Below are 57,069 nucleotides of genomic sequence, written 5' to 3' on the forward strand. Positions count from 1 at the left end.
GGTTGACCTTCCGGTCGTCGATGCCGATGGTCGCGGTGAGCTTGGTGCAGTTGCCGCCCGTGTAGTACTCGACGTGGGCGGGGGCGTGCGTGCCGAGGCCCTTCGCGAAGACCTTGCCGCGGATCGTGATCGGGCCGCCGTCGCCCTGTTTGGCCTCGCCGTTGGTGGTGTCGATCTCTACCGGGCCGTGGCCGTTCGCCGACCGCAGCCACTTCAGGTCGCTGACGAAGAGCTCGCCCTTCGGTGCCGCGCCGGGTACCAGTGCCTCGGTGGAGTACTGCCTGGTCACCGGGTTGTTCTCGTGCGGGCTGTGGAAGGTGAAGCTCGCGTTGACCGGGAACCTGCCGGCTTGGGCGTTCTGCGGCACGGTGACCTGCCAGGTGGTCCGGAAGCTCTTCTCGCCGGGCAGGATCGCCTTGAAGCTGGTCGTCGTGGCTTTCGCGGACCAGCCCAGGGGGACCTGGAGGGTGGCCTGGACCAGGGCGATCGGCAGGCGGCCTGCGTTGGTGACGGACGTGGTGTAGGTGACGGTCCTGCCGGGCTGGACGATCGGAAGTGCGCCCGGGTACAGGACTTCGCCGTCCGCGGCCGTGGTGACGGTGGGCGGGTGTCGGTACCAGTCGTTGGCATTGCTGACACGGAACATCGCCGAGCCGTGCGGCGGGAGTGCGGCGCTGATCGCGTTCGCGGTGTGGGTGGTGGTCTTGGCCCAGAGGTCGCGGACCTTGTAGCCGTTGGTCTTGTTGAGGCCGAGTTCTTGTGCCGTGACGGACATGGTGGCGGCGCTGTCGTTCTCGTTGAAGAGGAGGACGGCCTTGTCGCCGTTGCTGAGCGGCTTGACGAGGACGTGGTTGCCGCCTTCGTTGCGGATCACCTTGCCCTGCACCCCGAGCTTGTCCTGGTTGACGGCGATGACCTCGCGGTTCTCCAGGATCTCGAACGTCTCCGGGCTGACCTTGCGCAGGTCCGCGCCGATCAGCAGCGGGGCGGCCATGATCGACCAGAGGCTGAAGTGGCTGCGGTACTCGAGGTCCGTCATGCCGCCGTTGCCGACCTCCAGCATGTCCGGGTCGTTCCAGTGGCCGGGGCCCGCGAAGTCGGCGAGTTCCATGTTGCGCTTGGCGATCGACACCATGGAGTTCCAGTTGTCGCTGATGTCGCCGGTGGTGCGCCACAGGTGGCCGACGTCCTTCGCCCACTCCCACGGCTTGTTCTGGCCCCACTCGCAGAGGCTGAACACGATCTGGCGGCCGGTGGCGTTCAGAGCGTCGCGCATCCTGGTGTAGCGCAGTTTCGCGTCCACGCCCTGGTTGTTGCAGTTGTCGTACTTGAGGTAGTCGACGCCCCAGCCCGCGAACAGCCTCGCGTCCTGCACCTCGTGGTCGAGGCCGCCCGGGAAACCGCCTTCCTTGTTGCAGGTCTTGGTTCCCGCGCTCGTGTAGATGCCGAACTTGAGGCCCTTGGAGTGGACGTAGTCCGCGACTGCCTTGATGCCGTTGGGGAAGCGTGTCGGGTGGGGGACGAGGTCGCCGTTCGCGTCACGTTCGGGGAGCGCCCAGCAGTCGTCGATGTTGACGTACTCGTAGCCCGCGTCCTTCAGGCCCTTGGTCACGAAGATGTCGGCGATGCCCTTGACCATGTCTTCGTTGAAGTCGTTGCGGCAGTGCGTGCTGTTCCAGTTGTTGAAGCCCATCGGCGGTGTCAGCGCCAGGTCTGGTTTCTGCGCCTGTGCCTGGGGCGTGACGAGAGTGCCTGCGGCGATGAGGGTGGCGACTGCGGCTGTGCGCCATCTGCGGAGATCCACTTGCACGCGCTCCAATCTGCGGAGTGCGGCGGCAGAGCCTCATGTAAACGTTTGTGTAACACGCACGTCAAGGGGGCGGAACCTGTCGGCTCCGCCCCCTCGTGTCTCGTTCGGTGCCCTAGGGGCGCATCTCGTACCGGCCGGACAGCGCCTCGACCTGCTGCCAGACGGCGTCGAAACGGGCCTGGTCGACGTGCGGCTTGCGGATCTGCGCGACGGCCCACTGCTGCTGGGCCTCGGTGCTGCTGGCCTTGCCGTGCAGGGCGGTCGCGTAGCCGGCGAAGTCGCGGACCAGGACGTCGAAGATCTGGTCCAGGACGCTCTGGTCGGTCTTCGTGATCTTGGCCTGCTCCAGGACCAGCTGGCCGTAGACGACCAGGGTGAACAGGTGGCCCAGGTTGAGCAGGAAGTCGAGGTCCTTCTGCTGGTCCGCGTCCGGCGCGGCCGTGGTGAGCAGCGTCTTGATGGCGTTCGCCTGCTCGTGGAACAGCGCCACGTTGGGCAGGTGGGCGTGCTCGGCGTAGATCGGCTCCCAGTCGTGGAACTGGATCTTGCCGAGGCCGCGCGCGGGGCCCTGGTGCCAGAAGAAGTCGTCGTCCGTCGCGTCGTGACGCGTCGGGACCTCGTCGTAGGCCTTGGGGTTGAAGAGGTAGTTCGGCATGAACTTCAGCACCAGCGCCAGGTTCACGTGCACGGTGCCCTCGAGCTTGGGCAGCGCGCGGATGTCGGCCGTGGCGCGGGTGAAGTAGGTGTCCTTCTCGAAGCCCTTGGCGGCGATGACGTCCCAGAGCAGGTCGATGACGTTCTCGCCCTCGCTCGTCACCTTCATCTTGGTGATGGGGTTGAAGAGGAGGTAGCGGCGGTCGTTCTCGTTGGCGCTGCGGAAGTAGTCGACCGACCTGTCCGCGAACAGCTTCATGGCGGTGAGGCGCGCGTAGGCGTCGACGAAGTTCTGGCGCACGTGCGGGAAGTTCGTGACCGGGTTGCCGTAGAGGATCCGGTTGTGGGCGTGGGTGATCGCCTCGTAGAACGAGTGCTCGCAGATGCCGATGCTGGCCGTGCAGAGGTTGAACTTGCCGACGTTGACGGTGTTGAGCGCCGCGCTGAACGCGTCGGGGCCGCGGTGCAGGACGTCCGCGTCGGTGATCGGGTAGTCGTCGAGGCGGAACTCGCTCACGAACATCTGGCTGTCCACGACGTTCTTGATCAGCTCGAAGTTCTCGTGCTGGCTGTCGACGGCGAAGAAGACGTACTCGTCCGAGTCCGCGAGCTTGCCGAAGACGCTGACCATGCCGGCGACGTTGCCGTTGCCGATGTAGTACTTGCTGCCGCTGGCCCGGTAGCCGTCGTCGGTCTTCGTGACGATCATGTCGGTGCTGTAGACGTCGGCGCCGTGCTCCTTCTCGGAGAGGCCGAACGCGAAGACCGCGCCGCTGTCGAGGAGGGCCGCCGCCTTCTGCTTGGCCTCCTCGTTGCCGCTCATCCAGATGGGGCCGAGGCCGAGAACCGTGACCTGCCAGGCGTACCAGTACTGAAGGCCGTAGAAGCCGAGCACCTCGCTGAACGCGGCGTTGCGGGCGGCGTCCCAGCGCTTGGTGCCGTCGACGCTCGCGGGCGTGCAGAAGGTGGCGAAGAGCTTCTCGCGCTTCACGAAGTCGAGGAACTCGGTGTACCAGACCTTGTCCTGCGCGTCCGCGATGAGCTGCCGCTTGCCGCGGGCCTCGAACCAGTCGACGGTCGCCCTGAGCAGGCGCCGCGTCTCGTCGTCGAGGTGGGCGGGGTCGTAGTGGTTCGGGTCGAGCAGCACTGGCGCCTCCTTGCGTCTCTTCTTTCGGACGCTACCAGTGAGTAACTTGTGGGTCTACGTGGGGTTTCCCTCGCGCTCAGAAATTGTCAGACCCCCGGCGTAACGTGCTCCGCATCACATCTTCTGACTGGGAGGCTGCGTTGCGATGACGGTGGTCGTGGCGATCGGTACGCGCAAAGGGCTGTGGCTCGCCCGTAGTGAGGATCGGGTCACGTGGCAGGTCGACGGGCCGCACCACGCGATGCAGGAGGTGTACGCGGTCGCGTTCGACTCGCGCGCGGGTCTGCGGTTGATGGCCGGGGTGTCCTCACCGCACTTCGGCCCCGGCGTGTCCATCTCGGACGACCTGGGGGCCACCTGGGAGGAGTCCTCCACACCACCGATCGCGTTCCCGGTGGAGGACGCCGCCCTGGAACGCGTCTGGCAGCTCCAGCCGGCTCCGGCCTCGCAACCGGGCGTGGTCTACGCGGGCACCCAGCCGTCAGCGCTGTTCAAGTCGTCGGACGGCGGCCGCTCGTTCGAGTTCGTCGAGGGCCTCTGGAACCACCCGCACCGCCCGGAGTGGGAGGCGGGCTTCGGCGGCCAGGCGGTGCACACGATCGTGCCCGACCCGGTCGACCCGGACCGGATGCTGGTGGCGATGTCGACCGGCGGCGTCTACCGCACGGCCGACGGCGGCAAGTCCTGGGAGGCCAGGAACAAGGGCATCAAGGCGTACTTCTTCCCGGACCCGTGGCCGGAGTTCGGCCAATGCGTCCACAAGGTCGCACAGCACCCGTCGTCGCCTTCGCGCTTCTACGCCCAGAACCACCACGGCGTCTACCGGAGCGACGACGGCGGCGACACCTGGCAGTCCATCGCCCAGGGCCTCCCGACGGACTTCGGCTTCGCGATGGTCGTCCACCCCCACGACCCGGACACGATCTTCACGTTCCCGATCGAGGCCGACGGCCGCCGCTTCCCACCGGAAGGCAAGTGCCGCGTCTACCGCTCCAGAGACGCCGGCTCGTCCTGGGAGGCCCTGGGCGAAGGCCTCCCCGATGACTTCTGGACAGCAGTGATGCGCGACGCCATGTGCGCCGACGACGCCCCGGTCCCCGGCGTCTACTTCGGCTCCCGCTCAGGCGAGGTCTACGCCAGCCCGGACGAGGGCGAGACCTGGCACCAGGTGGCCGCCCACCTCCCGGACGTGATGTCGGTCCGAGTCGCGGTGATCCCGACGTGAAGGTCACGGTCCTGATCCCAGGCGTCCTGCGCAACGCCACCGACGGCGCCGCCCACCTGGACGTCGACGTCCCAGACCCGGCCACCCTGGGAGCAGCCCTCGACGTACTGGCAAACACCTACCCGGCCCTGGACCGCCGCCTGCGCGACGAACGATCCACCCTCCGCCGCTACGTGAACTTCTACGTCAACGGCGAGGAGTGCCGCCGCCTGTCCGGCCCGTCCACCCCACTCCCAGCAGGCGCCGAAATCCAGATCCTGCCCTCGGTGGCAGGAGGCTGACGGCCCGGCCGGGCTGCGCCGTACCGGGGATGGCGGCGCACCCCGGCCAGGCCGGCAAGTAGCACGCGGGTCGTGTCGTGTCGGGTCGGGTCGCGGGGATCTACGAGCCGTGGCCCGGCTCCGGCCGGTTCCTGCCGGCCTCGGCCACCCGGACGGGTGAACCTGGTCCCGATCCACGCCTGACGCCGTCTAGTAGATGTCCGGAAACCATGATCACCTTCCCCCGCAAAGCGGAAGGGGGCGGGCGGCGGCGGAAGGGGCGGCCAGAGCGGCAGGTGAGCGAGAAGGCCGACCGGACAGGACGAACTCTCCCTGGACTGGCCCTCTAGACCGACCGACGGCCCCGACCGTTCCGATCGGCCACCCCTGACCGCCCTGATCCACCGTCCAGCCCGACCGATCCCCCACCGATCGCCTAGCCCGGCCGCCTAGCCCGGCCGTCCAGCCCGGCCGTCCCGACCGGCCGCCCTGGGCGACCGCTCAGCCCGGCCGTCCCGACCGACCCCTACCGAGCTCGGCCGACCGCCCAGCTCGGCCGTCCCGACTGACCCCCGACCGGCCGCTCCGGCCGTCCCGAACGACGGCCCTGACCAGCCGCCTCGATCGCCCCCGACCGGCCACTCCGACCAGCACCCTCTGACTGGCCTCCATCGATCGATTGCCCGAGGCGGGCCCTCCCCGTGTGTCGGGTGATCAGATCAGCAGCAGCGACTTGCCGAGTGTGGCGCGTTCCTCCAGCGACCGATGCGCCTTCTCGGCCTCCGCCAGCGGGTACGTCGCGCCGATCACCGGCCGAAGCCGTCCCTGCGTCGCGAGAGCGAGCGCGTCCGTGTGGAGTTCGCGCAATGTCGCCGGGTCGGGCGCCCCGGCTGCCAGCACGTTGTCCACGTGCACTCGCCGACGGTTTGCCAGTTCCGGGTCGATGTCGGCGAACCCGTCCGAGCTGCCGTAGGTGACGAAGCGGCCGCCGTCGGCCACGGTCTCGAACACGGCCCTGCCGAGTGCTCCTCCCGCGCCGTCGAAGGCGAGGCCTACCCCGCCCGTTGCCTCGCGGACTTGGTCCTGCCAGCCGTCGAGCGAGTAGTCGACGGCGAGTTCCGCGCCCAGTTCCCGGCTCAGCGCGAGCTTGTGCTCGCCTCGGGCCGCGGCGATGACCCGTGCGCCGGCGTCGCGCAGGAGTTGGACCAGCAGCGAGCCCGCGCCGCCCGTCGCGGCCGCCACCAGGACCCAGTCGCTTTTTGTGATCTCCACGCGGCGGGCCAGCAGCAGCGCGGTGGCGCCGTCGTGCACCATGGCTGCCGCCTCCGCCGAGCTCAGGCCTTCCGGGACCTCGACGATCTCGTTGGCCGGGAAGAGGGTCTGCTCGGCGTAGCCTCCCGGGGCGCGTGACAGGACGCGGCGGCCCAGCCAGGCCGGGTCCACGCCTTCGCCTGTCGAGAGCACGCGGCCGACGCCGCCTCCGCCGGGCACGTACGGGAGGGTCAGCGGGAAGTGCTCGCCGCCCCAGCCGCTGCGCAGCAGCGTGTCGAGAAGGATCACGTCGGCGACTTCCAAGGCCACCAGGACCTGTCCCGGACCTGCCGCCGGCTCGGGGATCTCTTCCACGCGGAGCACCTCGGGTCCGCCGAACTCGTGCACACGGACAGCACGCACCACAACCACATCCCCCGCTCGATCAACTGGTCGCGTCCCACCGTAGAAGCTCCAGTTTGGTGGAGATCAAGGCCGGATGTCAGCAGGTGGCGAAGTCGTCCAGGAGTGCCGAGGCCACCTCTACGTCCGGGCTGAGCTGGCGGTCGGACATGTCCGGGTTGAGCTTCGACTCGGCTGTCTCGAAGGCGGACCGCAGCGGCGGGGTTTGCGGGGTGATGCCGCGCAGCCGCAGGGCGCGGACGGCGGCTACCACCTCGCAGGCCAGGACCAGGCGGAAGGCGGTCAGGGAGCGCAGGGCCTGGGACGCGGACTGGAAGGCGAAGCTCGAGTTCTCCTCCTGGCCGCGCGACACGACGGCGTTGCCGATGCTCGCGGGTTCGGCGAGGGTGCGGACCTCGGCCAATGCCGAGTTGGCGCTGTATTCGAGGATCATCACGCCCGAGCTGCCTCGCACGCCCTCCGCCAGGAACGGGCGCAGGCCCGTGAAGTTCGGTTCCACCAGTGTTGCCAGGCGGGCGGTCGAGATGTGGCCGGTGTGCAGCATCGACAGCCTGAGTCGGTCGAGGGCCTGGCCCAGGTACGCGCTGTGGAAGGCGCCGTGGTGGTAGGCGGCGTCGTCTTCCGGGCCGAAGTGGTCGGAGACGATCAGCGGGTTCTCGGCGGCGGCGTTGAACTCGACGTCCAGGACGCGGGCCAGGTCGGTGGCGGCGTCGACGGCCGGGCCGTGGATCTGCGGGAAGCAGCGGTAGCCGAACGGGTCCTGGATGCGCGCGGCCGGGCGTGGGGGTTCGCCGATCAGGCGGCGCATTTCGGCGGCCACGGCGACCTGGCCCGGGTGTGGGCGGCCGAGGTGGACGCGTTCGTCGTAGGCCTCGGCGGCTCCGTCCACGGCCAGGAACGAGAGTGCGGCTACCACGTGCGTGGCCTTCAGCAGTTGGTGCGCGTCCTGCCAGGCCAGGCCCGCCATGCCGATGGTGAGGGCGTTGCTGCTGATCAACGCCAGCGCGTCGCCCGAGTCGAGCTCGATCGGGTCCGGGGTCTGCGTGGAGCCGAGCCAGTAGCGCTCGCCGAGCAGGGTCAGGCCCGTTTCGGCCAGGGCGGTGAGGTCGCCCGTGCCGATGGCGCCGTACTCGTGCACGCCGGGGTAGCAGCTGCTGTTCAGGGCGGCGAGGAGCGCGTCGGCCACGGCTCTGCGCACGCCGGCGCCGCCCGCGAGGAGTTGGTTGAGGCGCACGACCATCATGGCGCGCACCTGTTCCTCGGGGAGCATGCCGCCGAGTCCGCCCGCGTGACTGCGCAGCAGGCGCAGGCCGTGCTCGGCCCAGCCTTCCGTGCTGACGATCTGATCGCGGTTCGCGCCCACACCGGTCGTGCGGCCGTAGACCTGCCGTCGCACCACGAGGCGCTGGCTCGCGCCCCACGACGCTTCGAGGCGTGCGACGCCATCAGCGTGCAGAGCCACCGGGGAGTGGTACCGCGCGACGCGCACCACGTCGTCGGCGCTGAGGGACTGACCGTCCAGCACGACAGGGGAGTCTTCGACCATGGCGCCAATGTGAGCACATAGGGTTCGGAGGTGCTCGTACTGCATGGTCTGTGCACGACCGACGGCGTCCTCGCGCTGTGGGCCGAGGACTCCGGGCTGCCCGCACGCAGTGAGAGCACGCGACGGGACGCACCGCACCCGTTCGCGGCGACGGCCGAGTCACTGGCCGCCGCGCTCGGGCAGGAACCACTCAAAACGACCACGCGGGCGTTGCTGTTGCCGTCCTTCTCATCGGGTCCGATGGCCTCGCCCGAGCTGGTCCGCGACCCGCTGACGGCCGGACGAGCGCCGCGCGGCAAGGTCCAGCTGCGGCAGTGGGGCGTCCCCACGATCCGCCTCGACGGTGCCCCGGAACTCGGCGGCGAGATGCGGCTGAGCGACTCCGCGCGGTTCGTGTTCGACGTGGCCGGGTTCGCCGCGGACCTGGTCGACCGCGGCCGCGTGCTGCCCTCGGTCGCGCCGGAGCGGGCCGTCGCGCGATGGGTGCCGGTGCTGTCGGGAACGGACTCGGCGCGGTTCGCGGCACTGCAGGCCGCGATGCCGCCCGCCTGCCGGTGCGAGGAGATCGTCAGCGACCCGGCGGAACTGGTGCGCGCCGCCCTCACGACCGCGGTCGACGAGCAGGTGCGGAGCCGGTTGAACGGCACCGCGCTCGCCCCGGCGCGACGCGGACGCGTGACGACCGCGGAGTCGTGGCTCGCCGCGCTCACCGGCGAAGCCGCGTTCGACGCCGATCCGGTCGAGCTCTACGAACTGCGCGAGCAACTGGACCGCTGGCGGGACAGCGCGGGCAACGAAAGCCCGGTGCGCACGTGCTTCCGGCTGCGCTCGCCCGAGCAGCGTGAGGACGACGAGTGGGCCGTCGAGTTCCTGCTGCAGGCCGTCGATGAGCCGAGCGTTCTCGTGCCCGCGCACCAGGTGTGGTTCGCCGACGACGGCGTGCTGCGGCGCTGGATCCCGGCACCGCAGGAGCACCTGCTGGCCGATCTCGGCCGCGCGAGCAAGCTGCATCCTGAGCTGGACGAGGCGTTGCGCGGCTCGCATCCGGCCGAGATGGAGGTCGACGCGGAAGGCGCGTACCGGTTCCTGACGGCGGCGCCCGTGCTGGCGCAGGCCGGGTTCGGCGTGCTGCTGCCGTCGTGGTGGCAGCAGACGACGAAACTGGGGCTGAAGCTCACGACGAAGAGCCGCGGCACGGCCGGAACCGTCGCCAAGGAGAGCGAGATCGGCCTGAAGTCCATTGTGGACTACAAGTGGGAGCTCGCCCTCGGCGAGGACACGCTGACCGACGCCGAACTCGCCGAACTGGCCAGGGCGAAGGTGCCGCTGGTCAAGGTGCGCGGCCAGTGGGTGCAGGTCGACCAGAAACGGCTCGCCGCGGGACTCGCGTTCCTCAAACGCGGCGGCGGGCAGATGACCGCGGCCGAAGTGATGCTCCACAGTGGACTCACCGAGGAGGACGAGAGCCTGCCGCTGCCGCTGATGTCCGTCGAGGCCGACGGCTGGCTCGGCGACCTGCTGTCCGGCAAGGCCGACGAGCAGATCGAACCCGTTGAGCCGCCGGAGAACTTCCTCGCGCAGCTGCGCCCGTACCAGCAACGCGGTCTGGCCTGGCTCGCGTTCCTCGACAAGATCGGCCTGGGCGCGTGCCTCGCCGACGACATGGGCCTCGGCAAGACGGTTCAGCTGCTGGCGCTGGAAGCGTTGAACCGCAGTCACGGCAAGAGGCCGCCCACGTTGCTGATCTGCCCGATGTCGGTCGTCGGCAACTGGCAACGCGAGGCGGCGCGGTTCACCCCGGAACTCTCGGTGCACGTGCACCACGGCGCGGACCGCCTGGGCGGCGACGCGCTGCGCGAAGCCGTGGAGAGCAACGACCTCATCCTCACCACCTACGCGTTGGCCGCCCGCGACGCCGACGCGCTGAGCGACCTCGCCTTCGACCGCGTCGTGCTCGACGAAGCGCAGAACATCAAGAACAGCGCTACTCGCCAGTCCCAGGCCGTGCGCCAGATCAAGGCACGCCACCGCGTCGCGCTGACCGGCACGCCCGTCGAGAACCGCCTGGCCGAGCTCTGGTCGATCATGGACTTCGCCAACCCCGGCGTGCTGGGCACGGTCAACACGTTCCGCGCCCGCTTCGCCGTCCCGGTGGAGCGCCACAACGACCAGGGCGCCGCCGCCCGCCTGCGCAAGATCACGAACCCGTTCGTGCTGCGGCGCGTGAAGACCGACCCGCGCATCATCAGCGACCTGCCCGACAAGGTCGAGATGCGCCAGCTGTGCAACCTCACCACCGAGCAGGCCTCGCTCTACCAGGCCGTCGTCAACGACATGCTGGAGAAGATCGAGGAAGCGGAGGGCATCGGCCGCAAGGGACTGGTGCTCGCGACCATGTCGAAGCTCAAGCAGGTCTGCAACCACCCGGCCCACTTCCTCGGCGACGGCTCCCGCGTCGCCGGCCGCTCCGGCAAGCTCGCGCGCCTGGAGGAGGTGCTCGAGGAAGTGCTCGCCGAGGGTGACAAGGCGTTGTGCTTCACGCAGTTCACCGAGTTCGGCAGCATGCTCGTGCCCTACCTGGCCGCGCGCTTCGACACCGAGGTGATGTTCCTGCACGGCGGCACGAACAAAGCCTCCCGCGACCGCATGGTCGAGCGCTTCCAGGACAAGAACGGCCCGTCGCTGTTCCTGTTGTCGCTCAAGGCAGGCGGCACCGGCCTCAACCTCACCGCCGCCAACCACGTGATCCACCTGGACCGCTGGTGGAACCCGGCGGTCGAGGACCAGGCGACCGACCGCGCGTTCCGGATCGGCCAGCGCCGCAACGTGCAGGTGCGCAAGTTCGTCTGCATCGGCACGCTGGAAGAACGCATCGACGCCATGATCGAGGAGAAGCGCGCCCTGGCCCAGCTGGTGGTCGGCGCCGGCGAGAACTGGCTCACCGACCTGTCCACCGCGCAGCTGCGGGACCTGCTGACGCTGTCCGGGGAGGCCATCGGTGAGTGAGCACTGGTCGGGCGAACGCCCCCGCTACGGCAAGACCATCAAGGTGGACAACGGCATCAAGGCGACGAGCAAACGCGGTGACATCGGCGCCACCTGGTGGTCGCGGCGGTTCATCGAGGTGCTGGAGTCGTTCGGCATGGGTGGCAGGCTGACCCGCGGCCGCAATTACGCGCGGCAGGGCCAGGTTCTGTCGTTGTCGCTGTCCACGAGCATGGTCATCGCGCTGGTGCAGGGCTCGCGTCCCACGCCGTACAAGACGCGGATCGCGATCAAGTCGTTCACCGGCCAGGAATGGCAGCGCATCGAGCACGCCCTGGCCGGAAAAGCCCTGTACGCGGCGAAGTTGCTGGCCGGCGAGATGCCGAGTGACATCGAGTCGTTGTTCGCCTCCCTGGGGTTGCGGCTCTTCCCCGCGACGCAGCGCGAGCTGACGATGGACTGCAGCTGCCCGGACTGGGAGGTGCCGTGCAAGCACCTCGCCGCCACCTGCTACCTGCTGGCCGAGTCGTTCGACAAGGACCCGTTCGAGATCCTCGCCTGGCGCGGCCGCGGCCGTGAGGAACTGCTCGACCGCCTCCGCATGCTGCGTGGAAGCGTGCGTTCGGCGGTGGTCCGTGAGGAGGCTCCGCCGCTGACGAGGTGCCTGGACACGTTCTGGCAGAAGCAGACCACCACGAGCATCAACCTCGGCGACCCGACCGCTGTGGTGCGCGCGGACGCCGTGCTCGACCAGTTCGACGGCGTGCCGATCACGGTGGGCCGGTCGTCGCTGGCCGACCTGTTGCGTCCGGCGTATCTCGCTCTGAAGCCGGGCGACTAGATGTACTTGGTCATGAGTGTCGTGGTGATCCAGCCGAGGCGCAGGAACACCGACTCGTGCAGCCGCTCGGCGCCTGCACGCAGCCAGGCGTCGATGTTGCGGGATCCGTTGGGGCGTTGGGGTTCGGGCGCGTTGGGGCGCGGGAAGCAGCGCGGCTCGGACTGCGGACAGCTGTGAGGGGTGTTCGCCGGACTGGTGCGCCGTGGACCCGTTGGGCGCCGTGCGGTCCGGGCGCGGTGGCGTGTGGGCGCGCGGAGGGCGTGGCGGCTCGGGTCTTGGCGGACGGGTGAGTGGGTGGGCGGCTGTGGGCCGCCCTTGCCCGGAGGGTCAGCGGTGGAGTTTCTGCCTGGAGCGGTTGGCCAGCAGGGTCACGCCGACGCCGGCGAGGCCTACCTGCAGGGCCAGTTCGATCCAGTCGATTCCCGGGGTGTTCGCGACGCCGAGGACCGTGGCGGCCGCGGTGCCCAGCAGGGCGGCGACGATGCCCACGAGGATGGTCGCGAGCAGCGAGACGTGTTGCCTGCCTGGGATCACCAGGCGGCCGAGACCACCGATGATGGCTCCGAAGAGCAGCGCGGTGAACAAGCCGCCGATTTCCACTGTTACCCCCTGAGACTCTGGTGCCTGCTACTCCAGAATCCGCTGGGCGCGGGCTTCGCGAATCAGGTCTTTCCCTGAGTGGCCCCTGACTTTCCCCCTAGCAGCACGGCGGCTGTCGCGGAGAGTTCGCGGCCGGGCACGTCCGGATCGCAGCCCACCCTCGCCAGGCGGGCGCGGATGGCCGTGGGGGAGCGCTGCATGTCGTCGGCCAGGGACCTGATCAGCGCGGGGGAGAGGAGGTCGGTCGGGGTGAGCCAGGTGGTGCGCAGTTCGGTGTCGAGGGATTCGGTCCAGGGCTGGTTGGCGTTCGCGTGGCGGGACGGCTTGCCGCGCAGGCGCGTGTGGGCGCCCAGGACGCGGGCGAGGAGCTTGCCGATCGTGGTGCCGCCCTCGACCGGCAACCGGAGGCGGCCGTCCGCGACCACCTCGCCCGAGTCGAGCGAGCCCAGCAGGTCGAGCACCATCGATTCGTCGGAGTCGGTCGTCGCGCTCAGCCGGTAGTTGACCTCGCCGAGCTTGATCTCGTTGTGGAAGGTGGATGTCATGGGGTCGACGTTAGGGAGGGGGTCTGACTCTTTTTCCGGGGTGAGCCGCCGGAGAGGCCTGGGGACGGGGGAGTTCACTCGAAGGGGTGGGGGGCCACGCCTAGCCCGACGTCACGGCGCTCCGCCCGGTACCGATGTCGGCGCGGTCCGCGGCCGCACGTCCGGCACCCCAACCCGCGGCTGACCGCACCGTCACGCGTGAGGTGCGCGTACGCGTGAACATCTGCTCGAACAACGTGTCCACGGCCTGCTTGCGGTCCGCGAGCACCGGCAGCAGCCGCTCGTCCGAGACGATCGGGTCGTCCGGGGAGACCGGCACGGCCGTCATGGCCTCCAGCCGCTCCCCGATCCGCGACGCGTACGCCACCAGGAACGCCTTCCGGAACGGCCGTGAGCGCGCCTCGCTGCCCTTCCCCGCCGGACCGCCGATGGCCACCATCGCCCGTGTCGCCTGCACGAGCAGAGACGTCGACAGGAGCTCCACGCTCTCCAAGTCCACCTCGTCCCCCACGAGAGCGATGAACCCGAACGCGTCGTAGGCCACCGCCCGCGACCGGAACGCCTCCGCGACCACGTGCACGAGCTGCGCCTTCTCCTTGAAGTAGCTCTTGTCCAGCCACATCCGCCGCGACGTCGCCTCCGCCGGCAGGTCCGCGTCGAGCATCGCCCGCTCCAGCGCGTGCCGGTTCATCAGCTCCTGCGCCTTGGCCGACAGCGCCTCCGCCTCTTCGGGGAACGCCGTCGACTCGGCCTTCGCGAGCAGGCCGCGGACCCGGTTGAGCACCTTCGGGTCCAGCCCCGCGCGCACGGCGAACGTCAACACGTCGCCCGGCAACGGCAGGATGTGCGGCAACGAAGGCAACCGCCCGAGGAACTTCAGCAGCTCGGCGGCCGTGCGGTTCGCATACGACAGCGTCTCGATGTGACGCGTCGCCCACGCCTCGATCAGCGGCCCCTCCCACCACACGGAGGCGCCGATCTCGTCGAGCTGACGCTGCCACCGCGGATGCACGGTCGCCTCGGCGTGCGGCGAACAGGACAACGCGATCACGTCCACCACGAGGGACGAGGCCGACTCGTCGAGCGAACGCGACACGATCTCGCGAAGGTCGTACGGCAGCCAGCCGCGCTGCCAGAGCGCGTCGACCGCTTTCACCAGTTCCACGCCATGCAGTATGAGACGTCCGCCATGTGCAAAGGTCGGGGACCACCTGGTAGACACGGGATGTGATCGAGCTCCAGTTCCGCGGCCGGACCGTCGTCCGCGACCACGCGCTGGTGATGGCGATCATCAACCGCACGCCGGACTCGTTCTACGACAAGGGCGCCACCTACGCCGAGGACGTGGCCATGGAGGCCGTGCACCGCGTCGTGGACGAGGGCGCGGACATCGTGGACATCGGCGGTGTGAAGGCAGGCCCCGGCGATCTGGTCGACTCCGGCGAGGAAGTGCGCCGCGTCGTGCCGTTCATCGCCCGCGTGCGCGCCGCCTACCCGGACCTCGTCATCAGCAGCGACACCTGGCGCGCCGACGTCGGCCGGCTCGTCTGCGAGGCCGGTGCCGACCTGCTCAACGACACGTGGGCGGGCGCGGACCCGCAACTGGCCGAGGTCGCCGCGGAGTACGGCGCCGGCTACGTCTGCTCGCACACGGGCGGTGCGCGGCCCCGCACGCGTCCGCATAGGGTTAGTTATCCGAACCTCGTCGCGGACGTCATCGCGGAGACGACGACGCGCGCGGAGAGGGTGGTCGCGCTCGGTGTGCCTCGCAAGAGCGTGCTGATCGACCCCACACACGACTTCGGCAAGAACACATGGCACAGCCTCGCGCTGGTGCGGCACACGGACGAGTTGGTGGCGACCGGGTGGCCAGTGCTGATGGCTCTGTCCAACAAGGACTTCGTCGGGGAGACCCTCGGCGTGGAACTGCACGAGCGCGTCGAGGGAACCCTCGTCGCGACCGCGATCGCGGCGTTGGCGGGCGCCGCGGTCTTTCGCGCGCACGAAGTGGCGCGCACCAGACGAGTACTCGAGTCCGTCGCTCGACTCTGAGCTGGAGGTAACAGGTGGACGACGTCTTCGCCCGGTTCTCGGACGACCGGTGGGACGACTTCCTCGACGAACTCGACAAGATCCGTGTGAGCGTGGTGGATCCCGCGGAACTGCAGCAGATGAAGGTGACCGCGCGCCGCGACGCACGGGAGGCGGGCACTCAGCCGTTGCTCGTGCGGATGGCCCTCGCGGACCACTACCTGAACCTGCTCGCCATCGGCGTGTGGGCGGGTGACGAGAGCTGGCGTGCCGATCTGCGCGACCTGGTCGTCTCTCTCGTGCCCGAGGACGACGAACCACGTGACGACGCCCTGTTGAGCTCTGTCATCGCCGTGGTGCTCGCACAGCTGTTGCAGGACGCACGGCTGCGCGGCGGTTCTGAGGCCGACGTCATCGCACGGTCGGCGTGGGAGAAGGCCCAGGAGTGGGCGGCCTACGCGGAGGACCGTCACGTCGAACGGCTCCTGCACGCCTCCACAGAGGCAGGTGCGCGCGTCGTGACGGAGTCGGAGGTGCGGGAGGTCGTCGAACTGGCCACCGCCGCGGCGGACGATCAGCACGCCGAGACGATCGCCGCGCTGGAGACCGAGGGCTTCACCGCGGAGTTCATGAACGGTGTGTGGGTGGTGGAGGGCGAGTTCCGCAACGCCGTGCGGGCCGCTGCGCGCGCGATCACGCTCACGGGCCACGGCTGCGTCCTCGCGCGCAACATTCGGTCATCGGCCGTGATGTTGTGGCACGAGAACACTCTCGCCATGGCGGACTCGAAGGTGCCGCGCTGGCGCGTCTACCCGATCCTCGCGCCCGTTACGCCGCAATCGAAGTTTTCCGGCGGTGAAGGTCTCCCGTTCACCCGCGAGACACACCCGTTGGCACCCGCTCCGGAAGTCGTGCGCCGGTTGGCCGACGCCGTTGGTGTCAACCTGTCCCATCTGCTGGCTGCATTGCGGTGAAAGGGTGATCTTTGCCTTTCCGCTACCTCGACTCGTTATCTTGGTGTCATGCCCAGATTTGCCGAGTTCGATGTGGAAGGCCTGCGTAAATCCAGCGCCGTCGCCGACTTTCCCTGGTCAGAGACGTGGGTCACGTTGATCCGCGTTGATGCCAAGGGAGTTGTGCGGCAAGCCAAGTCGTTGACCGAGAAAGCTTCTTTGCTGACTGTCGCGTCAGACAAGGACCTGGTCATCGCGTCCTGCCCCGAGATTTACGCGGTCGACGACCTGGTGGCGGCTCGCGCCGCTGTCAGGGCTTCGGTCGCACGCGAAATGATCCCAAGCCTCGGATGAATGACTCCCGCCACTCGGGCTCAGCGGCGAGCACGAGTTCCGGGAATCGTCGAAGGAGCGTTCCGAACGCGATCTCGCCCTCGATACGCGCCAGCCGCGCCCCCACGCAGTAGTGGATCCCGTGACCGAACCCGACGTGTGGGTTTCGACCCAGCTGCAGCACGTCCGGATCGGAGTACCGGGAAGGATCCCGGTTCGCCGCCCCAAGTGAGACGGTGACCTGCGAAGATCTCGGAATCGTGACCCCTCCGATCACCACGTCGGCAGTGGCGACACGACCCAGCCCCAGAGCGAACGGACCGTCGTGGCGCAGGAACTCCTCGACGGCCTCCGGAATCAGGATCGGATCGTCGACCAGCGACCGCTTCAGGGCGGGATCGCGCAGCAGGGCGAGCAGGCCGCTGCCGATGAGCTGCGAGGTCGTCTCATGACCTGCTGTGATGAGCAACACAAGGGTGTTCACGAGGTTCGGTTCGTCGCGGAGCTCGGTGATGACGTCGTCACCGGGCTCTTTGGTGTGCACGAGCTCCTGCGCGTAGGCGGCGAACCTGCCGTAGGCCTCGGCCATGGTCGCCGGGGCGAGCAGCTCCGCGGTCAGCTGCCGGACCTCGTCTCTGTCCTCTTTGGGCACACCTAGGAGTTCACATATGACAGTGATCGGCAGCGGATAGGCGAACGTCTCGATGACGTCCACCTCCTCCGCGTCCTGCCACGCGTCGAGCAGCTCGTTGGCGATCTCCTCGATGCGTGGCCGTAGCGCTTCCATCCGCCGTGTGGAGAACGCGCGCGCGATGGGCTTGCGCAACCGGGTGTGCTCCGGCGGATCGGTGTGGTTCAGCATGCCGCCGGGGATGATGGCGCTGCTCAGGCAGGGGTGGCCGAGCGCCTGCACGACGTCGTCGTAGCGGCTGATCATCCACGACCTCTGGCCGTCCGGGGTTTCGATCAACGCGGGTCCCCGCTCGCGCCACTCGTCGAAGTACGGGGTCGGATCGGTGAAGAAGCTCATGCCGTCATCGTGGTGTCCGCGCTGGTCAGAGGCATGAGTAGGCGATCACCCATCTTGACGGCGCGGATCACCTAGCCTGACGGGGTGGGGTGGCCGTTCGTGGGGAGGGACGCCGAACTCGCCGCGGTCCGCCATGCGGTGCGTGGTGCGGGGCTGATCGTGGCTGGTCCTGCCGGCGTGGGCAAGACGCGGCTGTTGGACGAGGTCGCGTGCGACGTCCGGTTGCGTGCGACAGCGGCGATGTCGGAGATTCCACTCGGCGTGATGGCGCCCTTCTTGCCGTCGGTAGATCCCTCGCCGTTGGCGATGTTGACCGCCGCACGAACCGCGTTGCGCGATCGCGTCGTGGTGGTCGACGACGTTCATCTGCTCGATGACGCGTCGGCTGGACTGTTGCACCAGCTCGTGCACCACCGGGAAGCCGTCGTGGTGGCGACGCTGCGGTCGGGTGAGCGCGCGCCGGATCCGGTGGTGGCGCTCTGGAAGGACGAGCTGCTGCCGCGCATCGAACTCGAGTTGCTCGGACGTGCCGTGGTCGTCGAGGTGCTGGAGACCGTGCTCGGCGGTGTGCTGGACAGTGCGACGGCCGATCGGCTGTGGACGGCGTCAGCCGGAAACATGTTGCTGTTGCGAGAGATGCACTTCGCCGCGCAGTGGGTGTCGCACGGCGGTGTGTGGTCGTTGGACGGTCCACTGCCGTTGTCGCCACGGCTCGTGGAGCTGATCGAGGCGCACCTCGCCGCGGTGCCCGCCGAGGAACGCCGGGTGCTGGAGCTGCTCGCGTTCGGCGAGCCGCTGGACCTGGCCGCGTCGGAGGCGTTGGACGGGCTCGTGACCGTGACCGATGAGGGACTGAGGCTCGCGCATCCGTTGTACGGCGAGGTGTTGCGCGCGCAGTGCCCTCCTCTGCGCAAGCGCAACCATCAGCGGTACCTGGCTTCCGTGCTCGACGATCCGTTGCGAGTAGCCGTGTTGCGGCTGGACAGCGGTACGGCGGACGATCCCGCTCAGCTGCTGCAGGCCGCTCTCCTCGCTGCCTCGACAGGTGGAGTCGTTCTGGCAGAACGGCTCGCACGCGCCGCGTGGTCCGTCGGTGGCGGTGTAAAGGCCGCACGGCAGTTGGCCTACGTGCTGGTGTTCACGGATCGTGCGGAGGAGGCCGAGGAGCTCTTCGCACGAGTCGCCACCGACGACGACCCGATCGAGGTCCGCACCATGCGCGCGATGAACCTCGGATGGGCGCTCGGGCGCACCGAGGAGGCCGCGGAGATGATCGTGATGCCGGCGGGCAGGGCCGCGCTCCTGTTCTTCGCCGGCAAGTACGACGAGGCTCGTGCGCTGCTCTCGTACGCCGATCCGGCCGAAGCGGCGATCCTCGCGATGATCGACGTGGTGCAGGGCAGGTACACCGGGCCGTTCCCGGTCGTCCCGCCGAACCCCGACGTCGGGCTGGGCGCCGAGATGAACGCGTTCTCCGAGGTGTTCGTGCACGCCTTGCACGGTGAACTGGCTCGTGCCGAACGTCTTGCCGTGCAAGCGCATCGGGAGAAGGCCGAGTGGGATTCCATGCGGTCGAGCTGGGCCGTTTCGTGCGCCGGGTTGGCACGGGCGGGTGGACGGTTGCTCGAAGCACGGCGCCTGCTGCGAGAGGCGCGGCCCGTACAGCCGTTCGTACGACTCTGCGAACTTGCCCACGTGGAGGCGTTGCTGGGCAACGACGCGCGTGCGCTGCTCGCGGAGGCGGAAGAGCTGGCGCCGCCGGGGATGCGCCCGTACGGCATCGGGCTGTGGCAGGCGCGGATCTGGGCGGGCGGCACGTCGCCGTTCGAGGCGGCCGAGGATGCCAGGGCGCACACCGAATTCGCTGCCGAAGCGGTGTTCCTGCACGAGGCCGTCCGCCTCGGGCACGCCTCCGACGCACTTGAACGACTCCGAGAGCTCGCCTCCACGACGACCGGGCTGCTGGTCCCGGTGTACGCCGCGCATGCGGAGGCGTTGGTGCGCAACGACTCCACCGCGCTGGAAGAGGTGGCCGCGCGGTTCGAGACGGCCGGGTACGTGCTGTTCGCGGCCGAAGCTGCCGCCGCGTCGGGCGATCGAGCGTTGTTCGGGCGGCTGGTGAAGCACTGCGAGGGCGCACGGACGCCCGCGTTGGCGAGGATGACGCTGACGCCGCTCACCCGTCGTGAGCGCGAGGTGGCCGCGCTGGCCGCACGGGGCCTGACGAACAAGGAGATCGCCGAATCGTTGGTGATCTCCGTGCGGACCGTCGACAACCACCTCTCCAACGCCTACGCGAAGCTCGGCATCGCGACTCGCGGTGAGCTCGCGTTGGTCCTTACGGATGACCTCGGCGGACGGCGATAACGCGCGGCACGGGTCCGAACGACAGGTCCGGCATGAGCAACGGGTACGCGGTCGTCGACGTCGAGACCACCGGACTTTCACCTGGTCAGCACCACCGGGTGAGTGAGGTGGCCGTCGTGCACCTCGACGCGTCCGGCCGCCGGGTGGACGAGTGGTGCACGCTGGTCAACCCGCGCCGCGACCTCGGCGCCCAGCACGTGCACGGCATCAGCGCCGCGGACGCCCGGCGCGCGCCCGAGTTCGCCGGTATCGCCGGTGAGCTCGCCGCGAGGCTGTCGGGACGGGTGCTCGTCGCGCACAACCTGTCGTTCGACCTGCGGTTCCTGCGAGCCGAGTTCGCGAGGCTCGGCCACGAGCTCTTCGCGGAGGGGCTCTGCACGATGAACCTCGCCGGCCGGTATCTCGGTGCCACGTCACGGTCGCTCGCCGCGTGCTGCGAGGTGGCCGGCGTGCCGATGGGCACCGCGCACTCCGCGCTGCACGACGCGCGGGCGTCCGCGGGGCTGCTGGCGCGTTGCCTGGACCGCGTCGGGGACGTGGAGCCGGTGCGCCTGACGGTGCCGCGAACCCTGAACGCGTTCGCCGTGCAGCGCAGTCACCCCCACGGAGCCGAACAGCACTTCCTGTCGAAGCTCGTGCGGCTGCTGCCTCGGGTGGAGACCGCGTCGGGCGACGAGTACCTCGACGTGCTCGACCGGGCGCTGGTCGACCGGCACCTGACGCTGGAGGAACAGGAAGAGTTGCTCGAAGTGGCCCGCGCGCTCGATCTCGGCCTGCCGCAGGTGATGGAGCTGCACCGCGGCTACCTCGCCGCGCTCGCCGACGCCGCCTGGGAGGACGGCCGGGTGACCGCGGACGAGGAGGCGGACCTGCGGCTGGTCGCGTCGTTGCTCGGCGTGGACGTCGCCGGTCTGCTCGGGCAGTTGAGCGGGTCGGCATGAGCACGATGGACCGGGTGGCCGCGCTCATCCAGGAACGCAACCGCATCGACGCCGAACTGTCGGCGTGCATCGGGCGGCCCGCGTTGACCGGGCACCTCGGCGCGTGGATCGCGGCGCAGGTCTTCGGCGTCAGCGACGGCAGGCTCGGCGACGGCCGGACCGTGGGCGTCCGGTGGTACACGAAGCGGGAAGGCCTGCTGGACATGAAGGAGCAGGGACCGGACGTCTACCTCGTGCTGGCCGGGCCGAAAGCCGAGCCGGCCAGTTCCCGTGGCACGACCAGGCCGTTGGTCGTCGACGCGGTCTACCTGTTCGACGCGGCGGCCGTGGTGGCCGACCTCCGGTCACGTGGCGTCAAGATCGGCACTCAGACCAGCGTGCGCACGGAACTGTGGGACGCCGCGGAGATCTACCCGCGGCGCAACCCGTCGTTCCCGCTCACTTCCGCGCAACGCGAACTGCTCGCACTGCTCGGAAGTTAGTCATCGGCCGTGAGGCTGTGCCCGTCCCACGTGAAGCGCACGGTCGTCACGGCGTCGTCGCCGTCGGTGCCGGTCGTGAGCTGGTGGATGGCGATGCCGGTGAGCTCCCGGTAGTCGCACCACTCGTGGTCCGACGTGAGCACCAGGTCGAGGTCGAAGTTGACCAGCAGTTCCAGCAGCTGGCCGCGGTTGGTCGCGTCGACGCCGACGAAGACCTCGTCCAGCAGGATCAGGCGGGGTGCGGTCGGCGTGGCGTGGTAGTGCGCGGCCGCCGCGGCGAACAGCGGGAGGTGCAGCACGATGGCCTTCTCGCCGCCGGACAGCGCGCCGTGCACCCGTTTGGTGACCGGGACCCAGCCTTCGCCCCTGTCCACCTTCACGACGAACTGGTGCCACGTCGTGTAGTCGAGCACCTGGGCGAGTTGTTGTTCCCAGCCCGTCGCGGAGTCATGTGCGCGTGCTTCTTCCACGCGCTCACGGAAGAACTGGTGCAGCAGCTCGCGTTCGTCGTCGTTCAGGTCCGATCGCAGCAGGAGGTCGCGGGCCTCTCTGGTGCCCGGCGGTAGCTGGGGATCGACCTGCCAGTCGAGCTGCACGCGGATGCCGGACGCGGTTTGGACGCGCTCCAATCGCTGGTTCATCGTGGTGACCAGCTCGGAGGCGCCTTGGATGCGTTGGGCGATGTGCCTGCGCGTGTCGCCGGTGAGGGTCTGGTCGAAGAGGTCCCGTTCGACGTCCGTGATGTGCGTGCGCACGCGGTCGCGTTCGGCCTGCAAGGTCTGAAGCAGCGCCTGCGCACCCATGCGCGCGCCGTCCAGCGTCGCGGTCAGGACCGTGACGTCGTCGTCGGGGTCGAGCGACAGATCGATGCGTCCGGCCAGCTGGTGCTGTGCCTGGTGCACGGCGGCACCGAGACGGGACTCGGAGTCGCGGATCAGGCGCGGGTCCACCGGTTCGTCGGGCACCTCACCGGCGTCTGCGGGCAGGTGACCGCTGGTCAGGTGCCGGTAGCGCGCTTCGGCCGCCTCGTGCACGACGGCGGCTTCCGCGGCGCGTGCGGTGTCGCCCTTGCGCTTCTCCTCCAACGTGCCGAGTGTGCGCGCCAGGCCCGTCTGCTTGTCCTGCAGCAGCTCGCGTTCCTCGGCCAGTGCGAGAGCCTTGGCGCGCAACGAGATGAGCTGCTGGTCCAGGGCCTGGAACTCGGAGCCCGCGGCACGTTCGACGGTCTCCAGCGTGATGGCGAGGTCGGCGGCCTCCTGCTGGCGGGCGGCCGTCGTCTCCTCGGCCTCGTCGGCCAGCGCGCTGCTCGTCGAGGCGCGGTTGCCGGCCTCGACTGACAGCGCTTCGGTGGCGAACGCGTCGTGGCGGTCGTCCAGCCAGCGGTGGGCCGCGGTGGCGAACGCCGCCAGCGCGTCCGCGTCCGGGACGTCGGCGGTGGCGGTGTGCTGGGCGACGACGGCCTCGGCCTCGGCCACACGCCGGGCTGCGGCCGCGACGGCATCCTTCCTCGCCGCGCAACGCAACTGTGCCTTCGTCCGCTGCTCTTCGGCGATGTCGGTCGGGTCGGTCGAAGGCTGCCTGGCCAGTTCACCGACCAGCGTGGCGCGGCGCACGGCGATCTGGTTCAGCGCCGCGTCCACACCGGACAGATCTGTGGCGAGCTGCTCGATCAGGCCGGTCAGTTCGGCGATCCGGCCCGCACGGGCCCGTTTGCGCGCGTCCGCACCGATGTAGGTGGGGAAGTCCTTGGTCCAGCGGCCGTGCGCGTTGGCCAGGCGCCACGTCCCGTCCGCGCCGATCGCGACGGCGTGACCGGTGGCCGTGTCGCCGAACGCGACGCTCTCCAGGAACCGGCGACAGCGCTCGTCGTCGGTGACGAGCACCTCCAGCAGGGTGTAGCCGGGAGCGGGAGGTGCCAGCGACGGTTCGGCGAAACGGTCCCGGTCGGTCGTGCCGAACGAGTTGTCCGGCGTGATCCACGCGTCGAGCAGGCCCGAGGCCTCCAGCGCCGCCTCGACCGCGCCACGCACGGGAAGTGGCGTGCCAGGACGGAAGTCGACCAGACGCCACAGAGGGGCGCCCACGGCATGAGAGCGGTACTCGTCGTCACGCGTGTACGGCGCGGGCGGCGGTACATCGACCTGATTGGCGAGCTTCTCGCGGATGGAGTTGTACTGCGAGAGCTGGCCGTTCAACGCCGTGCGCGTCTCCTCCAGACGCGCCTCGATGCGGCTGAACTCCTCCCGAGCGCGTGCTGCGGCCTCAACGACCTCACCGTGCTCGGAGACGTTCAGCTCGGAACAGCCGTGCGCCCACGTGTCGAAGTCCGCACGGAACTTCGCAAACGCTTGCTCGAACGTCCGCTGCGCCGCGGCTTCCGCTTCCGTGGCGAGGTCGAGCTCGTCACGCGTCTCCTCAAGCCGTTGGCGTGCGGCATTCCGTGCGTCGACTGCTCTCTCGTGCGCGGCGACGGCACGACTGATCGAGTTGATCTCGGTGGACCGGGACTCGATGGCGGCGGTGAGCAGCTGACGGCCCGACCGCGCGTCGGCGTGCGTCTCGATCTCCTCGAACACCGACGGCATGCCCGCGTGCTCGGCGGCTTCCCGTGCGATCACCGCGGAGCGTCGAAGCTCATCGGCGCGTGCGGCCGCATCGGACTTGGCCTGCTCCGCCCGTTCCTCGTCGGCAACGGCACGCGCGCGGAGTTTCACGGCGTGCGCGGCGGCCTCCGAAGCGCGCAGGTTCGCGGCGGAAAGCTGCTGCCGCAACAGGTCGAGCTGCTTGCCCTCCTGGTACGCGGGCAGGTCGGAGATGCCGGAGATCTCCGCGTCGACCGCGCTCGCCTCACGTCCGAGCGCCGCGAGCTGGTCGAACGCCTCGTCGGTCAGCGTGATCTGCCGCTGGTAGCGGCGTTCGCTCATCCGCGCGGCCCGCGTCAGATCCTCGAGCTGTTCGGTCGCGGACTCCAGCGCCCGTGCGGCCACACCGAGAACGCGCTGGGCGTAGACGCGCTGCACGTCCGCGAGCCGTTCGGCGGTGGTGATCTCCTCGTCGAGCCGCCGCAGGTCCTCGCGCTGGCGGTCGAGTCGTTCGAACCCCTCGGCGATCTCGGTCAGGTCGGACTGGTCCAGCGGCGGAAGTGCCTTGGACAGCAACGAGGACAGCACGCTCGGGTCGAGCCGCTCGGACAGTTTCGGAGTGCGCAGCTGCAACAGCGCGGTGATCAGCGAGTCGTACCGTTGCTCGCTCACGCCGGGGAACAACGTCGTCCGCACCGTGTGGCGGTAATCGGCCGGTGAGGCGTGCACGACGCCATGGTCACCGATCGCGGCGATGAGATCGGTCTTGGTCAACGGGCGCCCGGCCTCGTTCACCAGCGCCAGATCACCGATCCTGAGCGACGTCGTGAAGTACGTGGCGATGACGTTCGTCGTGTTCGTGGTGGCCTGGAGCCGCGCACCGCACGTGAACCACTGCTCGCCCTGCTGGAACTCCAGCCACACGTACCCGACGCGCGTGCTGCCCTGGTTGCCCTCGCCCATGAGGTTCCAGTGCATCGTGCGGTCCGCACTGCCGAACGTCGACAGCCGGTGCGGACGCAGGTTCGCGTCGAACAGGTATGGCAGCAGCAGCTCGAGCGCCTTCGACTTGCCCGTGCCGTTGGGACCTCGCAGCAGCAGTCTGCCCTGGTAGAACGAGAAGATCTCGTCGTAGTAGCGCCAGACGTTGATGATGCCGGCGCGGCTCGGTTGCCACCGGTCAGTCATTGAGCTCCTCGACCGCGTACCTGGCTGCGGCGGGCAGCCTGTGAACGGTGCCGTTCTCCGTGCGCACGAGCCCGAACGCCGCCAGCAGTTCGAGCGCGTCCGCCGCGAGCCTGCCCGCGCCACCGTCCGACTGGTAGGCCTTGGCCCAGGTGCGGAACTTCGTGAGCAGCTCGCGTACTTCTTCGGCCAGGTCCTCCGTGGTGGCCGGACCCTCTGCCAACCGGTCGAGCAACAGCAAAGCGGCGACCTTCGCGTGGTTGTCGTCGTCCGGGAACCTCGTGTCCGTGGCGATCGCGTCGGCGTCGACCACGAGATAACCCTCGGCGCGTTCCTCCAGAGTGCACCCGGCGAGCCGGATGCCCGTCTGGACGACCTTGCGCCCGGAGGGGGACGTCAGGAACGCGAGCTGGCTCGCGGTCAGATCTTCCTTGTAGAGCACCGGATCGTCGATGAGCCGACGCATCACGGAGTGCCGTTGCCACAGGCTGCGGTGCGCGGTGTCGTAGCGGGTCTCGCGGGTCAGTCCGGCGATCGTGTCCACTGTGGAGGGTGGCGCCGGCGCGGCCAGCAGGCGAGTGATGAGCGTCGGGTCCGCGCGGACGTGCTCGCCGGTCTCGACGGCGCCGTTCTCTTCGAGGAACGTCAGGACGTCGTTGAACGCGTTGCGGTCGCTGCGCCTGGCCGGGTCGAACGTCAGGCCGTCCTCGGCGGCGGCCTGCTTCGTGCGGGTCGTCAGCTCGTCGAGCGTGCTCACCGGCGTCGCCAGCAGCTCCGCGCACACGAGGCACAGCAGCGTGTAGCGCCGCCGGTCGAAAGCGGGCCGCGTGCGGTCGGGCCGTTGCGTCACCTTGAAGAGGCGCGCGTATCCGGCGCGCGGCTCGACGATCACACGCCAGCCGCAGTAGTAGTCGAACCACTTCGTGATCGGCTCGCGGCGCCTTCTGATGAGGTCGAAGCCGTCGTGGTCCTGCGTCGCGGTCATCAACGGACGCGCGAGCAGCAGACGAACGCCACGCGCCACCTCTTCGCTCTCCAGCCGTGCGAGCTGGTTCCCAGGGCGGCTCATCGGCTCTGCACGTCGATCACGTAGTCGGGCCCGCTCAGCGTGCCCTTCTGGGTGGTCATGGTCGCCCAGCCGCGCGCGTTGCGCAGGTTGATCTGCATCCGCCCGTCGCTGGTGCCGGCCGTGCGCGTGCCGGTGCTGTCCGGATCGCTGCCCAGCGCCCTGCCGACCAGGTCGATCAGCCGGTGGAACGTGTCGTGGTCGAGGTTGGTGAGCGTGGAGATCCGGATCGCGCCGTCGGTCTGGATCTGCGACCACGCGTACTCGAGCTCAGCGCGTTCCTTCTCCGCCTGCTCACGGCGGTTGCGGCGCACCTCGTCGACGTTGCGGACCTTGCCGGTGGCACCGATGTGCTCCTGCTTGCCGGTCGCGCGCAGCTGCGGCGACACGGGCACCGGAGGCGTGTTGTGCCACGCCTCGCCGCTCGGCAACAGCTCACCGTCGGCGTGCGCGAGGTGCGCGTGCCTGGCCGGCCACAGCCCGAACGCGGCGTTGAACAGCTCGTGCGCCTCGTCCTCGGTCTCGGTCCGCGCGAACCACCGGGCGAGCGCCCTTAAGTCGGCCGCGGTGTTCGTCGGCTTCTTGCGCTGCTCGCTGATCCGGTCCAGCACCCGCAGCAACTGCACGATCGCCTTGCGCGACACGTCCTGCAGCTCGTCGACGCGCGGCGGGTTGTCGTGAAACCAGCTCTTGAGGTTGCTCCAACGCTCTTTGCGCTGCCGAAGCCACAGCTCGTCGCTCTGGTGGAGCCCGGCACCGTTGCGCGCGCGTTCGTGCAGCTCAGTCGCATCGATGCCCGCGATGGCCTCGCGGATCCTCTGCTTGCGCGCGTCCAGGTCCGCGATGAAGTCACGCAGGTAGGTGATCGTCGTGCGCTTGACGTCCTGGAACGTGGCGAGGTCGGTCTGCTCGTCCCTCAGGAGTCTCTGCAGGTCGGCGTTGAACCGCGTCGTGCCGGTCTCGAAGGCGTCGAGGTGCCCTTCGAGTTGGGTGAGCGCCGTGAAGGCACCGCGGTCGTCCAGCGGCTTGGCCAGGTCGTCGAGGTGGGCCGCGATCGCGTCGAGCACCGCGGTCTGCAGCGAACCGTTGCCGCTGAGCGTGTCGAGCGCGTGCTTGAGGCCGGCGCACGCGGCCTCGCCGAGCCTGGTGAGCCCGTAGCGGTGCTGCGCCGCGTCCAGCAGGCCCCAGCCACGCAGAGAGTTGAGGGACGACTGGAGCTCGTCGTCCGTCACTTGCTCGGACCAGCCGACGTTCCTCAGCCGTTGCTGCACGTCATCGGCCGTGAGGACGGTCTGCAGGCGCTCGTTCGCCACCCCGAACACGCGCATCACCGCAGTGTGCAGCTCCGCGTGGGCGGTCGTGGTGAAGCGGAACAGGTCCGCGGGCACCGGTGGGAACGTCGTCACCTGTGCCACCGTAGCTGGCGTTGTAGGGCTTTCGGGTGACAGGGCGGGCCGCGGATTCCCGTGACGGAATCCAGGTACGCGTCAACCGGACATCGTCCGCAGGTACTCCTGCGTCTCGGGGTCCCGCCGGTGTCCGGGGCGGGCGGCGATCAACAGGCCGTAGGTGAAGTGAGCCCCGGCGAGGGCGAGCAGACCCGCTCCGACGTACCAGTGGGCTCACCTGCGGAGGCGGCGCACTTCGGCTCGCGGTGCGAACGGCTGTTCTGCCACCAGATGCCGGTGCCGAGAAGGCCGACGTCGATCAGCACGACGGCGCCCATGGTCGGCCACGGGCAGGGGTGAATGACTCGCGGGCCGGAACGAAGTCGAGCGGGTCCAGGCGTTGCATGGGACCGACATGTCGGCCGGGGTGAGCAGGGAAGAGCCGCTGGTGAACCGCATCTGCATGCCGTAGGTGCCGGTGACGATCGTGCTGCAGTTCCAGCGGGTGCCCAGGAGGAGCCAGTTGCGCTCGCATTGGATGTTCTCGGCGCGGGCGACCGCGGCGCCTCGAGGGCCGTGGTCCTCTTAGAACAGCAGGAGGAACGCGGCGCCCTACGCGCACAGGGTGAACCAGGCGAGGGCCGGCCAGCGCTGATGATGTTTTCACGCCACCGGCTTCTTGTCGCGGAACATGCGGAACGTGATGAAGAGCGCGACTGCCGGTACACCCATGAGGCAGAGGACCACGAGGCCCTTGCGGGGTTCGCGGCGTTCGACGCTGGCCCATTCCACACTTGGCTGGTAGGACCTCGAGAACGACACCCGGTTGTTGGTCATGGGGACGCGCGTGCCGACGTCAGCGGGAGTCAGAGAGGAGTTCTTGCTGCTGTAGGGAACACGTTCGCCGTCGTTGGAGACGATGGTGGCGTTGCAGTGCCAGAGCGCTCCGAAGGCCCACCAGTTTCTGGAACAGGAGATGTTCTCCGCGTAGCCCTTCGGCTCTCCACCTGAGCCTGCCTCACCTCCGAAGAGCTGGGGGCCCGCTTGGGCGATGTAGAGGGCCACGATCCAGAGGACCACGGCGAGGGTGATCCGCTTGGTCATCGGTTGTCCTTGGAGTCCTGCTCATCGTCGCCACGCAACGTCTTGTTCAGCTCTTTTCCCAGTTCCTTCGCCGGGTGGACCAGGTCGCCGTAGTTCGGCATCAGGTGGCTGATGTCCCGGCTGGCCACGGCACGCACCCAGTTCTGGCCGTCGAGCACGCCCTTGCCCATGGGCGAATCCACGCGGTCCGCCGCACGACCGGCCGCGTGGCCGGGGTCGCCCATGTTCTCGCTGCGCGTGGTGAGCGGCGGCTGGTTCATCTTTTCGTAGAAGTCCTTGACCTTCTGCTTGCGCGCGGAACCGTTCTCCTTCACGCGGTTCGCCCAGTCGTCGACTTTCCGGGTCGTGCGCTGGGCGAAGTCGTCGACCTTGTTCATCGCGTTGTCGACGCCGTCCTGGATCCGCCTGCTCGCGTTGCCGAGTCCCTCGCCGACGTTGTCGAGCGTGTCCGCCCTGGACACCCTCGTCGCGGAGTCGGACGCCAGTTCTGCCGCGCGCTGGTTGCCGTAGCGGCTGTTCGGCATCTGCCGGCTCAGCGCGGCCAGGTCGTCGGCCTGCTTGCGCATCGCCTCGCCGGCCTTCTTCGCGAGGGATCCGAGCTTGTCCAGCGCTTTGAACAGCTTGGCGACGAACCTCGCGATCTTGGTGCCGATCTCGACGGCCTTCGTCACGGCGCGCGTGATGAACGCGGCGATCGAGGCGCCGGCCGTGGGAATGGCCGACGCGGCGGCCGGAATGCCCCACATCAGCAGGGTTCCCGCGAGGTCGGCCAGCAGGTCGCGGATCAACGCCCTGGTGGCGGCGACGACCGCGCCGGCCACCTTGATCTTGTTCGCCGCAGAGGAAGCCGCGGCGGAAGAACCCTGCAGTTGTGCGACCAGACTGCTGCACCGGGTTCGGTACGCGTCGGCGGCGTCGCCGGTCCAGTCCGCGAGCGACTTCGCCTGGTTCTCGTAGGCTGTGGCCTCGTCGTTCAGGCGTTTGGCGATGTTCTCCCAGGTCGTGCCGACCGCCTCGATGGCGGGAGGGTCACCTGCGAGCTTGTCGAAGGGTTCGCGGATGAAGCCGACGTTCTCGATGATCCAGCCGACGACGGACGAGGCGAGCGTGCCGAGCGGGTCGGTGAGGAGACCTGCGACGTCGAGGACCATCGCGGCGCCGTCGATGCCGAGGGCGACCGGGTCGATGTCCTTGCCCTCGATGAACGGCTTGACCAGGTCCTCGCCGGTGTCGGCGAAGCCGGCGCCGGTAAACCACTTCTTGTCGTCCTGTTCCTTGGCGATCAACGGATTGCTCATCGGTTCATCCCCCGCAGGGAGGCGCGGTTGCCGTCCTCGGTCTGCTGGTAGGTCTCTGCGGTGGAGCAGAGGTCGTCGCCGGTGGCCTCGAACGCCTTGGGCAGTTCGGCGAGGAGCAACTTCGCCTTGTCCAGTTCGTCGTCGAAGATCCACGACCACGCTTGGCAGAGCTCGCCCATCACGTTGGGGCCCAAGCTCACCTGGGAGGCGGAGGCGACCTCCTGCAGGGACGGCGAGAGCCGGCCGACGATCTGCTTGCCGTGGGCCGCGATGGCCCCGGACTGCGCCGCGAAGCCCGTCATCGCAGCATCGAGTTCCCGCCGAAGTCGTCGTCATCGCCCCGAGGTGGTGCGGGACGACCTGGTGCCGGCTTCGGTTCCTCCACGGTGCCCGCCGGGTCGATCACGGCGATGCCCCGGTCGACCTGTTCGCGCAGGAAGGCCATGCCCTCGCCGTCGCCGAGGATCGGGCGCATCGTGTCCTCGATCTTGCGGGCGGCCTCGACCTGGGCGCGGCGGATGGTGTCCATGATGGTGCGGCCCAGGGCGGTGTGGCCGAGGTCGTCGGCACGTGGGGTGAGCTGGAGTGACTCGATTCGGCCGCCGGAGCCCACGGTGACGATGACCGAGCCGTCAGGGCTCTGGGCCTCGGTGCGGGATTCGCGGAACGCCGTCTGGATGGCGTTCGCTTGTTCCTGGGCCTGGTGCAGGCGCAGTTCGAAGTTCGCGAGGAACGCGTGCGGATCGGTCACGATCGAATGATCGCATTTGTGCGAACTCTGCGCGCACGGTTCGCCACAATGCGTGCATGGTGAAGCCGCTCATCACTCGGGAGATGCGGGAACGCGCTCGTCGCGTGCCCAACAGCTGGTTGCACGTGGTCGATCCAGCTCACGACGGCGTCTCCACCGAGGCGGTTGTCGGGCGTTACCTCGTGGACGAGCGGGGCGAGATCACTGATCAGTACGTGCCGAATTCCCGATATCAGGCGCGTGAGATCACCTTCGAGAACGACCTCGAGTCGTTGATGTATCTCGTGCACCGCGGGTACGCGGACAAGGCGGAACTGGTCGACGCGGTGCTGGCGGCCGAACTCGTGCTGCCCGCCGATCCCGCTCGCGAACCGAGAAAGCATCTCGTCATGCGCGGGGACGTCGTGGACGTGTTCGCGTCGGAACGAGCGCGGCCGCGTGACTGGCCACCGCATTGGCACTGGTTTCGCGGGGTGGAGCTGGCCGTGGTCGTGGACGCGCTGGAGTCGCCGGTCACGGTGCTGGTGACCGCGCAGGGCGGAGTTCAGTTCGAGGTACCGGGCGACCTGCTCGTGGACGGGCTGCGTTCGGTGATCACGATGGGGTGATCCGCGTGGTGGCGTTGATCGACGAACGGGTCACGTTGGGCTGTTCGGCCTAATCTCCCGCCATGCGGACGAGGCTGACCCCCATGCAGCAGGCGGTGGTGGACGCCGGGCGCCCGTTGCCGCAGCTGACCGATCCGCTGGAGGTCGAGCTGCAGGTCAGCTCGTTCGCGGGGCCGTTCGCCGACAACGAGGAGTTGTGGGAGGTCGTCGTCCGGCATCTGGAGGAGGTGCCGAGCCGGCGCAGTGCGGCGCTGCTGACGGCGCTCGGGCATCTGCTTCCTGGGCGGGCCGGGGTGTGGGCGCAGGAGGCTGCTCGGCATCAGGCCGAACCCCGGTGGGATCTGGGAGCGCTCTCATTTGGGGAATGCTGGATTGGTGACCGGTCGATCGACGCGGGATATCTGGCACTGCTGTGCAGTTATTCGTACGGGGAGTCGCCGCACGCGATGGTTTTCATGATCGACGAAATCAGCGGCAGCCTCACGCGGCACGCGTTTCTCACCCGGCAGGTCGAGGAGACGCTGGCTCGGCTGAGGGAGGAGATGCGGTTGGAGCTGATCACCCCGGTGGCGGCTCACTGGCTGCTCAGCCGCAGCTACGACCGGTTTGAGCGGCGGCCTGGGCTCGGGGTGAGCATGGACGTGCATCAGACTCGGCTGGTGGCGCGCAGGCGGATTGCGCTGGCGATGAATTAGCGGTGGCCTGTGCGAATCGCAACGTGGTGATTCATCCGACTGTGCAGAGTGTCTGTAGCTCGATCGTGGCTCGGCTATTACTGTCCGGGTTGTCGATCACAGGGCGGAGGGATGATCATGACCGCTCTTCTCGGGCGCGATGATCAGGCCCTCAGTCGTGTCCCTGACCAGGCGCGGCACCCTTGGTTGTCGGTCGCGACCCAGCGCTTCGGACAGACGACCGCGCTGAGTCAGTTGCTGCTGGGCGCGACCCTCGGCTTCGGCATGACGTTCTGGGACGCGTTCATCGCGCTCACGATCGGGGCAGTGCTCCTCAACGTCGTGGCGATCACCGTTGGTGTCATCGGGCAGCGGGAAGGGCTTTCCACGGCCATCCTCACGCGGTGGACGGGCTTCGGGCACGCCGGGTCGGCGGTGCTCGGGCTGATCATCGCCCTGTCGTGCACCGGGTGGTTCGGGGTGCAGACGGGGCTGGCCGGGGCGACGCTCGCCGGGGTGGCCGGGGTGTTGCCGGCGCCGGTGTGGTCGTTGCTCTTCGGCATCGTTGTCACGGTCATCGCTGCCTATGGGGTGCGGTGGATGGCGTGGACCTCGTACGTCGCGGTGCCCGCGTTTCTGGCCCTGCTTCTCTGGCTCGTGCTGACCAACGTCAACGATGTCGGTGCGGCCATCTCCGGGCCGGCGCCGGGGCCGGCGATCGGGATGCTGACCGCGATCACGCTGGTCACCGGCAGTTTCATCGTGGGCGCGGCGATCGCGCCGGACATGACGCGCTTCAACCGCAACGAGTGGGACGTCGTCAAGCAGACCGTTCTGGGGATCACGCTCGGCGAGTGGGTCATCAGCCTGGCCGGGGTGGTGCTCGCGCGCGGGGTCGGCACGACCGACGTCATGGGCGTCATCAGTTCGTCCGGCGGGTGGATCGGCGCGCTGATCGTGGTCACGGCGGTCTTGAAGATCAACGACTGGAACCTCTACTCCGCCTCGCTCGGGATCGTGAACCTCGTCGACGCCGTGTTCGCGGTGAGGATCAGCCGGGCGCAGGTGACGATCATGGTCGGGTGCGCGGGCAGCTTCCTCGCGGCGGCGGGGATCGTGCACCAGTTCAGCCACTTCCTGGTGTTGCTGGGCGTGGTGTTCCCGCCCGTCGCCGGGATCATGGTCGCCGAGTACTACGTCGTGCGGCGGTGGCGCAACGAGATCATCTCCACGCGGCCGCACGTGCCGCGGTCGGCGCCTTCGTGGGTGCCCGTCACCGTGGTCGTCTGGCCGGGCGCGGCCATCGTGGGTGAGCTGTTGCCGTTCGGGCAGTCCAGCGTGAACTCTCTCGTGCTCGCGTTCGCGCTGTACGTGTCCGCTGGGCGGTTGGACCTCTTGAGGATGCGCACGCGACGAGCCACCAACCGTAAGGTGGTCGGGGAAGCGACGGCCGCCTGAGGGGTGCACATGCACATCGGTATCGACGTCGGCGGCACGAACACCGATGCCGTTCTCGTCGAGGGCCGCCGGGTGCTGGCCGAGTGCAAGGCGACGACCACGGCCGACGTGACCACAGGGATCATCGAGGCGGTCAGCGGGCTCGCGTTCGACCGGACGGCCATCACAGCGGTCATGATCGGCACGACGCACTTCGTCAACGCCGTCGTGGAGGGCCGCGGGCTCGCGCGGACGGCTGCGGTGCGACTCGGACTTCCCGCCACCACGGCACTTCCGCCGTTCGTCGACTGGCCAGAGCAGCTGCGGCAGGCCATCGGCGGGCACGCGTACCTGTGTCACGGCGGCCACGAGTACGACGGCAGGGTCATCTCGCCGCTCGACGAGGACGAGCTGCGTGCCGTCGCCGCCGACATCGCGGCCAAGGGCGTGCAGTCGGTCGCCATCTCGTCGGTGTTCTCGTTGGTCAGCAGCGATTTCGAACGCCGGGCAGCGGAGATCCTCACGGCCGAGGTGCCGGGCCTGCTGGTGAGCTTCTCGCACGAGATCGGGCGGCTCGGCCTGCTGGAGCGGGAGAACGCGACGATCATCAACGCCGCGCTGCGCGTGCTCGCCGAGCAGATCGCCGACGGACTCGCGGAATCCCTGACGGCACAGGGCATCGACGCTCCGCTCTTCCTCAGCCAGAACGACGGCACGCTGATGGACCTGGAGTACGCGCGCAGCCACCCGGTCGCCACGTTCGCCTCCGGGCCGACGAACTCCATGCGCGGCGGTGCGTTCCTGTCCGGGATGGACGACTGCGCGGTGATCGACATCGGCGGCACCACGACGGACATCGGCATGCTGCACAACGGCTTCCCGCGCGAGGCCTCGTCCGAGGTGCTCATCAGCGGCGTGCGCACCAACTTCCGGATGCCCGACGTGCTGTCCGTCGGCCTCGGTGGCGGCAGCGTCGTGCGGCAGGAGCAGGGCAACGTGCAGGTGGGGCCGGACAGCGTCGGATTCCGCCTGTCCCGGCAGGCCCTGGTGTTCGGCGGCGACACGCTCACGGCGACGGACGTCGCGGTCGCGGCGGGCCTCGCCGACATCGGCGACGCGACACTGGTGCGCCACCTCGACCGCACGCTCGTGCGGTCGGTGCTCGACCACGTCCGCGGCCGGATCGCCACGCAGGTCGACCGCATGCGCACGAGCCCGGCGCCGTTGCCCGTCGTGCTGGTCGGCGGCGGCAGCGTCCTCGTGCCGGACGGGATCGAGGGCGTCAGCGAGGTCGTCCGGCCCGACCACCACGCCTTCGCCAACGCCATCGGCGCCGCGATCGCGCAGGTCGGCGGCGAGGTCGACCGGGTGTTCACGATGGAACCGAGGCGGCGCGACGAGGTGCTCGACGCGGCCCGGCAGGAGGCCGTGGACAAGGCGGTGGCGGCGGGCGCGAAGGCCGACAGCGTGCGGATCGTCGAGGTCGAGGAGATCCCGCTGGCGTACCTGCCGGGAAACGCGAGCCGGGTGCGGGCGCGTGCGGTGGGTGATCTGCTGCTCGGCCACTAGGGTCACGCGCATGCACCTGCTCCGGCCCGACGAGGTGGACCAGCTCGCCCTGGGCGTGGTCGTGCTCGGCAGCGGAGGCGGGGGCGGCGAGCAGGAGACCCACGCGTTCGCCGCGATGCTGCGGCACGAGATGCGCCAGAGCGGACCGGTCACGGTGCTGTCGCCGGAGGAGGCCGATCCGGACGGCTACGGGGCGCGGGTCGGGCTGATCGGCGCGCCGACCGTGATGATCGAGAAGCTGCCGTCGGGCCTGGAGGCAGAGGAAGCCCTGAAAGCCTTGCAGGCGCAGGACTCCACGCCCGTGACGGCCGTCATCGGGTGGGAGATCGGCGGGTGCAACGGCCTGTTGCCGCTGATCCTGGCCGCACGGCTGGGGTTGCCGTACGTCGACGTGGACGGGATGGGGAGAGCGTTCCCGCGGGTCGACCAGACGACCTACGACGCCGCCGGCCTGCCCACGACCCCGTTGGCCATCACCGAACCCAGTGGCAACCGCGCGGTGCTCGACTCGACCGGCATCGAGAAGCTCGCGCGCACCGTCATGGTCGACTTCGGCGGCTGGGCGATGATGGTCGCGAAGCCGCTGAAGCTCGCGGACGCGGTCAAAGCGGGCATAACGGGCTCACTCGCCCGTGCCCTGAAACTGGGCGGGATCTGGTCGCAGCACACGGTGTCTGTCGAGAAGAGAGCCGAGGAGTCCGGCGGTTTCCTTGTCACGCGGGGAAAAGTCGTCGAGGTGTGGCGGGAGTCGGTCGGGGACTTTCCACGCGGAACGGTGGCGCTGCGGCGGCTGGACGCCGACGATGCGTACGTGCGCCTGGAGATGCAGGGTGAGTACCTCGTCGCGCTCGCGGACGGCGAGCCTCTCGTGACGACGCCTGATCTGCTGTGCTGCCTGGACGCCGAGACCGGCCACCCGCTGTCCACCGAACGACTCAGATTCGGCGCGGTCGTGGACGTGGTAGCGCTCCCATCACCGCCGCAATGGGTGCGAGGAGAGATGCTCGGCAGGGTCGACCCGCGGGCGTTCGGCTACGACCTCGACTACGTGCCTTTCCGGAACGCCGAGTGATCGACGACGCCGACTCCCTGACCGTGCGCGATCTGCTGGAGATCGGCGTGCTCGGCGACGCGACCCTGCTGGCGGGCCAGCGCGGCGTCGGCACCGAGGTCGCGGACGTGCGGCTGGCGGCGGACATGACGGCCGTCGAGGCGTGCTCGGCGGGCGACCTGGTGATCCTGACCGGGCACCAGCCGTACCTCGTCGAGGTGGCGTTGCGCCGGGCCTACAGCGCGGACGTGCGGGCCGTCGTGCTGGTGCGGCCGTCGACCGGCTCCTACCAGGCTCCGTCCACCGCCACGATCTCGTTCGCGAACCGGCTCGGCGTGCCGCTGCTGCAGATCGACGCGGACGACCCTCTGCTGGTCGCGGACGCGTTGCGCACGGCCGTGCGGCGGCCCGAGGTCGCGGCGGCCCGCCTGCTCAACGCCGTCACCGCGCGCCTGGGGCGCAGCAGGCCCGATCCGCGTTCGGTGATCACGATCCTGTCCGGCGAGCTGCACGTGACGTGCGCGGTGATCAGCGCGGACGGCACCGCGATCGAGGGCGTCTCCCCGCCCGGCCTGCCACCGGACCTGCTGTCCGGCTCCGTCGCCACCACCGTCGAGTTGACCGAGGGCTTCGCCGTGGCCGTGCCGGTGGAGACCGACCGGACCGGGCACGTGCACCTGTGGCTCGTCTCGCACGCCCGCGGCAGCAACAAGCGCTGGGCCGAGACCGTCCTGCAGATCAGCCAGGTCGCCTCGTGGGCGCTCGGCAACTGGGTCGCCGCCGAACGCCTCGAAACCGAGCGCCGCGCCCGTTCCCGCGGCTCACTGCTGTCCGAACTGCTCGCCTCCGGCGACGACGTACCGCCGCAGCTCGTGCAGCAGGCCGTGCTCGCCGGGTGGCGGCTCGACGGCTGGCACACCGGCGTCCACATGGCGCCGAACCCGCCCGCGCCGGACGCGCTCGACACCGCCAACACCGAACGGCTGCGCGTCGAGCTGTCCCGCCGCGGCCTGCACGGCCAGCTGGTAGAGGGCGCCGAGGGCTGGTCGTTCTGGCTCACCAACGACTCCGAGCCGCCGCAGTCGCAGCACCGCGAGCTGGCCGCGAAGATCGCCCAGGTGCTGGGCGGCTGCACGCTCGTCGCCGGCATCGGGCGCCCGCACCACGGCGTCTCCGGTGTGGGCAGGTCGCTGGCCGAGGCGCGCGAGGCCGCGGCGATGACCGGGGCGGCGAGGGTCGTGCACATCGACGAACTGGGCGTGCGGCGGCTGTTGTCGATGGCGGCCGAGACGCCGGCACTGGTCGAGCAGGCCGCGCGCCTGCTGGAACCGCTGGCGGGCGTGGAGGACGGGCAACTGCTGCGCACCCTCGCCATCTACCTGGACGAGGAGTCGGTGACGTCGTCGGCGGCCGTGCGGTTGAAGGTGCACCGCAACACGGTGGCGCAGCGGATCAACCGGGCCGAACAGCTGCTCGGCGTCAGCCTGCTGAACCCGGACGAGCGGCTCGCGGTCCACCTGGCCTGCAGGGCGGTCCGCGCCTCCGACGAGTGAGGTCAGGTCGGCACGAACGCGGGCAGGACGGCGTCGACCTCGAAGCCGCCGTCGTCGGTCGGGCCCGCCGTGAGGGTGCCGCCGACCATCTCGACGCGGCCGCGCAGGCCGAGCAGACCGTTGCCGGTGCCGGGTAGCACCAGGGCTGGGACCGCGGCCGGCCTGGTGTTGCGGATGACCGCGCGGACGCTGCTCGGTCCACAGTGGATGGTGATCTCGGTGTGGGCGCCGGGAGCGTGCTTGTGGACGTTGGTCAGCGACTCCTGGACCACCCGGTACATCGTGCGGCGCATGGCGGGCGAGATGGTGTCGGCGTCGCCGTGCTCGGTCAGGGTGATCTCCAGGCCGGCGGCGGCGGAGTCGGCGACGAGGCGGGAGAGCCGGTCGGGCAGCACGTCCGGGATGCGCGCGGCACGTCCGGCCCGCAGCACGCCGACGAGGTCGCGCAGTTCGGCCAACGAGTGACAGCCGGCCGCACGCAGTTCCTCGGCGGCTTTGCGCACCTCGTCGTCCTTGGCGGCCATGCGCAACGCGCCGGCGTGCAGCACCATCAGGTTCAGCCGGTGCGTGACGACGTCGTGCATCTCGGCGGCGAGCCTGGTGCGTTCGTCGGCGCGCGCGTGCTCGGCCATCAGTTCACGTTCCCGTTCGGCGAGCGCCTCCACGAACCGGCGCCGCTCGCCGAGGTGGAGGCCGGTCAGCCCGGCGACCGCGATCAGGCAGGGGCCGACGAGTCCGTCCGGAAACGTCCACATCGCGGAGCCGGCCAGCCAGGCGAGGGCGTGGAGGACCACCAGCCAACGGTGCCTCGTGGTGTGGGCGGTGATCGAGTAGGCGGACACGACCGAGGCGAAGGTCGGGGTGAGGAGCGTGAGGAAAGCGATTGCCGAGCCGGAGGCGACGGGGTGGGTGCGCCGCCACCACAACGCCGCCGCCGCGAGCAGGTGGACCGTGACGTAGAACGTCGTTCCGGCGGCCACGAGATGGGACGGCGCGGGCAGCGCGAACTCGCGCCCGATCCCCAGCGCTGCCACGAGCAGCGCCAGCGCCAGCTCTCCGGCCCGTGTCACGCGGGTGACGATACTGCCGGTTTTGTGCGCTGGATCACCTACTGGAGCAGGGCGTTGACCCTACTTTCGCAGGTGGCGACCACCGACTTTTCCGCCTGCCGGACGCCCGCGTCCGTTCGCTGCACTTACTTGCGGAACAGCGCCGTCCACAGGAACGACTTGCCGAACGCGCGGGAGTCCGGAGACTCCTCCTTCATGCGGCGCAGTTCGACCTCGGTGAGGTCCTGGAAGATCCAGCGCAGGTCGTCCGGGGAGTAGCCGACCCCGCCGGACAGGCCGGACTGCCGGTACAGCTCCGCGTCCGGCGTGGCGGTGCCCTCGTCCGCGGTGAAGCAGGTGAGGGCGAAGTGGCCGCCGGGCCTGAGCACGCGGTCGAGCAGTGCGAGATAGCCGATGCGGCGGTGCGGTGGCAGGTGGTGGAAGCAGCCCGAGTCGTAGACCAGGTCGTACGAGCCCTCGGTCGTGAACGCGTCGCCGTGCCGGAACCGGACGTCGAGGCCTTCGGCTCGTTCGGCGGCCCACCTGATGGCGGTGGCCGAGATGTCCACGGCGTCGACCTGGAACCCGTTGCGTGCCAGGAAGAGGGCGTTGCGACCGGGTCCGCAGCCGACGTCGAGCGCCCTGCCCGGACTGATCAGGCCGCGTTCCAGGTAACCGGCCAGGTTCTCGTCCGGCTTGGCCACGAAGAACGGGACCTCGCGCGTGCGGTCCGCGTAGAAGCCGTCCCACCAGTCGCCCGCCTGAGCGGTCCAGCGGTCGGCTTCCGGCGCGAACAACCCGTCCAGCAACGCCATCACGTCGTCGATCGTGCGCACGTTCCGTTGCACTCAAACCCCCAGGTAGATGCTCTGCCAGTCTACCTGGGGAGGAGGTCAGAGGCCGCCTTCGCTCAGGCGCTTGCGGTAGCCGCGGGCACCCTCGGAGCCGACGTTCTCGTGGAAGTCGATGCCGCCGGGGTTGGTCTGCACGTGGTAGTAGCAGGCGCCCCAGAGGCTGGTGGCGACCGAGTCGTCGAAGTGCAGGAAGTTCCCGTACTTGTAGCCCTTCTGGTACGGGGTGAGCCGGGTGGTCCGCATCGAGTACTCGGTCGCGATCACGGGCTTGCCCGGCCACTTGGAGGCGCACCGCGACAGGGTCTCGGCGTACGTCAGCTCGTTCCAGCCGCCCTGCGCGGCGAAGTTGCCGTCGTCGGCGTTGCTGTAGAAGTGGACGCCGACGAAGTCGCACTTCTTGATGGCGTCGACGAAGTTCGGGTTGCCGTACCAGGTGTCCGGGTTAGTGGTCTTGTTCGGCGAGAGGGCGGTGCCGCAGATCTTGGCGCCGGGGAAGGTTTCCCGGATGCGGTCGATCGTGACGCTCAGGTTGTAGCCGTACGCCCACGGGTCGGCGACGCGGATGTTCGGCTCGTTGCCGAGTTCGATGATGCACTTGTCGGCGCCCGAGCGGATCTTCTTGAACTCGAAGAAGCGCGAGTCGCGGATCTCGGCGACGGCCTGGTTGGGGTCGATCATCCTGTCGGTGTCGCCGGTGACAGTGCGGACGATCAGGAAGTTCGTCGCACCCGCCGCGGTCCAGACGTGGTCGGGGAAGTTCTGCCACGGGCCGGGACCCGGCATGCCCCAGCCGGTCACGACCTTGGCGAGGTTGGCCCCCTGGTTGTTGATCGCGTCGATCCACGTCTGGTAGCCGTCGGTGAGCAACGGGCCGTGCGCGCGGTAGTGCGGCGCGGCCGATGCCTGGCCCGGCAGCGACGCCATGCCCGCCGCCGCGAGGGCGCCTGCCGCCAGCTTGCCGATCGCACGGCGGCTGTACTGCGTTTCGCCGGACATCGCCGGTCTCCCTTCGTCGGTGATCAGGGGAGATGCAAACGGGGCCGGGTATGCGGGCGGTATGTGGTTGCGGCCTCGTACGGTGTATGGCAACATCAGTTAGGTGATCTACTGACCCCGCTTCCAGCGCATCCGTGCCCGATTTCCTTCGGCGGTGTGGGGGTCCCTCATGTCAGCTCAGTTGACGATCAAGAAAGTCACCAGGAACTACGCGTACAAGCGCGTGCTCGACGACATCTCCCTGACGGTGCGGCCGGGCGAGAAGCTCGGTGTGGTCGGCGAGAACGGCTCCGGCAAGTCGACGCTGCTGCGGCTGATCGCCGGGCAGGACGTGCCGGACGACGGTGAGATCACCGTGATGGCGCAGGGCATCGGCTGTCTCGGGCAGGTGCTCGACCTGCCGGAGAACGCGACCGCCGGCGACGCGATCGATGCCGCTCTCGTGGAGATTCGCCTGCTGGAGCAGCAGATCACAGCAGCCGCTGCGCAGGAGAAGCTCGACGAGCTCGGCGATCTGCTCACGGCGTTCGAACTGCGTGACGGCTACTCGGCCGACGCACGGGTCGAGGCCGCCATGTCCGCTCTGGGCATCGGTGACGTCGGCCGCGAGCGCAGGCTCGGCACGTTGTCCGGCGGGGAGCGGGCCAGGCTGGCGCTCGCCGGCGTGTTGTCGGCCGAACCGGAACTGCTGCTGCTCGACGAACCCACCAACCACCTCGACGACCAGGCGCTCGCCTGGCTGGAGAGCGAACTCAAGCGGCACAAGGGCACGCTGGTCGTGGTCACGCACGACCGGTTGCTGCTGGAACGGGTGACCACGGCGATCGTCGAGGTCGAGAACCGGACGATCACCCGCTACGGCAACGGTTACGCGGGCTACGTCGCCGGGAAGAGGGCGGCGCGGCAGCGGTGGGAACAGGCCTACGCGGAGTGGGCCGGCGAGATCGGCCACTGGACCGAGTGGCGCGGCACGACGGCACACCGCGTCGCGCCGGCGCGACCGATCCGGGACCACAACAAGTGCAAGTACAACGGCGACGGCCGCCGCGTGCAGGCGTCGATCAGGACGCGGGTGCGCAGCGCGTCCGAACGGCTGGAGCGGCTGCGCGCCGAACCGGTGCCGAAACCGCCGGAACCGTTGCGCCTCAACGCTCCGCTCACCGCGGCGGTGCGCGAGGGCACGGTTCTCGAGTTCGGGGAGCTGAAAGTCGAGGCCGGGCAACGGTTGCTGGTGACAGGACCGAACGGCGCCGGCAAGTCGACGTTGCTCGACGTCCTGGCGGGTGTCATCGACACCGGGGAGGTCACCCGCAACGGCGTGATCGGCTACCTGCCACAGGAAACCGTGGTGCGCGAACCGAATCAGACGGTGCTGCAAGCGTTCGGCGGGAGCGCGGACGAGCTCGAAGCGCTGGGTCTGTTGCGCCGGGAGGACTTCGCGACGCCGGTGGGCGCGTTGTCGATCGGGCAACGGCGCCGGCTCGCGCTCGCCCGGTTGCTGAACCAGGAGCAGGACGTGCTGCTCCTGGACGAGCCGACGAACCACCTGTCGCTCGCGCTGGTGGAGGAGCTGGAAGCCGCGCTGCAGCACTATCCCGGCGCGGTCGTCGTGGCATCGCACGACCGGTTGCTGCGTCGGCGGTGGCAGGGGGAGGAACTCAGAATGGTTCGTAGCAGTCGAACGTCTCGACAGCGCTGATCAGCCCGTTGCGCGTGTCCACGAACTGTGCGATGTGCGCGACGAGCTGTCTGCCGTCCCGCAGCACGCCGGTCCAGGTCAGGCGCAGGATCGCGGTGTCGCCGGAGACCAACGCCGAGTGCACGTCGTACTTCTGGCTCGCCAGCAGGCCGACTCCCTTCTCGGAGTTCGCGAGCATCTCGGCCAACGGCGTCCGCGCGCCGTTCGGCTTGATCAGGTTCGGGCGTTCGACGGTCACCGCGTCGGCGGTGAAGTGGCGGCGCAGCGCGGAACCGGACTCCCCGGCTTCGAGTGCGCGGTGCAGTGAGGTGGCGGCGGCAACAGGGTCCATGTCCACAACCGTAGTTGTACAACCGTGGTTGTCAATGCCATCATGCCCGGTGTGGACCTGATGGACATCGACCTCGCGACCCTCGCCTACCTGGCGGGCAGTTCCGCGAACGACGCGATTCTCAAGCGGCTGCACGAGATCGGGCACGAGGGCGTCCGGGTGTCGCACGGGTACGTGATCCAGCACCTGATCGAAGGCGCGCCGACGGTGTCCGAACTCGGCGAGCTGCTCGGCGTCACCCAGCAGGCCGCTTCGAAGCAGCTGCTCGAACTGGAACGCCTCGGCTACGTCACGCGGGAGCCGGACCGCACCGACAGCCGAATCAAGCGCGCGGGGCTCACCGACCGAGGCCGGCGGCTGGTCGAGGACAGCCGCCGGCTCCGCGGCGAGTTGGACGTGCACGGCGACGACGCGGTCAAGCGTGCGTTGATCAGGTTGCTCGACGCGACCGGCGGCACCGAGACCGTGCTGAAGCGCCGGGTGGTCACGGCCTGAAGACAGGCTCGATCCCGTAGTTGCTGGCATACCAGCTGTCCGTCGGGAAACTGCCGTCGTAGCTGTACACGCCGGCGTTCACCGGGATCTTGAACGGCGTCTGGACGAGGTTGCCGACGAAGTAGTTCTCCGTTGCCTTGTAGCCACCTGACGGCGTGACGTACGAGACGACGTACTCGGTGCCCGCCACCACGGGAACCGGTGTGCTGAAGGTGATCCGCTGGCTGTGGGCGGCGCCAGGTGCCTCCTGCTCGGCCAGCAGCGTGCCGTCGGACCAGATCCGCGCGGTCACCGGGCCGGTGTAGTTGCCGCGCTTGATGATCACGGCCGTGATCGAGCCCGGACGGTCGACCTGGGTGCGCAGGCCGAGTTCGACGGCCTGCTCGTCGGGATCGTTGACCGTTGGGCTGTACGTGTCGTGCAGCATCAGCGAGGTCTCGTGGGTGAGTGCGGGAACCGTCGTGCCGCCGACGTGGATGGTGCGCCACGCGGTGACCGGTCCGGTCGTGGACGCGGTGTGGGCGCGGGCCAGGATCGTCAGCGGGCCGGGGACGGACGGGAAGAGCAGGACCGACCACCGCTCGCCGTGCGCGTCGACGGAGGTCCAGTTGGTGCCGTTGTCGGTGGAGAAGTCGACCTCGGTGATGCCGCCCGACTCGCCGTTGACGGCACCGCCGATCACGAGCAGCGGCTCGTTCAGCGGGGCGGAGGCCTCCGCGGTGGGCGAGAAGATCATCGCCATCGGGCCGTCCGCCGCGAGGGCAGGAGTGGGAGAGACCAGGACAAGTGCCAGCAGCAGTACTGCTAATCGTCTCATGTACGGCAGATCGTCCCCGGTGAAGACGCAGTTACGGTGATCCTCCGGCCAGCCCCCACCCGTTCGGCTGACAGGCGTACCCCGGTCCGGCAGATGTCGTTGACGAGTACATGACCTGTGACAACGAAGTCCCGGTCCCCGAAACCCGGGTCCCCGTGCGCCGGCGGCAGTTCCTCACGTTCCTGGTCGCGGCGCCGGTGCTCACCGTCGCTGTTCCCGGCACGGCCGAGGCCGTCATCCCGACGCTGCCGCAACCGGCCGAGATCCTGGATCTCGGCGACGTTCTGATTCTGGCCGGTACTCCGACCGCGGGCGCGCTCGCCGTGCTCAGCGTCGGCGAGGACGGCGTCGTCACACTCGACCTGCCCCGCGCCGAGGTCGGCCAGGGCATCACCACGGCGTGCGCGATGCTCGTCGCGGAGGAACTCGACCTGTCGCTGGACCAGGTCCGCGTCACGCTCGCCGACGCACGGCCAGAGCTGCTGATGAACCAGCTCACCGGCGGCTCGAACACGATGCGGTCGGTGTACGGCCCGGTCCGTCAGGCGGCGGCGGCCGCACGGGCCAGGCTGCTCGCGGCGGCGTCGAAGCAGCACGGCGTCGCGGTCGACCGACTGTCCACAAGAGATGGCGCGGTGATCCTGCCGGACGGGCGTCCCATCGTCTACGGGCTGCTCACCTCGGCGGCGGCACAGCTGACCGGAGTCTTCGCCGCACAACCGAAACCGGCTTCGGAACACCGGATCATCGGCACGCCGCAGTCGCGCATCGACGCCCGTGCGATGGTCACCGGGCAGTTCAAGTACACGCTCGACCAGGACGTGCCGGGTGCCATGCCGACGGTCGTGCGCAGGCCGCCGACGATCAACGGCTCGGTGAAGTCGGTCGACTCCACGGTGGCGAAGGCGATGCCCGGTGTGCTCGCGATCGGGGTCGTGCCGACGGGCGTCGCGGTGGTCGCCGAGACCTTCGGCCAGGCCATGGCCGCCCGGGACGCGCTGAAGGTGACCTGGAACGCCGGCACGATCGACGCGTTGTCGGACAAGGAGATCCGGGCGAAGCTGCAGGCGGCCGCGCTGCCGTTCGTCGTGCCGCCGCTGCTGACCCAGCACGTGGACATGGAGTTCGACTTCGCGTTCGTCAGCCACGCGCCGATGGAGACGAACTCGGCGATCGCGGACGTCCGTGACGACCGGGCGGAGATCTGGGCGGGGCTGAAATCGCCGATCGTGGCGCGGCAGACCATCGCGGCCGCCATCGGACTGCCCGAGTCCGCGGTCACCGTCCACGTGATGCAGGGCGGCGGCTCGTTCGGGCGCAGGCTGTTCTTCGACGCCGCGATGGAGGCCGCGCAGATCTCGAAGGCGTTGCGGCGCCCGGTGAAGCTCATGTGGGACCGCAAGGACGACATGCGGCACGGCCGTGCTCGTGCCGCCAGCCACCACAAGCTGCGGGCGACGTTCGCGCTGGGCAACGTGCTGACGTTCGAGCACCGCGTCGCCTCGGTCGAGACCGACTTCCGGCACGGCCTCGGCGAGATCCTCACCGCCACCGCCGCGTCGCTGCCGGTCGCGGGCAACCTGTCGTTCGCGCAGACGGTGTTCCTCACGACCTGCAAGGTGCCGTACAACTTCGGCGTGGTGACCTCGCTGCTCAACGAGGTGCCGCTGCGCATGCACACCGGCTCGTGGCGGTCGGTCTACTCCGCGAACACCCGTGGCGCGGAAGAGATCCTGGTCGACCAGCTCGCGAAGAAGATGGGCAAGGACCCCGTCGCGTTCCGCCGCGAGTACCTCAAGACCGCGCGCCAGCGTGCCGTGCTCGACAAGGTCGTCGCGGAAGGCGACTGGGGCCGCGCGATGCCGAAGGGTTTCGCGCAGGGCGTCGGTTTCCACGACGAGTACAAGTCCTGCACCGCGTGCCTGGTCGAGATCGACGCTCGCGACCCGCAGAACCCGCGTGTGGTCAAGGCGATGATCGCGGTCGACGTCGGCCGCCCGATCAACCCGCGCGGCCTCGAAGCGCAGATCCTCGGCGGTCTGACCGACGCCATCTCCACCACGTTGCGCGCCGGTCTGCACATCGACAAGGGCCTGCCGCTGGAGGGTTCGTACTCGCAGTTCCACTACGCCCGGCAGAAGGACGCCCCGAAGGACGTGCGGATCTTCGTGATGCCGGCGACCGGGGAACCGGGCGGCGCGGGCGAACTGGGCGTGCCGGCCGCGGTCGGCGCGATCGCCAACGCCTACGCGCGGGCGACCGGCGTGGTGCCGCGCAGCTTCCCGATCATCTTCCCGGTCGACTTCGAGCCGTTCCCGCGCTGAAGGAGCGTCCCCTGTGCCTACTTACACCATGATCGTCAACGGGAAGCCGGTCACCGTCGACGCTCCCGCCGACATGGCTCTGCTCTGGGTGCTGCGCGACAAGCTCGGCGTGCGCGGCCCCAAGTTCGGCTGCGGCATCGGCGTCTGCCGCGCCTGCACGTCCCACCTCAACGGCGCGGAGATCCAGCCGTGCGTGACGCCGGTGGCCGAGTGCGCCGGGCAGTCGGTGACCACGATCGAGGGACTGGCGTCCGGTGACGACCTGCACCCGGTCCAGGAGGCGTGGCTGGAGCAGGACGTCGCGCAGTGCGGCTACTGCCAGCCGGGCCAGATCATGGCCGCGGCGGCGTTGCTCCGGACGAAGAAGGAGATTTCGGACGAGGACATCGACCGGATCGCGAACGTCTGCCGGTGTGGCACCTACTTCCGCATCCGGCAGGCCATAAAGTCGGCGGCGGCCAAGATGAGGTAGAGCCGGGGCCCGCCGGCGCAGGAGGATCCCGTGCTGGCGCTGTCGGTGTTGTTGCTGGTCGCTGTGCTGGTCTGCGCGGTCGTCCGACCGTGGGGCTGGCCGGAGGCGGCGGTGGCGGTGCCGGCGGCGGTGCTCGTCGTGCTCGCCGGGGCGCTGCCGTTCGAGCACGTGGTGGACGAGGCGGAACGGCTGGGACCCGTCATCGGGTTCCTGGCCGCGATCCTCGTGCTCGCGCAGCTCTGCGACGACGAGGGACTGTTCCAGGCGTGCGGCACCTGGATGGCGCGGGCGTCCGGCGGCAAGCCGAAGACGTTGCTGGGCGGGGTGTTCGTCACGGCTTCGGTGACGACGGCGGTGCTGAGTCTGGATGCGACGGTCGTGCTTCTGACGCCGGTGGTGTTCGCGACGGCCGCACAGCTGGGCGTCCGGCCGAAGCCGCACGTCTACGCGTGCACGCACCTGTCCAACAGCGCGTCGCTGCTGCTGCCGGTGTCGAACCTGACGAACCTGCTGGCGTTCGCGTCGAGCGGGCTGAGCTTCACGCGGTTCGCGGCGCTGATGGCGTTGCCGTGGATCGTGGCGATCGTCGCCGAATACGTGGTGTTCCGGCGGTTCTTCCGCACCGAACTCGACGCGCCCGCGCACGCGCCGGTGGTGCAGGCGCCGCAGGAGTTGCCGGTGTTCGCGCTGGCCACCGTCGGGTGCACGCTGGTCGGGTTCGTGGTCGCGTCGGCCACCGGGATCGACCCGGCGTGGGCGGCCTGTGCCGGCGCGCTCGTCATGGCGGTGCGGGCGCTCGCGAAGAAGCGCACGACCGTGGTCAAGGTGGTCCGGGCGGCATCCCTGCCGTTCCTGGCGTTCGTGCTCGGGCTGGGCATCGTGGTGCGGGCGGTGGTCGACAACGGGCTGGACGACGTCCTGCGGCTCGCGATTCCCGGCGGCACCAGCCTGTGGGCGTTGCTCGGGGTGGCCGCGGTCGCCGCCGTGCTCGCCAACGTGATCAACAACCTGCCCGCGGTGCTCGTGCTGTTGCCGCTGGTCGCGCCGATGGGGCCGGGAGTGGTGCTGGCGGTGCTGCTGGGCGTGAACCTCGGTCCGAACCTCACCTACGCCGGGTCGCTCGCCACGTTGCTGTGGCGGCGGATCGTGCACGACCACGACACCGAGGTGAACCTGCCGGAGTTCACGAAGCTCGGCCTGCTCGCCGTGCCTGCCACCCTGATCGGCGCCGTCGTGGCACTGTGGGCGTCCCTGCACGTGATCGGAGGATGACCATGACGGTGGTCGTGTGGATCGCCGGCGACACCTGGCAGGACTGCGTCGACGCGGCCCGCGCGCACTCGGGCGACTTCCTGTTGCTGCACGTCAGCGACCACGACGTGCCGGGCGCGGCGCACGGGGCGTTCGCCGGGCTGTTCGGCCGCGGGCATCCCGCGCGCGACCCCGGCACCCGCCTGGACGACCTCGCCGCGAGCCACGCCGCGCAACTCCTGGACGCGGCCGCGGAACGCCTGGGTCTTCCGTGTGCGAAGGAGGCCCGCGTCGGACGTGTCGAGCACGAAGTCGTTGCGGCTGCTCAGGAAGCGTCACTGTTGGTCCTCTGCCGCGACGGCGACGTCAGCCACGTCGGCCCGCGCAGCCTCGGCCCGGCGACCCGGTTCGTCGTCGACCACGCGCCCTGCCCGGTGCTGCTCGTCTGGCCGTCGTAACTGCGTTCCCGCAAACTTGCGTGCACGCACTTTTGTCTTCTAGTCTCGGTGTCATGCGCGCCAAAGGCATCGCGTACGACACCGGTTTCGTGCGCCACGGAGAGATCTCGCTGGAGCGGTTCGACCTGGACGTGGTCAGGCAGGACCTGACCGTCATCAGGGACGACCTGCACTGCAACGCCGTCCACCTCGTCGGGGGTGATCCGGAACGGCTCGAACGGGCCGCGGAGATCGCCGCCGCGCTGGGGCTGGAGATCTGGTTCTCGCCCTATCCGCTCGAACTGACGCCCGCCGAGATCCTGGACCTGTTCACCGACTGCGCCCGGCGGGCCGAGCGGATCCGGCTCACCGGTGCCGAGGTCGTGTTCGTGACGGGCGTCGAGCTCAGCATCATGAACTCCGGCTTCATGCCCGGTGACGACGTCCTGCAGCGGTTGACGCAGTTGTTGGGGCAGCCGCAACGGATGCAGGAGGTCGGCACGAGGCTCAACGAGTTCCTCGCTCAGGCGGTCGCGGTGGTGCGGGAACACTTCCACGGCCGGCTCACCTACGCCTGCATCCCGTTCGAGAACCCCGACTGGGACCTGTTCGACATCAAGTCGTTCGAGCTGATCCGGTCCGCCGATGTCGCCGATGTGTACGCCGCGAGCATCAGGAACGTGGTGGCGCAGGGAAAGCCGGTCGCCATCACGGGGTTCGGCACGGCAGCCTGGCACGGTTCGGGGGCTGTGGCGCCGCGCAGCATGGAGATCCTCGAACTCGACGAGGCCGGGCTGCCGGTGCGGGTGAAGGACGGGTACGTCCGCGACGAGGCCGAGCAGGCCACGTACCTGCGCGAGGTGCTGGAGACCTTCGAGGCCGAGGGGGTCGACGGCGCGTTCGTGTACATGTTCGCTCTCGGCACCTACCTGCATCGGCCGGACGACCCGGGTCGCGACTTCGACCTGGCCAGTCCCGGCATCGTGAAGGTCTACGAGGACGGCACCTGGGAGCCCAAGGCCGCGTTCGGCGCGGTCGCCGAGGTCTACGCCCGGACATAACCGCTTGGCGTGCCGGGGGAAGGCGGTCAGACTCGTGGGCATCATGAGCAGCAGGTTGCGCGCGATCGCCCACGACACCGTCGCCATCTCGGAGCGCGGCTCCTACTCCGCCGGCGCGGGCGACGTCCCGATCGCCGTCGCGCCCGCGGTCGAGGGAACCCGGCTCCACCTGCCGGACGAGGTGCTGTCGCTGCCCTCGGAGACTCCCGGTACGCGGATCGAGGTCACCAACGAGTCCACTTTGGACGCCGCGCGCCGGCTCGGTGGTGACGTCGCGGGGCTGGTCTTCGCCTCGGCCCGCAAGCCCGGCGGCGGATTCCTGAACGGCCGCGAGGCGCAGGAGGAGAGCATCGCCCGCGCGTCGGCGCTCTACCTGAGCCTGCGCGCCGCCGGTGACTTCTACGACCACCACCGCGCGCACGACGACCTGACCTACAGCGACCGCGTGATCTACTCGCCGCGCGTGCCGGTGTTCCGCGACGACGACGGGAACCTGCTGCCGGCACCGTTCGAGGTCTCGTTCCTCACCGCCGCGGCACCCAACCTCACGGCGATCCTGCAGAACCAGCCCGACCGGGCCGACGGCGTCCCGCTCGCATTGCTGCGGCGCACCATCCGCGTGCTGCACGTCGCCGCGTCGCACGGGCACCGCAGGCTCGTGCTGGGCGCCTGGGGTTGCGGCGTCTTCGGCAACGACCCCGCCACCGTCGCGCAGATCTTCGCGCTCGCGCTGCGCGACAACCGCTTCTTCGACCACGTCGTCTTCGCGGTGCTGGACCGGCAGAAGGGCGCGCCGACGCTGGCCGCGTTCGCCGATGTCCTGGGTGCATAGCCTCTGACCTGCGGTGAGCCAGAATGATGCCAAGCTGAGCCAGAATTGCTTGCTGGTGGTGCCACCGTGTGCCATAGTGGTGCCATGGATCTGACCCCGTATGTGGCTTCCCTCGGCCGCGAGCTGCTGACCGCCGTCGAAACAGGCGGCGACGAAGCGAGCGCGCTGGTCGAGCGGTTGACCGTGACGATGGAGTCGGCGATCCGGCTGGCGCTGCTGGAGGCGCTGTCCGCCGCCGCCGACGAGATCACCGCGGACCTGGCACCGGACTCGGTGCAGGTGCTGCTGCGAGGCCGTGACCCGAAGTTCGTCGTGACGCGCCGGGCGCAGGAGCAGGCGGCCGTCCCGCCGGAGCCCACTCCCGCGGCGCCCGCAGAGGACGTGGCGGCCGGCTTCGACGACGGCACCACCGTGCGCATCAACGTCCGCCTGCCCGAACCGCTCAAGGCCGCGATCGACGAGGCCGCGGCCAAGGAGGGGCGTTCGGTCAACGCGTGGCTCGTGCGCGCCGCGTCCGCGCAGCTGAGCCCGAAGCGCCCCACCACCGAGGAAACGATCGCGAACAGCCTCACCGGCTCGCAGCGCCTCATCGGCTGGGTCCGCTAACACCCGTCCGGCACCACTTCGCCCCGACCTGCGGGGATGTTCCACCGACACCTTCTGAGGGGACAGCCATGCCTTCTTACGAAACGCCAGAACCGATTTCCGTGCTGCTCGACGTCTACGCGGGCCACGTCCAGATCGTGGCGACCGACCGCACCACCACCGCGGTCGACCTGCGGCCCTCCGACTCGTCCGACTCCTCGGACGTCGAGGCCGCGCAGAAGACCAGGGTCGACTACGCCGACGGCACGCTGATCGTGCGCGGGCCGAAGCGAACGTTCGACTTCTCCAAGAAGACCAGGTCGGTCGACATCGTGATCGAGCTGCCCACCGGGTCCAAAGTGGACCTCGACGTGACGGCGGGCAGCATCCGCACCACCGGGGTGCTCGGCGAGACCGACGCGGACCTGTCCGCGGGCAACATCCACCTCGACCGCACCGGCCGACTGAAGGCCGACACCGGCGCCGGCCAGGTCAAGATCGGCGCGGTCACGGGTGACGCCGAGGTCAAGACCGGCAGCGGTCACATCCGCGTCGGCAGGGTCGACGGCGCGTTGGTCGTCAAGAACTCCAACGGTCACATCGACGTCGGCACGGTCGAGGGCGAGCTGAAGGCCCGTTCGGCCAACGGCGACATCAACGTCGAACGCGCCGCGGCGTTGGTGGAGGCCAGGACCGCGATGGGGTCCATCGAGGTCGCCGAGGTCGTCAGCGACACCGTCACGCTGAACACCGCGATGGGCGGCATCGAGATCGGGATCGCCCAGGGCACCGCCGCGTGGATCGACGCCAAGACCTCGTTCGGCCGCGTCACCAACACGCTCGACGTGAGCGACGGCCCCGGCAACTCCACCCAGACCGTCAAGGTCACCGCCCACACGTCCTTCGGCGACATCTCCGTCCGCCGCAGCTGAGGGGAACTCCATGAACGCGATCAAGGCGACCGGCCTGCGCCGGTCCTACGGCGACACCGAAGTGCTGAAGGGCGTCGACCTGAACGTCCAGCGCGGCACCGTCTTCTCGTTGCTCGGCGCGAACGGCGCCGGCAAGACCACCACCGTCAAGATCCTCTCCACGTTGATCGGCGCCCACGGCGGCAGCGCGTCGGTCGCCGGTCACGACGTGGCGAGCGACCCGGACGCCGTTCGCGGCGCGATCGGCGTCACCGGCCAGTTCTCCGCCGTCGACAACCTGATGACCGGCCGCGAGAACCTGAAGCTGATGGCCGACCTGCACCACCTGGGCAAGGTGGACGGCAAGCGCAAGGCCGAGCAGTTGCTGGAGCAGTTCGACCTCGTGGACGCGGCCGACAAGTCCGCGGCCACCTACTCCGGCGGCATGCGGCGCCGGCTCGACCTCGCGATGACGCTGGTCGGGTCGCCGCAGGTGATCTTCCTGGACGAGCCGACCACGGGCCTCGACCCGCGCAGCCGCCGCACGATGTGGCAGATCGTGCGGGAACTGGTGGCGAGCGGCGTCACGATCTTCCTGACGACCCAGTACCTGGAGGAGGCCGACGAGCTCGCCGACCGGATCGCGGTGCTGGACCACGGGAAGATCGTCGCCGAGGGCACCGCGGACGAGCTCAAGCGCCGCATCCCCGGTGGCCACGTCCTGTTGCAGTTCACCGATCTCCTGCACCTCGAGGCCGCGACGCGGATCGTGCGCGACGCCTCCCGTGACGGTGAGTCGCTCGCCCTGCGCGTGCCCAGCGACGGCAGCGTCCGCTCGCTCAAGGCGTTGCTCGACCGCCTGGACGAGAACTCGGTGCTGGTCGACTCGCTCAGCACCCACACGCCCGACCTCGACGACGTCTTCCTCGCCCTCACCGGCAAGCCCGAAACGGTGGTCCAGCAATGAGTTACGTTCTGACCGACTCGGCGACGATGGTGCGCCGCAACCTCACGAGGATGATCCGCTACCCGTCCCTGACGTTCCAGCTCCTGATCATGCCGGTCGTGTTCCTGCTGCTGTTCGTCTACGTCTTCGGCGGCACACTGGGCGCCGGGCTCGGCGGACCGAGCGGCGGGCGGGGCGAGTACCTCAACTACGTCACGCCGACGATCATCCTGATGTCGATCACGGCCGCGGTGCAGGGCACGAGCATCTCGATCGCGATGGACATGACCGAGGGCATCGTGGACCGCTTCCGCACCATGAAGATCGCCAGGGTGTCCGTCCTGACGGGACACGTCGTCGGCAGCCTCGTGCAGACGGTTCTCGCCATGACGTTCGTCTTCGGTGTCGCGGTCGCGATCGGGTTCCGGCCGCAGGCGAGCGCTCTCGGCTGGCTCGCGCTGGCAGGTCTGCTGATCTCCATGTCGTTCGCGATGATCTGGCTGTCCGCTGCGCTGGGCCTCGCCAGCAAGTCCGTCGAGTCGTCGAGCAACGTCGGCCTGCCGCTGATCCTGCTTCCGTTCTTCGGCAACGGTTTCGTGCCCACCGACTCGATGCCGACCGTGCTGCGCTGGTTCGCCGAGTATCAGCCGTTCACCCCGTTCATCGACGCCCTGCGCGGTTTGCTGATGGGCACTCCGATCGGCAACAGCGGCTACATCGCCTTCACCTGGTGCGCCGTCATCGGGATCGGCGGCTACCTCTGGTCCAAGAAGCTCTTCAACCGCGAATCCACCCGCTGAAGGAGATCACCGATCATGTTGCACGGCCTTCCCATGGAACGCGACGTCACACCGTTCGTCCCGCCCGGCAAGATCTCCCTGGTCCGCGAGAGCCGCCCGGTCAGCCCGATGCTCTTCCCCGACGGCCACGAGGGCTGGCTCGTCACCGGCTACGACGCCGTCCGGCAGGCCTTGGCGGACACCAGGTTCAGCAGCAGACAGGACCTCGGCATCATCCACGTGCCGTTCCCGACGCCGGGCATGCCGGAGATGACCGAACCGGTCCCGCAGACGCCGGGCCTGTTCATCAGCATGGACCCGCCGGACCACACCCGGTTGCGCCGCAAGCTGACCGGCGCGTTCACCGTCAAGCGGATGAAGGCGCTCGAAGAGGGCATCGTCGAGATCACCGAACGACAGCTGGACGCGCTGGCGACACTCACCCCGCCGGTCGACCTCGTCAAGGAGTTCGCGCTTCCGGTGCCGTCGCTGGTGATCTGCGAGATCCTCGGTGTGCCGTACGACGACCGCGACTCGTTCCAGCACAACTCGTCCAAGTTCATGGAGAGGCAGGTGAACCTGGAGGACAAGATGGCCGCGTACATGGCGATGAACACGTACCTGTACGAGCTCGTCAGCAGCAAGCGCGCCGAACCAGGCGACGACCTGCTGTCCGATCTCGCCCAGGACGAGGACCTGAGCCTCGAAGAGCTGACCGGGATGGCGTTCCTGCTGCTGCTCGCCGGGCACGAGACGACCGCGAACATGCTGGCGCTGGGCACTTTCGCGTTGCTGGAGCACCCGGACCAGCTGGCGGCGCTGCGGTCGGACCCGGCGCTGATCCCCGACGCCGTCGAGGAACTGCTGCGCTACCTCGCGGTCGCCGACATCTTCTTCCGTTACGCGGCAGAGGACATCGAGTTCTTCGGCGAGACGATCCGCGAGGGCTCGATGGTCGTCCTGTCGCTGCTGGCCGGCAACCACGACCCCGAGCGCTACGAGCACGCCGACGTGCTCGACGTGCACCGCAACGCCCGTGGTCACCTCGCGTTCGGGCACGGCGTCCACCAGTGCCTCGGTCAGCAGCTCGCCCGCATCGAGATGCGGGCCGGCTTCGAGGGACTGCTGCGCCGCTTCCCGTCGCTGGAACTCGCTGTTCCGGCAGGGGAAGTGAAGCTCAGGACCGACATGAACATCTACGGCGTACACGCTCTGCCGGTCACCTGGGCGTAGTACCCGTCAGACGGTGAAGCCACCGTCTGCGTTGATGCTGGCGCCGGTGACGTACGCACCGGCCTCGCCAGCCAGAGCCGCCACCACCTCGGCGATCTCCGCCGGCTTTCCGTAGCGTCCCAACGCGGTCAGCCCGCGAATCGTGTCCGACATCGGCCCGTCGGCCGGGTTCATGTCGGTGTCCGTGGGGCCGGGGTTGACCACGTTCGCCGTGATGCCCAACGGTCCCAGCTCGCGAGCGAGTCCCTTCGTCATCCCGATCAGCGCGGTCTTGCTGGCGGAGTACAGGGCGAAGCCGGGGAACGGCGCGTACACCGCGACGTTGCTGCCGATGCTGATGATTCGCCCGCCTTCACGCATGTGCCGTACCGCCGCACGCGCCGCGAGGAACGGTGCGCGCACGTTCACGGCCATCGTGTGGTCGAACTCGTCACGGCCGAGCTCCTCCAGCGTTCCCACCTGGAAGACGGCCGCGTTGTTCACGAGAACGTCGAACCGTCCGAAGTGGACGGCGGTCTCGTCGACCGCCGCCACCACGGCGTCCGGATCGGCACTGTCCGCCTGGATGGCGAAACCGTTGTCCGGCTTGGTGTTCTGGTAGGTGACGGCGACGCGGGCGCCGAGAGCGGTGAGCTTCTCGGCGACCGCGGCTCCGATGCCGCGGCTCCCGCCGGTGACGAGAGCCGCTTTTCCTGCAAGTGATCCCATGCAGATCAGCCTGCTGGAATCAGCTCCGGTCGTCTGGCGGGAATCGGACCGTCAGTTGGTGCCTCGGACGTACGCCCACGCGGTGCGGTTGAGCGAGTCCTCGACCCCGGTGAAGCCCTCGTTGGGGTTGAGGACGTCCTCGTGGAAGTCGACGTCGATGTCGTCGGCGGTGCCACCGATGGCGTCCGGGCCCACGCCGAACATGCCCTTCGGGTTGCCGCCCTGGTCCATGATGGCGTCGAGCGCGTTGAACTGGTCCTGGTGCCAGCTGCCCGACATGTGACCGGCCTCGTGCGCGGTGATGTTGCCGATCGCCCTGCCGATGAACGCGATCTTGTCGCTGGCCGGGGTGATGTACCCGTTCAGCGAGGTGCGCGACTGGGCGGCCGGTGCGCTGAGGATGTCGAGCAGCACCAGCGCGGTCTCCTCCTTGCCGAAGTTGCCCGCGTCGATCGACTGCGCGATGCCGACGGTCTGGATGCCGGACTCGGCGATAGAGCCACCGACGACCACGCGGCTGACGTTGGGCTGCCCCCACGGGTCGGCGTGGTCGCGGCTGTTCAGGATCCGCACGGCGAACCGCTTGTTCGTGCCCTTCGCGGCCAGGTCCTTCTCGATGTTCTCGCGCACGGTCGCGACCACGCCGTCGATCACGGCGTTCTCGTCGGCGGCGGTGAGACCCCAGCCTGGCAGGAACTTCTTGAGCGGCGAGAGGTCCTTGTTGCCGGCCGTCGGGTCGTTGCCGAAGATCCGGGTGTTGACCCGCGCGCCGTCGAAGTCGAGGAAGAGCGTCAGCACGTCGGGCCGCGGGTTGAGCTCGGAGCCAGGACGGTAGGCCTCGACCGTGACGTCGTAGCGGCCGTCACCGTTCTCGACGCCGACCGTGTAGCGGCCGTCCTTGGGCGCCACGAAGTCCGCGACGGCGTTGCCGCCGGCGGGCAGCGGGGAGTTCTCGGCGTACAGGAAGCTGAAGTCCTGCGACGAGCCGAAGACCTCACGTCCGGCGGGGTCGTTGATGACGACCCTGGTCGCCTTGCCCTTCGCCGACGCGCCGAGCACGTCGCCGGCCTTGAGATCGACGGAGAAGAAGTCCCTGTCCGCCGGGCCGTCACCGGACGAGATGGTCAGGTCGTAGGCACCCTCGGTACCCGCGCGCTTGCCGGTGCCCGGCGTCATCGGGTCGGACGGGATCGCGCCCGGTCCGGCCGCGGCGACCATGACGTACACGTCCTGACCGGCGCCGACGGGGACCTGGATCCTGCTGTCGGTGGTGCCCGCGAGGTTGTCCTGCTGCACCAGCAGTTGCCCGGTGGCGTCGTACGCGGCGAGGTGCGTGTCCAGGTCGCCGGACGGGGTGTCCGTCTCGACGACGACGAACGTGAACTCGGCGCCACCGGTGAGCTTGTAGAAGTCGTGGTCACCGGAGCCGTCACCGCCAGTGCCGTACGGGCCGTCGCCGATCGTGCCGCTGGTCTTCAGGGCCCTGCCGCGCGCCGGAACGCCGGTGTCGCTCGCGAGCGGGATGGCGTCGTTGGTCTCGGCGAACGGAGTGACGACGGGGATCGTGGGGTCACCCGCGAGGTCACCGGTGATCGAGAG

Annotated in this window: 52 protein-coding genes (2 of these 52 only partly in view); 30 read left to right on the top strand and 22 right to left on the bottom strand. The window is 69.3% G+C overall.

The genetic code is table 11. The features are described from left to right. Positions 1–1,810, bottom strand: partial view of an NPCBM/NEW2 domain-containing protein gene (locus tag SK854_RS28220; protein WP_319978126.1) — the 5' portion only. 200 nt of this gene lie to the left of the window's left edge; only the first 1,810 of its 2,010 coding nucleotides appear in the window; it begins with the start codon at positions 1,808–1,810; its stop codon lies off the left edge, out of view. Between the two features lie 112 nt (positions 1,811–1,922). Then, positions 1,923–3,611, bottom strand: a complete 1,689-nt coding sequence (locus SK854_RS28225) for an acyl-CoA dehydrogenase (RefSeq protein WP_319978127.1) — start codon at positions 3,609–3,611, stop codon at positions 1,923–1,925. A 145-nt stretch (positions 3,612–3,756) separates the two neighbouring features. On the opposite strand from SK854_RS28225, the gene SK854_RS28230 reads away from it, so the two are divergent. Next, the gene (locus SK854_RS28230) at positions 3,757–4,836 is read left to right on the top strand and encodes a WD40/YVTN/BNR-like repeat-containing protein (RefSeq protein ID WP_319978128.1); all 1,080 of its coding nucleotides are present in this window, start codon (positions 3,757–3,759) and stop codon (positions 4,834–4,836) included. After that, entirely contained in the window at positions 4,833–5,117 is a 285-nt protein-coding gene (locus SK854_RS28235) for a MoaD/ThiS family protein (protein ID WP_319978129.1), read from the top strand. The genes SK854_RS28230 and SK854_RS28235 overlap by 4 nt, the downstream gene beginning before the upstream one ends. Before the next feature lie 693 nt (positions 5,118–5,810). Here SK854_RS28235 and SK854_RS28240 read toward each other — a convergent pair. Continuing rightward, the gene (locus SK854_RS28240) at positions 5,811–6,770 is read right to left on the bottom strand and encodes a zinc-binding dehydrogenase (protein WP_319978130.1); all 960 of its coding nucleotides are present in this window, start codon (positions 6,768–6,770) and stop codon (positions 5,811–5,813) included. A gap of 79 nt (positions 6,771–6,849) precedes the next feature. Beyond that, positions 6,850–8,316, bottom strand: a complete 1,467-nt coding sequence (locus SK854_RS28245) for an aromatic amino acid ammonia-lyase (RefSeq protein ID WP_319978131.1) — start codon at positions 8,314–8,316, stop codon at positions 6,850–6,852. A 30-nt stretch (positions 8,317–8,346) separates the two neighbouring features. Between SK854_RS28245 and SK854_RS28250 the strand changes: the two genes are divergently transcribed. Then, positions 8,347–11,322, top strand: coding sequence for a DEAD/DEAH box helicase (locus SK854_RS28250; protein ID WP_319978132.1), 2,976 nt, complete (start codon positions 8,347–8,349; stop codon positions 11,320–11,322). Then, on the top strand, positions 11,315–12,142 hold the full coding sequence (locus SK854_RS28255) for an SWIM zinc finger family protein (RefSeq protein ID WP_319978133.1): 828 nt from the start codon (positions 11,315–11,317) through the stop codon (positions 12,140–12,142). The genes SK854_RS28250 and SK854_RS28255 overlap by 8 nt, the downstream gene beginning before the upstream one ends. 327 nt (positions 12,143–12,469) lie before the next feature. Here SK854_RS28255 and SK854_RS28260 read toward each other — a convergent pair whose 3' ends face one another. From SK854_RS28260 to SK854_RS28270, 3 genes are all read right to left on the bottom strand, one after another. Continuing rightward, complete coding sequence (locus tag SK854_RS28260) at positions 12,470–12,742, bottom strand: GlsB/YeaQ/YmgE family stress response membrane protein (RefSeq protein ID WP_319978134.1); 273 nt, start codon at positions 12,740–12,742, stop codon at positions 12,470–12,472. A 62-nt stretch (positions 12,743–12,804) separates the two neighbouring features. Beyond that, positions 12,805–13,287 (bottom strand): hypothetical protein, encoded by a 483-nt coding sequence (locus SK854_RS28265; protein ID WP_319978135.1) that lies wholly within the window; start codon positions 13,285–13,287, stop codon positions 12,805–12,807. 100 nt (positions 13,288–13,387) lie between these two features. Next, the gene (locus SK854_RS28270) at positions 13,388–14,452 is read right to left on the bottom strand and encodes a DUF2786 domain-containing protein (protein ID WP_319978136.1); all 1,065 of its coding nucleotides are present in this window, start codon (positions 14,450–14,452) and stop codon (positions 13,388–13,390) included. A gap of 62 nt (positions 14,453–14,514) precedes the next feature. Between SK854_RS28270 and folP the strand changes: the two genes are divergently transcribed. Genes folP through SK854_RS28285 form a run of 3 tightly spaced genes read left to right on the top strand, consistent with a single transcriptional unit; the run spans position 14,515 to position 16,625 of the window. Continuing rightward, a complete protein-coding gene (folP, locus tag SK854_RS28275; protein ID WP_319978137.1) occupies positions 14,515–15,339 on the top strand; it encodes a dihydropteroate synthase in 825 nt (274 codons plus the stop codon). Positions 15,340–15,353: 14 nt separating this feature from the next. After that, positions 15,354–16,292: a hypothetical protein gene (locus tag SK854_RS28280; RefSeq protein ID WP_319978138.1), complete on the top strand. Its 939-nt coding sequence runs from the start codon at positions 15,354–15,356 to the stop codon at positions 16,290–16,292. Positions 16,293–16,340: 48 nt separating this feature from the next. Further along, positions 16,341–16,625, top strand: a complete 285-nt coding sequence (locus tag SK854_RS28285; protein ID WP_093598851.1) for a hypothetical protein — start codon at positions 16,341–16,343, stop codon at positions 16,623–16,625. Here the strand turns inward: SK854_RS28285 and SK854_RS28290 are convergent. Continuing rightward, complete coding sequence (locus SK854_RS28290) at positions 16,582–17,634, bottom strand: cytochrome P450 family protein (RefSeq protein ID WP_319978139.1); 1,053 nt, start codon at positions 17,632–17,634, stop codon at positions 16,582–16,584. The two genes, SK854_RS28285 and SK854_RS28290, sit on opposite strands and share 44 nt — an antisense overlap. 84 nt (positions 17,635–17,718) lie before the next feature. On the opposite strand from SK854_RS28290, the gene SK854_RS28295 reads away from it, so the two are divergent. The 3 genes from SK854_RS28295 to SK854_RS28305 are packed head-to-tail and all read left to right on the top strand — an operon-like array spanning position 17,719 to position 21,424. Beyond that, positions 17,719–20,001: a helix-turn-helix transcriptional regulator gene (locus SK854_RS28295; protein ID WP_319978140.1), complete on the top strand. Its 2,283-nt coding sequence runs from the start codon at positions 17,719–17,721 to the stop codon at positions 19,999–20,001. A gap of 32 nt (positions 20,002–20,033) precedes the next feature. Continuing rightward, a complete protein-coding gene (locus SK854_RS28300; protein ID WP_319978141.1) occupies positions 20,034–20,942 on the top strand; it encodes a 3'-5' exonuclease in 909 nt (302 codons plus the stop codon). After that, positions 20,939–21,424 (top strand): hypothetical protein, encoded by a 486-nt coding sequence (locus SK854_RS28305; protein ID WP_319978142.1) that lies wholly within the window; start codon positions 20,939–20,941, stop codon positions 21,422–21,424. Before SK854_RS28300 ends, SK854_RS28305 begins: the two co-directional genes overlap by 4 nt. Here the strand turns inward: SK854_RS28305 and SK854_RS28310 are convergent. The 3 genes from SK854_RS28310 to SK854_RS28320 are packed head-to-tail and all read right to left on the bottom strand — an operon-like array spanning position 21,421 to position 27,663. Further along, positions 21,421–25,194: a TIGR02680 family protein gene (locus tag SK854_RS28310; RefSeq protein ID WP_319978143.1), complete on the bottom strand. Its 3,774-nt coding sequence runs from the start codon at positions 25,192–25,194 to the stop codon at positions 21,421–21,423. The genes SK854_RS28305 and SK854_RS28310 overlap by 4 nt on opposite strands. Continuing rightward, the gene (locus SK854_RS28315; protein WP_319978144.1) at positions 25,187–26,260 is read right to left on the bottom strand and encodes a TIGR02678 family protein; all 1,074 of its coding nucleotides are present in this window, start codon (positions 26,258–26,260) and stop codon (positions 25,187–25,189) included. Before SK854_RS28315 ends, SK854_RS28310 begins: the two co-directional genes overlap by 8 nt. After that, complete coding sequence (locus SK854_RS28320) at positions 26,257–27,663, bottom strand: TIGR02677 family protein (protein ID WP_319978145.1); 1,407 nt, start codon at positions 27,661–27,663, stop codon at positions 26,257–26,259. The genes SK854_RS28315 and SK854_RS28320 overlap by 4 nt, the downstream gene beginning before the upstream one ends. Positions 27,664–27,831: 168 nt before the next feature. Between SK854_RS28320 and SK854_RS28325 the strand changes: the two genes are divergently transcribed. Continuing rightward, complete coding sequence (locus SK854_RS28325; RefSeq protein WP_319978146.1) at positions 27,832–28,005, top strand: hypothetical protein; 174 nt, start codon at positions 27,832–27,834, stop codon at positions 28,003–28,005. Positions 28,006–28,308: 303 nt separating this feature from the next. On the opposite strand, the gene SK854_RS28330 is transcribed toward SK854_RS28325, so the two are convergent. From SK854_RS28330 to SK854_RS28345, 4 genes are read right to left on the bottom strand one after another with little or no spacing between them, the layout of a single operon-like run. Continuing rightward, on the bottom strand, positions 28,309–28,749 hold the full coding sequence (locus SK854_RS28330; protein WP_319978147.1) for a DUF6346 domain-containing protein: 441 nt from the start codon (positions 28,747–28,749) through the stop codon (positions 28,309–28,311). Next, on the bottom strand, positions 28,746–30,047 hold the full coding sequence (locus tag SK854_RS28335; protein WP_319978149.1) for a WXG100 family type VII secretion target: 1,302 nt from the start codon (positions 30,045–30,047) through the stop codon (positions 28,746–28,748). The genes SK854_RS28330 and SK854_RS28335 overlap by 4 nt, the downstream gene beginning before the upstream one ends. Further along, complete coding sequence (locus SK854_RS28340; protein WP_319978150.1) at positions 30,044–30,349, bottom strand: hypothetical protein; 306 nt, start codon at positions 30,347–30,349, stop codon at positions 30,044–30,046. The genes SK854_RS28335 and SK854_RS28340 overlap by 4 nt, the downstream gene beginning before the upstream one ends. Next, on the bottom strand, positions 30,346–30,798 hold the full coding sequence (locus SK854_RS28345) for a YbaB/EbfC family nucleoid-associated protein (RefSeq protein ID WP_319978151.1): 453 nt from the start codon (positions 30,796–30,798) through the stop codon (positions 30,346–30,348). The genes SK854_RS28340 and SK854_RS28345 overlap by 4 nt, the downstream gene beginning before the upstream one ends. Positions 30,799–30,854: 56 nt before the next feature. On the opposite strand from SK854_RS28345, the gene SK854_RS28350 reads away from it, so the two are divergent. From SK854_RS28350 to SK854_RS28375, 6 genes are all read left to right on the top strand, one after another. Beyond that, entirely contained in the window at positions 30,855–31,406 is a 552-nt protein-coding gene (locus SK854_RS28350) for a hypothetical protein (protein ID WP_319978152.1), read from the top strand. A gap of 83 nt (positions 31,407–31,489) precedes the next feature. Then, entirely contained in the window at positions 31,490–32,101 is a 612-nt protein-coding gene (locus tag SK854_RS28355) for a hypothetical protein (protein ID WP_319978153.1), read from the top strand. A 117-nt stretch (positions 32,102–32,218) separates the two neighbouring features. Then, positions 32,219–33,538, top strand: a complete 1,320-nt coding sequence (locus SK854_RS28360) for a purine-cytosine permease family protein (RefSeq protein ID WP_319978154.1) — start codon at positions 32,219–32,221, stop codon at positions 33,536–33,538. Positions 33,539–33,547: 9 nt separating this feature from the next. Next, a complete protein-coding gene (locus SK854_RS28365; RefSeq protein WP_319978155.1) occupies positions 33,548–35,086 on the top strand; it encodes a hydantoinase/oxoprolinase family protein in 1,539 nt (512 codons plus the stop codon). A gap of 10 nt (positions 35,087–35,096) precedes the next feature. After that, positions 35,097–36,158, top strand: a complete 1,062-nt coding sequence (locus SK854_RS28370; protein WP_319978156.1) for a DUF917 domain-containing protein — start codon at positions 35,097–35,099, stop codon at positions 36,156–36,158. Further along, a complete protein-coding gene (locus SK854_RS28375) occupies positions 36,155–37,690 on the top strand; it encodes a helix-turn-helix domain-containing protein (RefSeq protein ID WP_319978157.1) in 1,536 nt (511 codons plus the stop codon). Before SK854_RS28370 ends, SK854_RS28375 begins: the two co-directional genes overlap by 4 nt. 2 nt (positions 37,691–37,692) lie before the next feature. On the opposite strand, the gene SK854_RS28380 is transcribed toward SK854_RS28375, so the two are convergent. The 3 genes from SK854_RS28380 to SK854_RS28390 form a co-directional block, all read right to left on the bottom strand. Continuing rightward, positions 37,693–38,760 carry a sensor histidine kinase gene (locus tag SK854_RS28380; protein WP_319978158.1) on the bottom strand — a complete coding sequence of 356 codons (1,068 nt, stop codon included), beginning with the start codon at positions 38,758–38,760 and terminating at the stop codon, positions 37,693–37,695. A gap of 125 nt (positions 38,761–38,885) precedes the next feature. Then, positions 38,886–39,575, bottom strand: coding sequence for a class I SAM-dependent methyltransferase (locus SK854_RS28385; RefSeq protein ID WP_319978159.1), 690 nt, complete (start codon positions 39,573–39,575; stop codon positions 38,886–38,888). A gap of 57 nt (positions 39,576–39,632) precedes the next feature. Then, positions 39,633–40,589, bottom strand: a complete 957-nt coding sequence (locus SK854_RS28390; protein ID WP_319978160.1) for a glycoside hydrolase family protein — start codon at positions 40,587–40,589, stop codon at positions 39,633–39,635. A gap of 169 nt (positions 40,590–40,758) precedes the next feature. Between SK854_RS28390 and SK854_RS28395 the strand changes: the two genes are divergently transcribed. Beyond that, positions 40,759–42,288 carry an ABC-F family ATP-binding cassette domain-containing protein gene (locus SK854_RS28395; RefSeq protein WP_319978161.1) on the top strand — a complete coding sequence of 510 codons (1,530 nt, stop codon included), beginning with the start codon at positions 40,759–40,761 and terminating at the stop codon, positions 42,286–42,288. Here the strand turns inward: SK854_RS28395 and SK854_RS28400 are convergent. Next, a complete protein-coding gene (locus tag SK854_RS28400) occupies positions 42,248–42,619 on the bottom strand; it encodes a nuclear transport factor 2 family protein (RefSeq protein ID WP_319978162.1) in 372 nt (123 codons plus the stop codon). The genes SK854_RS28395 and SK854_RS28400 overlap by 41 nt on opposite strands. Positions 42,620–42,661: 42 nt before the next feature. Between SK854_RS28400 and SK854_RS28405 the strand changes: the two genes are divergently transcribed. Then, positions 42,662–43,114 carry a MarR family winged helix-turn-helix transcriptional regulator gene (locus tag SK854_RS28405; RefSeq protein WP_319978163.1) on the top strand — a complete coding sequence of 151 codons (453 nt, stop codon included), beginning with the start codon at positions 42,662–42,664 and terminating at the stop codon, positions 43,112–43,114. On the opposite strand, the gene SK854_RS28410 is transcribed toward SK854_RS28405, so the two are convergent. Next, positions 43,104–43,931, bottom strand: a complete 828-nt coding sequence (locus SK854_RS28410; protein WP_319978164.1) for a DUF4082 domain-containing protein — start codon at positions 43,929–43,931, stop codon at positions 43,104–43,106. The two genes, SK854_RS28405 and SK854_RS28410, sit on opposite strands and share 11 nt — an antisense overlap. 110 nt (positions 43,932–44,041) lie before the next feature. Between SK854_RS28410 and SK854_RS28415 the strand changes: the two genes are divergently transcribed. The 11 genes from SK854_RS28415 (at position 44,042) to SK854_RS28465 (ending at position 54,762) form a co-directional block, all read left to right on the top strand. Further along, positions 44,042–46,255: a xanthine dehydrogenase family protein molybdopterin-binding subunit gene (locus SK854_RS28415; protein ID WP_319978165.1), complete on the top strand. Its 2,214-nt coding sequence runs from the start codon at positions 44,042–44,044 to the stop codon at positions 46,253–46,255. Positions 46,256–46,268: 13 nt separating this feature from the next. Next, positions 46,269–46,727, top strand: a complete 459-nt coding sequence (locus tag SK854_RS28420; protein WP_319978166.1) for a (2Fe-2S)-binding protein — start codon at positions 46,269–46,271, stop codon at positions 46,725–46,727. Between the two features lie 30 nt (positions 46,728–46,757). Further along, entirely contained in the window at positions 46,758–47,999 is a 1,242-nt protein-coding gene (locus tag SK854_RS28425; RefSeq protein ID WP_319978167.1) for an SLC13 family permease, read from the top strand. A gap of 2 nt (positions 48,000–48,001) precedes the next feature. Continuing rightward, on the top strand, positions 48,002–48,436 hold the full coding sequence (locus SK854_RS28430; protein WP_319978168.1) for a universal stress protein: 435 nt from the start codon (positions 48,002–48,004) through the stop codon (positions 48,434–48,436). 53 nt (positions 48,437–48,489) lie between these two features. Continuing rightward, positions 48,490–49,476: a hypothetical protein gene (locus SK854_RS28435; RefSeq protein WP_319978169.1), complete on the top strand. Its 987-nt coding sequence runs from the start codon at positions 48,490–48,492 to the stop codon at positions 49,474–49,476. A 43-nt stretch (positions 49,477–49,519) separates the two neighbouring features. Then, positions 49,520–50,308 carry a TIGR02452 family protein gene (locus SK854_RS28440; protein ID WP_319978170.1) on the top strand — a complete coding sequence of 263 codons (789 nt, stop codon included), beginning with the start codon at positions 49,520–49,522 and terminating at the stop codon, positions 50,306–50,308. A gap of 84 nt (positions 50,309–50,392) precedes the next feature. Further along, positions 50,393–50,914, top strand: coding sequence for a ribbon-helix-helix protein, CopG family (locus tag SK854_RS28445; protein ID WP_319978171.1), 522 nt, complete (start codon positions 50,393–50,395; stop codon positions 50,912–50,914). A gap of 68 nt (positions 50,915–50,982) precedes the next feature. Beyond that, the gene (locus SK854_RS28450; RefSeq protein WP_319978172.1) at positions 50,983–51,825 is read left to right on the top strand and encodes a DUF4097 family beta strand repeat-containing protein; all 843 of its coding nucleotides are present in this window, start codon (positions 50,983–50,985) and stop codon (positions 51,823–51,825) included. A gap of 10 nt (positions 51,826–51,835) precedes the next feature. Further along, entirely contained in the window at positions 51,836–52,771 is a 936-nt protein-coding gene (locus SK854_RS28455) for an ATP-binding cassette domain-containing protein (RefSeq protein WP_319978173.1), read from the top strand. After that, complete coding sequence (locus tag SK854_RS28460; protein ID WP_319978174.1) at positions 52,768–53,550, top strand: ABC transporter permease; 783 nt, start codon at positions 52,768–52,770, stop codon at positions 53,548–53,550. Before SK854_RS28455 ends, SK854_RS28460 begins: the two co-directional genes overlap by 4 nt. Positions 53,551–53,565: 15 nt before the next feature. Next, the gene (locus SK854_RS28465) at positions 53,566–54,762 is read left to right on the top strand and encodes a cytochrome P450 (protein ID WP_319978176.1); all 1,197 of its coding nucleotides are present in this window, start codon (positions 53,566–53,568) and stop codon (positions 54,760–54,762) included. A gap of 6 nt (positions 54,763–54,768) precedes the next feature. On the opposite strand, the gene SK854_RS28470 is transcribed toward SK854_RS28465, so the two are convergent. Continuing rightward, on the bottom strand, positions 54,769–55,470 hold the full coding sequence (locus SK854_RS28470; RefSeq protein ID WP_319978177.1) for an SDR family oxidoreductase: 702 nt from the start codon (positions 55,468–55,470) through the stop codon (positions 54,769–54,771). Between the two features lie 51 nt (positions 55,471–55,521). Continuing rightward, positions 55,522–57,069 carry the 3' portion of a hypothetical protein gene (locus SK854_RS28475; RefSeq protein WP_319978178.1) on the bottom strand. Its footprint extends 297 nt past the window's final position, so the window shows 1,548 of its 1,845 coding nt (coding positions 298–1,845); its start codon lies beyond the right edge, outside the window; its stop codon occupies positions 55,522–55,524.

The organism is Lentzea sokolovensis (assembly GCF_033949975.1).
Classification (GTDB): Bacteria; Actinomycetota; Actinomycetes; order Mycobacteriales; family Pseudonocardiaceae; genus Lentzea; species Lentzea sokolovensis.

Coding starts and splice junctions, on each gene's coding strand:
- SK854_RS28230 (WP_319978128.1), top strand. CDS start 3,757: ATGACGGTGGTCGTGGCGATCGGTACGCGCAAAGGGCTGTGGCTCGCC.
- SK854_RS28245 (WP_319978131.1), bottom strand. CDS start 8,316: ATGGTCGAAGACTCCCCTGTCGTGCTGGACGGTCAGTCCCTCAGCGCC.
- SK854_RS28265 (WP_319978135.1), bottom strand. CDS start 13,287: ATGACATCCACCTTCCACAACGAGATCAAGCTCGGCGAGGTCAACTAC.
- SK854_RS28285 (WP_093598851.1), top strand. CDS start 16,341: ATGCCCAGATTTGCCGAGTTCGATGTGGAAGGCCTGCGTAAATCCAGC.
- SK854_RS28290 (WP_319978139.1), bottom strand. CDS start 17,634: ATGAGCTTCTTCACCGATCCGACCCCGTACTTCGACGAGTGGCGCGAG.
- SK854_RS28300 (WP_319978141.1), top strand. CDS start 20,034: ATGAGCAACGGGTACGCGGTCGTCGACGTCGAGACCACCGGACTTTCA.
- SK854_RS28305 (WP_319978142.1), top strand. CDS start 20,939: ATGAGCACGATGGACCGGGTGGCCGCGCTCATCCAGGAACGCAACCGC.
- SK854_RS28310 (WP_319978143.1), bottom strand. CDS start 25,194: ATGACTGACCGGTGGCAACCGAGCCGCGCCGGCATCATCAACGTCTGG.
- SK854_RS28315 (WP_319978144.1), bottom strand. CDS start 26,260: ATGAGCCGCCCTGGGAACCAGCTCGCACGGCTGGAGAGCGAAGAGGTG.
- SK854_RS28330 (WP_319978147.1), bottom strand. CDS start 28,749: ATGACCAAGCGGATCACCCTCGCCGTGGTCCTCTGGATCGTGGCCCTC.
- SK854_RS28335 (WP_319978149.1), bottom strand. CDS start 30,047: ATGAGCAATCCGTTGATCGCCAAGGAACAGGACGACAAGAAGTGGTTT.
- SK854_RS28340 (WP_319978150.1), bottom strand. CDS start 30,349: ATGACGGGCTTCGCGGCGCAGTCCGGGGCCATCGCGGCCCACGGCAAG.
- SK854_RS28350 (WP_319978152.1), top strand. CDS start 30,855: ATGGTGAAGCCGCTCATCACTCGGGAGATGCGGGAACGCGCTCGTCGC.
- SK854_RS28355 (WP_319978153.1), top strand. CDS start 31,490: ATGCAGCAGGCGGTGGTGGACGCCGGGCGCCCGTTGCCGCAGCTGACC.
- SK854_RS28360 (WP_319978154.1), top strand. CDS start 32,219: ATGACCGCTCTTCTCGGGCGCGATGATCAGGCCCTCAGTCGTGTCCCT.
- SK854_RS28365 (WP_319978155.1), top strand. CDS start 33,548: ATGCACATCGGTATCGACGTCGGCGGCACGAACACCGATGCCGTTCTC.
- SK854_RS28370 (WP_319978156.1), top strand. CDS start 35,097: ATGCACCTGCTCCGGCCCGACGAGGTGGACCAGCTCGCCCTGGGCGTG.
- SK854_RS28390 (WP_319978160.1), bottom strand. CDS start 40,589: ATGTCCGGCGAAACGCAGTACAGCCGCCGTGCGATCGGCAAGCTGGCG.
- SK854_RS28395 (WP_319978161.1), top strand. CDS start 40,759: ATGTCAGCTCAGTTGACGATCAAGAAAGTCACCAGGAACTACGCGTAC.
- SK854_RS28400 (WP_319978162.1), bottom strand. CDS start 42,619: ATGGACCCTGTTGCCGCCGCCACCTCACTGCACCGCGCACTCGAAGCC.
- SK854_RS28405 (WP_319978163.1), top strand. CDS start 42,662: ATGCCCGGTGTGGACCTGATGGACATCGACCTCGCGACCCTCGCCTAC.
- SK854_RS28410 (WP_319978164.1), bottom strand. CDS start 43,931: ATGAGACGATTAGCAGTACTGCTGCTGGCACTTGTCCTGGTCTCTCCC.
- SK854_RS28415 (WP_319978165.1), top strand. CDS start 44,042: ATGACCTGTGACAACGAAGTCCCGGTCCCCGAAACCCGGGTCCCCGTG.
- SK854_RS28430 (WP_319978168.1), top strand. CDS start 48,002: ATGACGGTGGTCGTGTGGATCGCCGGCGACACCTGGCAGGACTGCGTC.
- SK854_RS28435 (WP_319978169.1), top strand. CDS start 48,490: ATGCGCGCCAAAGGCATCGCGTACGACACCGGTTTCGTGCGCCACGGA.
- SK854_RS28440 (WP_319978170.1), top strand. CDS start 49,520: ATGAGCAGCAGGTTGCGCGCGATCGCCCACGACACCGTCGCCATCTCG.
- SK854_RS28445 (WP_319978171.1), top strand. CDS start 50,393: ATGGATCTGACCCCGTATGTGGCTTCCCTCGGCCGCGAGCTGCTGACC.
- SK854_RS28450 (WP_319978172.1), top strand. CDS start 50,983: ATGCCTTCTTACGAAACGCCAGAACCGATTTCCGTGCTGCTCGACGTC.
- SK854_RS28455 (WP_319978173.1), top strand. CDS start 51,836: ATGAACGCGATCAAGGCGACCGGCCTGCGCCGGTCCTACGGCGACACC.
- SK854_RS28460 (WP_319978174.1), top strand. CDS start 52,768: ATGAGTTACGTTCTGACCGACTCGGCGACGATGGTGCGCCGCAACCTC.
- SK854_RS28465 (WP_319978176.1), top strand. CDS start 53,566: ATGTTGCACGGCCTTCCCATGGAACGCGACGTCACACCGTTCGTCCCG.
- SK854_RS28470 (WP_319978177.1), bottom strand. CDS start 55,470: ATGGGATCACTTGCAGGAAAAGCGGCTCTCGTCACCGGCGGGAGCCGC.